General features: G+C 62.6%; 41 protein-coding genes. 6 read left to right on the top strand and 35 right to left on the bottom strand.

Translation table 11 applies throughout. From position 1 onward, the window contains the following. The 13 genes from RBB42_RS28235 to RBB42_RS23240 form a co-directional block, all read right to left on the bottom strand. The coding region (locus tag RBB42_RS28235) for a transposase (RefSeq protein ID WP_500862297.1) at positions 1–914 on the bottom strand (914 nt) is incomplete at its 3' end. 334 nt (positions 915–1,248) lie between these two features. After that, entirely contained in the window at positions 1,249–1,875 is a 627-nt protein-coding gene (locus RBB42_RS23295; RefSeq protein ID WP_305971743.1) for an isochorismatase family protein, read from the bottom strand. Between the two features lie 86 nt (positions 1,876–1,961). Further along, the gene (locus tag RBB42_RS23290) at positions 1,962–2,993 is read right to left on the bottom strand and encodes a 2,5-dihydroxypyridine 5,6-dioxygenase NicX family protein (RefSeq protein ID WP_305971780.1); all 1,032 of its coding nucleotides are present in this window, start codon (positions 2,991–2,993) and stop codon (positions 1,962–1,964) included. A gap of 23 nt (positions 2,994–3,016) precedes the next feature. Continuing rightward, positions 3,017–3,802 (bottom strand): alpha/beta fold hydrolase, encoded by a 786-nt coding sequence (locus RBB42_RS23285; protein WP_305971744.1) that lies wholly within the window; start codon positions 3,800–3,802, stop codon positions 3,017–3,019. Between the two features lie 10 nt (positions 3,803–3,812). Beyond that, positions 3,813–4,562: a maleate cis-trans isomerase family protein gene (locus RBB42_RS23280; protein WP_500862277.1), complete on the bottom strand. Its 750-nt coding sequence runs from the start codon at positions 4,560–4,562 to the stop codon at positions 3,813–3,815. 102 nt (positions 4,563–4,664) lie between these two features. Next, a complete protein-coding gene (locus RBB42_RS23275; protein WP_305971745.1) occupies positions 4,665–5,333 on the bottom strand; it encodes a TetR/AcrR family transcriptional regulator in 669 nt (222 codons plus the stop codon). Positions 5,334–5,399: 66 nt separating this feature from the next. After that, on the bottom strand, positions 5,400–6,938 hold the full coding sequence (locus RBB42_RS23270; RefSeq protein ID WP_305971746.1) for a tripartite tricarboxylate transporter permease: 1,539 nt from the start codon (positions 6,936–6,938) through the stop codon (positions 5,400–5,402). 15 nt (positions 6,939–6,953) lie between these two features. Continuing rightward, the gene (locus RBB42_RS23265) at positions 6,954–7,469 is read right to left on the bottom strand and encodes a tripartite tricarboxylate transporter TctB family protein (RefSeq protein WP_305971747.1); all 516 of its coding nucleotides are present in this window, start codon (positions 7,467–7,469) and stop codon (positions 6,954–6,956) included. Positions 7,470–7,529: 60 nt separating this feature from the next. Continuing rightward, positions 7,530–8,516, bottom strand: coding sequence for a Bug family tripartite tricarboxylate transporter substrate binding protein (locus tag RBB42_RS23260; RefSeq protein WP_305971748.1), 987 nt, complete (start codon positions 8,514–8,516; stop codon positions 7,530–7,532). A gap of 293 nt (positions 8,517–8,809) precedes the next feature. Beyond that, positions 8,810–9,853 carry a 2Fe-2S iron-sulfur cluster-binding protein gene (locus RBB42_RS23255; RefSeq protein ID WP_306043529.1) on the bottom strand — a complete coding sequence of 348 codons (1,044 nt, stop codon included), beginning with the start codon at positions 9,851–9,853 and terminating at the stop codon, positions 8,810–8,812. A 34-nt stretch (positions 9,854–9,887) separates the two neighbouring features. Next, positions 9,888–10,958 carry an aromatic ring-hydroxylating dioxygenase subunit alpha gene (locus RBB42_RS23250; RefSeq protein ID WP_305971750.1) on the bottom strand — a complete coding sequence of 357 codons (1,071 nt, stop codon included), beginning with the start codon at positions 10,956–10,958 and terminating at the stop codon, positions 9,888–9,890. 237 nt (positions 10,959–11,195) lie between these two features. Next, positions 11,196–11,669, bottom strand: a complete 474-nt coding sequence (locus tag RBB42_RS23245; protein WP_305971751.1) for a MarR family winged helix-turn-helix transcriptional regulator — start codon at positions 11,667–11,669, stop codon at positions 11,196–11,198. A 54-nt stretch (positions 11,670–11,723) separates the two neighbouring features. After that, positions 11,724–12,188, bottom strand: coding sequence for a MarR family winged helix-turn-helix transcriptional regulator (locus RBB42_RS23240; protein WP_305971752.1), 465 nt, complete (start codon positions 12,186–12,188; stop codon positions 11,724–11,726). Positions 12,189–12,300: 112 nt separating this feature from the next. Here RBB42_RS23240 and RBB42_RS23235 point away from each other — a divergent pair, with 112 nt between their 5' ends. Next, positions 12,301–12,555, top strand: coding sequence for a hypothetical protein (locus RBB42_RS23235; protein ID WP_305971753.1), 255 nt, complete (start codon positions 12,301–12,303; stop codon positions 12,553–12,555). A gap of 80 nt (positions 12,556–12,635) precedes the next feature. On the opposite strand, the gene RBB42_RS23230 is transcribed toward RBB42_RS23235, so the two are convergent. From RBB42_RS23230 to RBB42_RS23175, 12 genes are all read right to left on the bottom strand, one after another. After that, positions 12,636–13,835 (bottom strand): alpha-hydroxy acid oxidase, encoded by a 1,200-nt coding sequence (locus tag RBB42_RS23230; RefSeq protein ID WP_305971782.1) that lies wholly within the window; start codon positions 13,833–13,835, stop codon positions 12,636–12,638. A gap of 310 nt (positions 13,836–14,145) precedes the next feature. Continuing rightward, complete coding sequence (locus RBB42_RS23225; protein ID WP_305971754.1) at positions 14,146–15,189, bottom strand: DUF475 domain-containing protein; 1,044 nt, start codon at positions 15,187–15,189, stop codon at positions 14,146–14,148. A 34-nt stretch (positions 15,190–15,223) separates the two neighbouring features. Continuing rightward, a complete protein-coding gene (locus RBB42_RS23220; RefSeq protein WP_305971755.1) occupies positions 15,224–15,967 on the bottom strand; it encodes a ribonuclease activity regulator RraA in 744 nt (247 codons plus the stop codon). 26 nt (positions 15,968–15,993) lie between these two features. Further along, entirely contained in the window at positions 15,994–16,911 is a 918-nt protein-coding gene (locus RBB42_RS23215) for a sugar kinase (RefSeq protein WP_305971756.1), read from the bottom strand. A gap of 29 nt (positions 16,912–16,940) precedes the next feature. Then, on the bottom strand, positions 16,941–17,684 hold the full coding sequence (locus tag RBB42_RS23210) for an SDR family NAD(P)-dependent oxidoreductase (RefSeq protein ID WP_305971757.1): 744 nt from the start codon (positions 17,682–17,684) through the stop codon (positions 16,941–16,943). Continuing rightward, on the bottom strand, positions 17,684–18,607 hold the full coding sequence (locus RBB42_RS23205; protein ID WP_305971758.1) for an NAD(P)-dependent oxidoreductase: 924 nt from the start codon (positions 18,605–18,607) through the stop codon (positions 17,684–17,686). Before RBB42_RS23205 ends, RBB42_RS23210 begins: the two co-directional genes overlap by 1 nt. A gap of 30 nt (positions 18,608–18,637) precedes the next feature. Further along, positions 18,638–18,970: a cupin domain-containing protein gene (locus RBB42_RS23200; protein ID WP_305971759.1), complete on the bottom strand. Its 333-nt coding sequence runs from the start codon at positions 18,968–18,970 to the stop codon at positions 18,638–18,640. A 22-nt stretch (positions 18,971–18,992) separates the two neighbouring features. Then, positions 18,993–21,317 carry a heparinase II/III domain-containing protein gene (locus tag RBB42_RS23195; RefSeq protein ID WP_305971760.1) on the bottom strand — a complete coding sequence of 775 codons (2,325 nt, stop codon included), beginning with the start codon at positions 21,315–21,317 and terminating at the stop codon, positions 18,993–18,995. A gap of 82 nt (positions 21,318–21,399) precedes the next feature. Continuing rightward, on the bottom strand, positions 21,400–22,971 hold the full coding sequence (locus RBB42_RS23190) for an extracellular solute-binding protein (RefSeq protein ID WP_305971761.1): 1,572 nt from the start codon (positions 22,969–22,971) through the stop codon (positions 21,400–21,402). Between the two features lie 81 nt (positions 22,972–23,052). Beyond that, complete coding sequence (locus tag RBB42_RS23185) at positions 23,053–23,934, bottom strand: carbohydrate ABC transporter permease (RefSeq protein ID WP_305971762.1); 882 nt, start codon at positions 23,932–23,934, stop codon at positions 23,053–23,055. Between the two features lie 15 nt (positions 23,935–23,949). Next, on the bottom strand, positions 23,950–24,954 hold the full coding sequence (locus RBB42_RS23180) for an ABC transporter permease (protein ID WP_305971763.1): 1,005 nt from the start codon (positions 24,952–24,954) through the stop codon (positions 23,950–23,952). Continuing rightward, complete coding sequence (locus RBB42_RS23175) at positions 24,951–26,054, bottom strand: ABC transporter ATP-binding protein (protein ID WP_305971764.1); 1,104 nt, start codon at positions 26,052–26,054, stop codon at positions 24,951–24,953. The genes RBB42_RS23180 and RBB42_RS23175 overlap by 4 nt, the downstream gene beginning before the upstream one ends. 216 nt (positions 26,055–26,270) lie before the next feature. Between RBB42_RS23175 and RBB42_RS23170 the strand changes: the two genes are divergently transcribed. The 3 genes from RBB42_RS23170 to RBB42_RS23160 all read left to right on the top strand — a co-directional run bounded on the left by RBB42_RS23170 (position 26,271) and on the right by RBB42_RS23160 (position 28,904). Continuing rightward, positions 26,271–26,963 (top strand): GntR family transcriptional regulator, encoded by a 693-nt coding sequence (locus RBB42_RS23170; protein WP_305971765.1) that lies wholly within the window; start codon positions 26,271–26,273, stop codon positions 26,961–26,963. Between the two features lie 121 nt (positions 26,964–27,084). Further along, positions 27,085–28,383, top strand: coding sequence for an MATE family efflux transporter (locus tag RBB42_RS23165; RefSeq protein ID WP_305971766.1), 1,299 nt, complete (start codon positions 27,085–27,087; stop codon positions 28,381–28,383). A 50-nt stretch (positions 28,384–28,433) separates the two neighbouring features. Beyond that, a complete protein-coding gene (locus tag RBB42_RS23160; RefSeq protein ID WP_305971767.1) occupies positions 28,434–28,904 on the top strand; it encodes a hypothetical protein in 471 nt (156 codons plus the stop codon). A 49-nt stretch (positions 28,905–28,953) separates the two neighbouring features. Here RBB42_RS23160 and RBB42_RS23155 read toward each other — a convergent pair whose 3' ends face one another. The 9 genes from RBB42_RS23155 to RBB42_RS23115 all read right to left on the bottom strand — a co-directional run bounded on the left by RBB42_RS23155 (position 28,954) and on the right by RBB42_RS23115 (position 39,459). Beyond that, on the bottom strand, positions 28,954–30,003 hold the full coding sequence (locus tag RBB42_RS23155; RefSeq protein WP_305971768.1) for a Gfo/Idh/MocA family protein: 1,050 nt from the start codon (positions 30,001–30,003) through the stop codon (positions 28,954–28,956). A gap of 62 nt (positions 30,004–30,065) precedes the next feature. Beyond that, positions 30,066–31,292, bottom strand: a complete 1,227-nt coding sequence (gene manD, locus RBB42_RS23150) for a D-mannonate dehydratase ManD (RefSeq protein ID WP_305971769.1) — start codon at positions 31,290–31,292, stop codon at positions 30,066–30,068. After that, entirely contained in the window at positions 31,289–32,443 is a 1,155-nt protein-coding gene (locus RBB42_RS23145; protein WP_305971770.1) for a Gfo/Idh/MocA family protein, read from the bottom strand. Before RBB42_RS23145 ends, manD begins: the two co-directional genes overlap by 4 nt. Before the next feature lie 292 nt (positions 32,444–32,735). Further along, complete coding sequence (locus RBB42_RS23140; protein ID WP_305971771.1) at positions 32,736–34,409, bottom strand: ABC transporter ATP-binding protein; 1,674 nt, start codon at positions 34,407–34,409, stop codon at positions 32,736–32,738. Between the two features lie 3 nt (positions 34,410–34,412). Further along, on the bottom strand, positions 34,413–35,240 hold the full coding sequence (locus RBB42_RS23135; RefSeq protein WP_305971772.1) for a metallophosphoesterase family protein: 828 nt from the start codon (positions 35,238–35,240) through the stop codon (positions 34,413–34,415). Between the two features lie 57 nt (positions 35,241–35,297). After that, complete coding sequence (locus tag RBB42_RS23130) at positions 35,298–36,848, bottom strand: ABC transporter substrate-binding protein (RefSeq protein ID WP_305971773.1); 1,551 nt, start codon at positions 36,846–36,848, stop codon at positions 35,298–35,300. A 46-nt stretch (positions 36,849–36,894) separates the two neighbouring features. Then, a complete protein-coding gene (locus tag RBB42_RS23125) occupies positions 36,895–37,779 on the bottom strand; it encodes an ABC transporter permease (RefSeq protein ID WP_305971774.1) in 885 nt (294 codons plus the stop codon). A 4-nt stretch (positions 37,780–37,783) separates the two neighbouring features. After that, positions 37,784–38,710 carry an ABC transporter permease gene (locus RBB42_RS23120; RefSeq protein WP_305971775.1) on the bottom strand — a complete coding sequence of 309 codons (927 nt, stop codon included), beginning with the start codon at positions 38,708–38,710 and terminating at the stop codon, positions 37,784–37,786. Beyond that, positions 38,707–39,459 (bottom strand): HAD family hydrolase, encoded by a 753-nt coding sequence (locus RBB42_RS23115; protein WP_305971776.1) that lies wholly within the window; start codon positions 39,457–39,459, stop codon positions 38,707–38,709. The genes RBB42_RS23120 and RBB42_RS23115 overlap by 4 nt, the downstream gene beginning before the upstream one ends. A 186-nt stretch (positions 39,460–39,645) precedes the next feature. Here RBB42_RS23115 and RBB42_RS23110 point away from each other — a divergent pair, with 186 nt between their 5' ends. Beyond that, entirely contained in the window at positions 39,646–40,518 is an 873-nt protein-coding gene (locus tag RBB42_RS23110) for a LysR substrate-binding domain-containing protein (protein ID WP_305971777.1), read from the top strand. 271 nt (positions 40,519–40,789) lie between these two features. Here RBB42_RS23110 and RBB42_RS23105 read toward each other — a convergent pair whose 3' ends face one another. Beyond that, complete coding sequence (locus tag RBB42_RS23105) at positions 40,790–41,794, bottom strand: 1-aminocyclopropane-1-carboxylate deaminase/D-cysteine desulfhydrase (protein WP_305971778.1); 1,005 nt, start codon at positions 41,792–41,794, stop codon at positions 40,790–40,792. Between the two features lie 187 nt (positions 41,795–41,981). Between RBB42_RS23105 and RBB42_RS23100 the strand changes: the two genes are divergently transcribed. Further along, on the top strand, positions 41,982–42,828 hold an 847-nt coding region (locus RBB42_RS23100), incomplete at its 3' end, for an ATP-binding cassette domain-containing protein (protein ID WP_305971779.1).

The following is a 42,828-nucleotide window of genomic DNA, read 5'->3' as shown; positions in this document are numbered from 1 at the left end:
AGCGCAATGTTGTGCTCATCGGCGGCACCGGGACCGGCAAATCCCACCTTGCTGTGAGCATCGCCCGGGCCTGCATCCGGCGAGGCAAACGAGGGCGGTTCTTTAATGCCGTGGACTTGGTGAACAAGCTCGATGCCGAAGCTCGTGCCGACCGGCAGGGGCGCACCGCAGACCTGCTGTGCCGCCTCGACTTCCTGATCCTTGACGAGCTTGGCTACCTTCCCTTCGCCCAGACCGGCGGCCAGTTGCTGTTCCATCTCATCAGCCGCCTCTACGAACGCACCTCGATCATCGTGACAACCAATCTCGACTTCGGGGAATGGCCTTCGGTCTTTGGCGACGCCAAGATGACAACCGCGCTCCTCGACCGGCTGACCCATCACTGTGACATCCTCGAAACCGGCAACGAGAGCTGGCGCTTCAAGACCCGTGAATGACCGAGAACCCGCGGGCCCGATACGGCTGCGCTGTGTGAGGACTACGCAGCGCCGGGCCAGCTCAGCTCCGAGGGGATCAATTTTCGGCGCCGATAAGGGGGCAAGATTGCCTCCCGATTGACAGCCGATCATGCATTTTTTGAGCAGCCGGTTCTCGAGCGTCAACTCGGCGACCACCTCCTTCAGGGCAGCAGATTCCGACCGCAATTCCTTGACCTCGGGCGCCGTCGCCTGACGTGCGGTGTCGCCCGACAGTCTGGCCTTCCCTGCCTCGAGGAACGCTTTGGACCAGGAATGGTACAGGCTCTCGGCAATCCCCTCGCAGCGACACGGCGCGGCGATGCTTTCCTCGTCCCGCAGGCCAGCCAGGACGATCCTGATCTTCTCTTCGGCCGAGTAATGCTTGCAGGTCTTGCGTATGATGCCCCTGACCAGCTTGCCAGCGGCGTCCTTCGATGTTCTGGATTTCTTGTTCATCTTCGCCCCATAATGGGTTCGATGAACCAGAAATCCTCCGTAATGCAATCACGCCGATCTGTCCGGTAGGGATAACGTCAGAAACACGAGAACACCCGGCACGACCCGGCAACCAAGGTACAGACGGTCTCGGACGCGAACACATGGTTGAAAGAGCCCGAAAAGCCCAAGCGAGTCTACAACCATGACCCGATGACTGCGACTTTCGGCGATCCCTTCACACGTCGGAACAGCCCCGAGTTCCGGGGCTGTTTTCCTTTGCAAAGCATGCGAAATCCGGCTGCAAAAATAGGCGCTTTTCGCGTGCCATTTTCTTGGTGACTATCTGCGTCATTCAGGCGGAAAGGGTTTCCATCCAGCCTAGGATTTCCTCTGCGTTGGTGACGTCGGCGTATTTTTGTCCGATGTCGTACAGATTTGCGTCATGAGGTTGTTTTGCCCTGTCCGCGCAGCAGTCTTCGGGGACGAGGACGTTGAAGCCAGACTGGACGGCGTCGACGACGGTGGCGCGGACGCAGCCGGAGGTCGTGGCACCGGTGACGATCAGTGTGTCGATGCGGGCGCCGGTGAGCAGGCCGGCAAGGTTGGTGCCGTGGAAGGCCGAAGCGCCGTGCTTAACGATCACCGGATCCTCGGGGCGGATGCCGGTGGCGGCGTCGATCTCGACCAGGCGCGAGCCCGCGGTGAGCGCGGCCATGCCCGTGGCCTTCTGCAGCCAAGGCAGGGTCGCCGCCTCCCAGGGCTGGTAGGCGATGGTGGTGTAGATCACCGGGAAACCGGCAGCACGCGCGGCCTCGGTCAGCCGGCGGGTCGCGGCGATCTGGGCACTCATGTCGGCGGCGGTAGGATATTGCGTGTCGGTGAACCCGTAGGAAAAATCCACCACCACGATGGCCGGGCGGGTGCCGCGTGGCACTTTCCGCCCGAAACCGGCGTCGTCATAAACCTGTTGCTGGGACATCTCGTGTAACTCCGGAGGGGCGCGTCCGCCCCGCCGGATCGCGGGACCCGGACAGAGACGGCGCTGACTGGGGGAACGGGCCGCGCTCAGCGGCGCGCGATCTGCATCTCCTTCACGACGAGATCGCCGTCGATCACGATCGGCTCGTCGTCGAGGAAGAGCGAGCAGCCGCGCATCGGGATATCCAGGTGGCAGGCGGTGTCGTTCGGGCCGCCCAGTTCATTGTTGGGCCCGGTCGAAAACATCACGTTGCCGTAGAAGCTGCGCGGCTCCATGCCCATGCCGCCGGGGAATTCGCCCGGGGTCATGCCGTGCCAGTGCGCATCGCGGTTCATGCCCCAGCCTACGTGGCTCATCCCCATGCCGCGCGGGTCGTCGAAAGCGGCCATGTAGGACTTGACCAGTTCCGCATCCAGCCCGCCGCGGATATCGGTGATCCAGCCCTTCTCGATCGTGTAGGTGATCGGGTCGCGCACGTACATGTTCTGCGGCAAGAGCACGTCGCCCGGCGCCACCACGATCTGCCCGTCCACGCCGTCATCGTCCCCGCCGGTGAAGACGAAGCCCGAGGGCCAGTGGTCCCAGCGGCCCGGTTCGTCGGTGCAGGCGTATTCGGCCACGGTGGGATAGGTGTTGAGCTTGTAGGTGACATCGGTGCCATGCGGCGAGGTAATGCGCATCACCTTGGCCTTCGCCAGATACTCGGCGCCGATCTCGACCTTCTCGCGCAGTTCCTGGCTGGGCAGCATCCGGGCCAGCAGCTCGGGCGGCTCCACCGCGGTCAAGATCCGGGTGCCCGCGTCCTGGATTGCGAACTGTTCCGGGCTGAACAGCAGGAACACGCAGTCGATCAGCATGTCACAGTTCTTCAGCGCCTCGACCGCCTCGGGCATCGCCGCGAGGCCGGTCTGCCCCACAGCCCAGGCCCCGACGACAGGCGGCGCCGGCAGGCGCATGTGATACATGTTGGCGCCCAGGATGCGGCCCGCGGCCATGAAGGCATCGGCGTAGTCCAGGCGTTCATTGCCCTGGGTCAGCACGATCAGGCGTTCGTCTTTCCGCACGCCGGACATCTTCAGCTGGTGCAGGCAGATATCTGTAAAGCTTGCATGATCCATCACGGATCCTCCCTGTATGAGGTTTATCGGGCGTCGAAATCCATGACCGCGTCCAGGAAGCCGTCGAGGCTGTCCCAGGGGATCATGTGGCCGGCCTTCGGCACGATGCGCTGTTCGATCTTGGGGTTCAGCTGCGCGACCTCTGCCTGGTCGGCTTCGTCGACCACGGTGGCGCCGCCGGCGATGACCAGCCGCGCGGGCTTGTCGATCTTCGGCAGGTCCTGGTGGATGTCGTCGGTGTGGAAGCCGTCGAAGGCGATGCGGATTGCCCCCCAGTGGCAGGTATGCAGCCACTCCGCGCGCAGGGCGACCTGCTCGTCGGTCCAGGTCGGGCAGAAGGCGCGCATCTCCTCGACCGAGCAGCCCCGCGCTGCCATATGGATGCTGTCGCTGTACCACGGCCATTTCGACGGATAGGCACGGCGCCCCGGCCCCGACATCGGCGGATCGACCAGGATATACCCGTCGAAGGGTTCGGGGTCGCGGGCATTGGCGCGGATGGCGATGCGCGCCCCCATGGAATGGCCAAGGATGATTGGTTGCCGCAGTGTCCGCGCCACCGCGATGGCATCGTCGGCCATGGCGTCCAGCGTGTAATCCAGGTCACCGCTCTCCGACAGGCCACGGCCGCGCACGTCCAGCACATGCACCTCAAAGCGCTGCGCCAGCCGTTCAGCGACAAATCCCCAGGTGATCGCGGGCGAGGTGATGCCCGGAATCAACAGCAGTTGCGGTGCCCCTTCGGGCCCGTCCCAGCGGATCAGGTGCTGGCGGATGCCGTTGGCGTGAATGTTGTATCCAAAGCTCATGTCACCCTCCTCAGTAGGCGCCGGAAAGCAGCGTGCCGCCGCCCGGAACGCGGGTTTCCAGATCAAGCGCCTTGAGCATCTGCCAGGTTGTGGCGATGGCTGCTGTCAGCACCGGCTTGGCGACTTGCGCCTCGACGGTGGAAACCGCCGGCAGCGAGGGCATCTGGACACAGGCCGAGAGCACCACCGCGTCGACGCCGGAGGTGTCCATATCCGCGACGATCCCGGGCAGGTTCGTCGGGTCATGCGCCGCAACGGCGAGGTTGTCCTGGATTTCCAGCGCGCGCCAGGTGACCACCTCGATGCCCTCGTTGCGGATGTAGTCCACCACCATCTCGGTCAGCGGCTTCATGTAGGGCGCGACCACGGCGACCTTTTGGGCCCCGATCGCCTTGATTCCCTCGACCAGGGCGCCAGCAGAGGTGACAACCGGTGTCTCCGCGTCATTGTCCCGTGTCACGCCGCGCAGTCGCTCTTGCGAAGTACGGTGATAGCCGTGTCCCATCGACATGATGGCAACGAGGCAGGCATAGCCCATCACGTCCACCTTCGCGTCCGAGAGTTCGAGTGCACAACGGTCGCTGTCCGCATCCATCGCCGCAAGCTCTTCCTTGGTTACGTGCTTCATCCGCATCCGCGAGGAATGAAACGTGAAACGCTCCGGGAAGACCGTCTCTCGGGCACGCAAAAGCGCGGGGATCTCTGTCTCCATCGTAACATTCGAACTCGGCACGATCTGGCCAACTCGGATCGGGGTCATGATTCTCGCCTCTGAAATCAACGTCACATTCCGGATAATTACTCGACGGTATAATTTCAACAAAAATCGTTAGCACACAAATGTATTTGAGCAGCAGGGCCGTCAGGTGCTCAGCGGTGCAGCAAGACCTGCGGAAATGAAGGTAACAAGTTGATCCAGAAGCGCGGCGCCGCCGAGGTCCCCGACCTGACCGTCGGTCAGATCGTTGATGCGCCCGAGATCGTTCAGCATGAACATGTATGTACCCACGGCAAAGGCCATCCTGGTCGAGATCACCTCTTTCGGAATCTCGGGCAAGATCTCTGAAAGCGCCTCGATGTATCGCTTGACGGACGCATCATAGACTTCGCGCCGCAGACGAAAGGCGTGCTCTTCCTGCTCGGCGTGCAAACGCGCCTGAAGGCGGACAAATGCCGCGCCGTTTGGGCCGGAATTTTTCATGTCCCATTGCGGCTTTAGATAGCATCGCACCAATTCCGCAACGGTTGGCGCCACATCGCGCGACAGAAGCTCGTCCAGCAGCACATGCCGTGCGCCCGAAATCACACTTCCACGCCGGCGAACCACCGCATCGAACAGATCCTGCTTGGAGCCAAAATAGTAACGGACGAGGGCCTGGTTGACTCCGGCCTCCGTCGCGATGTCCCGTACCTTGGCGCCATTGAACCCATGATCGGCAAACAGCAATTCGGCCCGGTCCAGGATCACCTCGCGGAGTTCCGGCCCGCCCTTTGGGCGCCCCGGTTTACGACGTTGGCTTGTTGAGGTCATGGCGCTATCCGGTTTTCAGAGTCCCCCCCCCTACTAGCCGTTGCACAGGCAAATCCTCAAGTTTAATTACTCACCAGGGTAATTTTTGGGAATGTTTTCGCTCTTCTTGCCGGCAAGCGATCCCTGGAGGCGGTGCAGCAACGCGGTGATCAACGGCAAGGCCACCAGAAGGACGCAGACACCAAGCAAAGTTGCCGAGATCGGCCGATCGATGAAGATCTTCCACGACCCCTGGCTAATCATCAGGCTGCGCCGCAGGTTTTCTTCCAGTATCGGGCCGAGGATCAGCCCGAAGGCCAGCGGCGTCACCGGCAAGCCGATGCGCGAAAAGACGAAGCCGACCACACCGAAGGCAATCATCACGTAGACGTCGTTCATGTCATTGCGGATTGCAAAGGCGCCGATAACGCAAAACACTGCGATAAAGACATACATCAGTTGCGGCGGAATGCGCGTCACCAGCACGGCAGCACGGATCATGCCAAGGCCCAGAACCAGCGTCGCCACCAGCGCCAGAAGCACCGAGACATAGATCCAGGACACGAATGTCGGGTCATTGGCAAAGAGCAAGGGCCCGGGCGTCAGGCCATGCACCATCAACGCGCCCATCAGAACGGCGGTGATGGTGTCTCCCGGAACGCCCAGCGCGATCAAGGGAATGAGCGAGCCACCGACGGAAGCGGAGTTTGCGGCCTCCGGCGCAACGAGGCCGTCAGGATGGCCGGTGCCGAATGTCTCGGGCTCTTTCGACAACCGCCGCTCCTGGGCATAGGCGATGGAAACCGCCACCGCGGATCCCGCCGCCGGAATTGCCCCGATGAACGTGCCGATCACCGAGCCCCGCAGCATGACTTTCCAGCGCCTGGCCAATTCTGCAATCGGCAGCATCACCTTGCCAATGGCAGGTCGCGCCGTTGGCGCGTCACCAAAGCGCACGAGGTTCTGCAGGATCTCACCCAAGCCGAACAACCCGATGATGACAGGGATCAGATTCAAGCCCGATTGCAGCATGGGTTGGTTCATCGTCATCCGCTGTGCATCCGTCAGCGCATCGAAGCCCACCATGCCCAGCAAGATGCCGACGAAGCCGACCACGCTGGCCACCAGGGTCGAGCCGTTCGACGCGAAGGACAACATGACGATGCCGAACAGCGCCACGGCGGCAAATTCGGGGCTGCGGAAATTCGTCGCGAAATCCGCCAGCACGGGGGCCAGCACGACAAGCAAGGCCAGGCCGACCATGCCGCCGACCGTAGAAGCCACCAACGCGTAGTTCAGGGCGTGGCCGGCCCGACCGCTCTGCGCCATCGGATAGCCGTCGATCTGGGTAAAGATCGACGCCGGCGTGCCAGGCAATTTCATCAGGATGGCCGATATCGAACCGCCGTAGACGCTCGACATGAAAACCGAGATCAGGAACAGGATTGCCACACCGGGTTCCATCGTAAAGGTCACCGGCATGAGGATTGCCAGCGCCATAGTCGATGAAATTCCCGGTATTGCCCCCAGCACCAGTCCGAGGATTGCGCCAAGCCCGACGAGACCCAACATGGCAGGGCTCGTGGCGAAATCGGCGAGCACAGTGAAGAACGATTCAAGCAACATCGGTTCGACCCTCTCTCAAACGGGCAGCGGGAGCGTCAGTAGACGCACGAAGAACAGATGGATGAACACGGCGGTGGCCGCACCGAAGGCCGTCGCCTCGATCAGGTTTCGCCACGAATGGCCGCTGATGGAGACGAGCAGTACGTAGATCCAGCCGATGGAAAAGAGCGCCACTGCGGCAGGCGTCCCCAGCAGGCGCATCGCTGCCGGCATCGCCAGCAATGTCAGCACGAAACCGGCCGAGAGCGACCACTCCCTCACCGTGTTCACCATGGCCTCTGTGTGTCTGTGTGTGCGCGTCTCGCGCGCCCAGCTCCAGCCCCCGAACACCAGCAGAAGGACGCCCGCGAGTGCGAGAATTGTCAGGCACAACTGGGACAGGAAGAAGGGCCCAGGGTCACCTGGCATCTGGTTTCCCGAAAACAGCGTGATGCTGTGTCGGAGCAGAAGCCAACCCGCACCCGCCAGAAGGAGAAAGAAAAGGCCGGCTGCAAAGGTCTTGCGGGCGGATCCCTCGATGGGCGGTGTCATGGCTGGCTCCTGTTTCGTGATTTTGGAAACGGGGCGCAGTCACCGCCCCGTTTGCGGGCGTCACTTCCGCTTCAGTTCCTCGGCAACAAGGTCGGCTTGCTCCAGGATAGGGTAGACAAGCTCAACCTGTTTCGCGAGCTCCTCCGCCGCCATGTCGGCACCTCCCGGACGCAGCACCATGCCGTTTTCCGCTGCGGCAGAGGTAAAGCCGGCACTCTTGATTGCCTTGAGCAATCCCTCTTCCAGCTTGGCCCGGACATCCTGCGGGATACCGACCGGCGCCACCAGCATGACGAAATCATTCACCACGATGTCGTAGCCCTGCTCCTTGAACGTGGGAACGTCAGGCAATTGCGGATGGCGCTGTTCCGCAGCGACCCCGAGCACCTTCACCTTTCCGGCCTTGGCGTGTTCGAGGATCGGCGGGATCGGAAGCGTCGCCGTCTGGACCTCGCCGGTCAGCAAGGCGGTCACGGTGGGGGCATGCCCGGGATAGGGGAGCTTCATCATGTTCACGCCCAGAGCGTCCGGGATGACGCTCGCGAAGATGAAGGAGTTGCCGCCCTGCGGATCATTGCCGTTCATCAGCGACATCGGGTCCGACTTCATCGCGGCGATGTAGTCGTCAAGCGTATCGATCCCCATGTCGACGCTCACCTCAATGGCGCCAGGTTCGTCGCTGATGTAGGCGATCGGGTCCAGACCGTCGAGCTTGGGTGCTGCAGGGTTCATGAAGGATTGCGACACGGCATGCAGGCCCATCACGCCAATGGTGTAGCCATCCGGGTCTGCCTCGGCGATGTGGCGGATGCCGGTCGAGCCACCGGCACCGGTCACGTTGTCGACCACGACCGCGGTATCCATGATCTCGGACAGCTCATGGCCGATCAGGCGCCCGACCAGGTCATGCCCGCCACCGGCCGGCCAGACGACCGTGATGTGGATCGGCTCGCTGGGATAGGCATCCTGCGCCAGCGCGGACGTCATCGGGAGGCTGGCAAGCGTCATCAGCCCCGTGACGGTAGCGAAGAGTTGACGGCGTTTCATGGCGTTCCTTTCGTCGTTTCCCTGTTGATTTCGGCAGGCACATCCCACCTGTTCACGGCCCGCCTCGCAGCCCGCGACATTCGCTATTGCCCCTCATTCCAAGGCAGATTTTCCTAGTTTTTCCGCGGCCGGTTGGCGGCGTTCTTCATCGTCTCGTCACATAAAAGCGCGGAAAAATTCATTTGCATAGAAACAATATTCCCCGCTGCATGTTTTTTTCGTGCGCCCCATGACCCCACTCTGGATCTGCACAATTTTTGAGCAGATTTTGAGGGATCATTGTGCGAAGAGCGTCACAAATCGAGAGTCACGTCCCCTTTCGGAAACGAGCAACACAAGAGGACATACTCCTCTCCGGGCGAATCGAGCGGCTCTTCGGCATAAGAAATCTCGCCTGAGATCTTCCGGCAAGCACAGGTGCCGCAGATACCGTCACGGCATTCAAAGTTCGGCGCCAACCCCTGCGCCTCGGCGAATTCAAGGAGGGTTCCGCTCGATCCGTCCCAAGTGACTTCGAGGTCCGACCGCGCAAATCTGACCACGGGACCGGCCCCGTCCGACGCCGCCGCAGGTCGGCCAGACGGCTCACGTTGCGAGCCATCGGCAACGGCTCCGCCAAAAGACTCCTGGTGAATTTCGCTGTCCGGCACGCCAAGGCTGACCAGTTCCGCCCGCATCGCCTTCATGAATCCGTCCGGCCCACAGAGGTAGACGCGATAGGCGTCTAGCGGCAACAGCCTGCGCAGCGTCTCGCGGTCGAGTAGTCCGACGGACTGGCAACGTCCGTCGGCGATATCCTCCTCGTCTCCTTCGGCATAGGCGACATGCGTGGTTACGTTCGGGGCGGCCTCTGCCAGCACCTTCACCTCGGCAGCGAAGGAGTGCTCTTCTGCATTCCGGCAGGCATGCACAAACCACGTCGGCCGATCCGGCTGTCGGGCCAGTTCAGACAGCATCGCCAGCGCCGGCGTCACACCGATCCCGCCGGTAAGCAACAGGACCGGACGCTCATCATCTTCCAGGACAAACGTCCCCCGTGGCCGCTCAGCCGGGAACCGAGCGCCGACCTCGCCAACCTCGTGCAAATGGCGAGAGCCCCCCTTCCCCTCTGGCTCCAGCTTGACGCTGATCCTGTAACCGCTGCGGTCGCGCGGGTCGGAGGATATCGTATAGGTCGATATCGGCCGCTCCGGCAGACCAAGACGAATGGGAAGGTATTGGCCGGGGATGAAGGGCGCTATTTCACCCTTCACCACCTTGAACCGGAAAGACAGGACGTTTCGACTTTCCCGAACACGCTCTGTCACCTCCAGAGTGAGCGGCGCCGTCTTGCCCATATCAAGCATGTCAGCGCCTCCGGCCAGAACAGCATCAGTCATGGTAGACGAAGGACGCATTGCTCTCTGCCGAGGCGTCGAGCGTCCGCTCGGTTTCCAGAAGGTCGTTGATGCGCTTGCGGTAGACCATCGGCCCACGATCGATGGCGATACGGATCGGGCGCCGCTTCATCGGGCGCTGCTCTTCTGCGTGCACAGCCTCCAGAATCTCCTTGTCCTCGGCAAACGCGATGCGCAGCATTGCATCAATCTTGTCCGAGGCCTCTTCGGTATCGACCGCCGTGTTCCGCAGGTGCATCCAGCGGTCGATGGTGTAGCCCTCATCGACAGGCGTCATGAAGTGCAGTGCAAGCACTCGGATGCCACTATCCCGGTCATCTTCGGCAATCTGGTCGGCCGCGTCCGCCGAGCCGAAGTCGATCACCGCGATCGACGGCAGATGCAGGTGATAATAATGCCAGCGGTCGACATTCCCCTCAAAGCCGCCGAACGCCTTGAAGAAGCCAATCGGCTCCGCATCGCGAATCCACCGCCAGGCGGTGATGGTCTCGCCTTCGGTCGAGACATGCACCGGCACGTTCTCCGAGGCCGAGTTGCCCAGTGTCGTCGGGTGCACAAAACTCACATGCGCCGGGTCCACCAGGTTTTCGGCCACGTTGAGGTAGTTGGATTCCAGGTGCAACGCGTCCCCGTGATGGGCATGCCAACCCGGGTCGGTGAATTGCGGCAAATCGAAAATCGCATCCGGATCTGCGCGGTGCCGCTCACCCATCCAGATCCAGACGATCCCGTGACGCTCCTCGATCGGGTAGCTTTCGACATAGGCCGAGGGCGGGATCTTGTCCTGGCCCGGAACCCGGGTGCACTTGCCGTCAGGACCGAAGGTCAACCCGTGGTAACCGCATTGCACCGCATCTCCGATCCGCTTGCCTTTTGACAGCGGCAACAACCTGTGCGGGCACCGATCCTCCAACGCAGCAACGGTGCCATCCGTGCGGCGGTAGAGAAGGATGTGATCGCCGAGGATGGTGAAACGCCGCAGTTCATCGTCGATCTCGCGCGACCAAGCGGCCACGTACCATGCGTTCCGAACCAGAGTCGTCATCCCATCACTCCCGAGCTTGCGTTCTTAAAGGGGCCTTCCCGCAGGGGCCAATTTGCTACGTACTCAAAGTAAATTGATTCAGATCAAGGCGCAAGATTTTATTTAGCAATAGCCGGAAACTTTGCCCAATCCGCGGTTTTGGCTCACAAATTAATCAAAGAGCCAACCTACATCCGACGCGAACGGACGGAATTTTAAACGTGTACGCATCAAAATGGCAGTACGGGCAGCGAGTCGTCAGTCTTCGGCCGCAATCACCTTTCGCAGCAACTCCATGAAGAGTTGCTGCTCGATCACGGTGAGCGGCTCGAGCAGTTTTTCACCCGCTTCCACGCTGACCGGAACATGATTGATCGCGCATTGGCGTCCGGCTTCGGTCAGTTCGATAACCGACGAACGCTGATCCTCGAGACTCCGCCGCTTCTCGATCAGCCTTTCGCGCTCCAGCTTGCGCACCACCACCGTCGTGGTGGACGGGTCCATCGAAGTCAGCCGCCCAAGCATGCTTTGAGTTACCGACCCCACCTTCAGCAACGTGACCAGAGCCACAAACTGCGTCACCGAAAGGTTTGGATGCCGCACGTTCTGGGTAAAAAGCTGGGCCCCGCGCTGGTGGACACGGCGCACCAACTGCGCCGGGTGGTTGCGCGGATCGTAGGCCTCGATCATCGCGGACACATCACTAGCGGGTTTCGTGGTGTGGTCGTTCATCACCCTTGACCTTTCCGCAACCAGGCGCCCCAAGTTACACGCACAACGCGCCAATCAACTCAGCTTTGCCAGCAATCGCAAGATCGTGCGCCGTTCAGCAACGGTAAGAGGCGCCAACGTTGCCTCTGTGATGTCCGCCATCACTGGCATCGCCGCCTTGATCAGCTCCCTGCCCTTCGCGGTAGCCTCGATCACGTAACGCCGGCGATCAACCTCGTCCTTCCGGGTCACCACAAGGCCGCGCGCCTCCAAGCGGTTGACGACCCCTTTTATCGTGGCTGCATCCATCGCGACACTGCGTCCAAGCGCATTCTGGGACTGCGGCACGGGGTTTTCAACCAGGCGGAAAAGGGCTGAAAACTGAGTTGGCGTCAGGCCGTCAAGCATCCTTTCGCCAAAGATGGTCATGTGCCGCTGGTTTGCCTTTCGCAAGGCATAGCCGATCTGTTCGTCGAGAACATAGGCCGCAATGGCATCCTCCGAGGTGTCGTTGCTCGGATCGTGGTTCATATCATCCATCGGGCTCTTCTCACTTTCCCGGCACTACCGATGCCAGTATTCAACTTTCAATCGGTTCCCGGGTCACATGCAGGTGGAAACACCGGAACAATACCATGGGAGGGCATCCAAGATGCCCAACCTTGTCAAGAAAATCGGGCCGCCTTCCTCATCAAAACCGTTCATTGGTATACAAATGTATTCCAAGACAGAGTGCAACCCTTTCCTGAAAGGACGAATTCATGGCCAAGCACCGCGCCCCGCCAAAGCGAGCTTCCTCAAACTGCTGATCGGTTTCGATTTGATTGAAATAGGTAACGGCGGGCAGCGGACCATTGGTCAATGCGATGCGCACAGCTTCTGCACGAAATTCCTCGGTTGGTCGTAGTGCCATAAAGGTTCGCCTTTGCGCCACGATACGTGCTCGAAGGCGCGGCACAATGCTCTGACAGGTCCAGCGGGGCAACGTCAAGATTGAGGGCAGTTCCTCCTGAACCGACCCTGATCCAGGATCGACGGCCCCAACTCGCTCAGACGGACGCAACCAAGCATACCCAAGTCGGCGCGCAGCTGAACCCGCAAGAGATCAATCGCATGGGCCATGCCCGCTTCACCGGCAAGACTGGCGGCATAGTTGAACGGACGACCGACAAAGGCAAAGCCTGCACCGAGCGCCAGCGCTTTCAGGATGTCCGTGCCGCGCAGAATACCGCCATCCAGCATGACGGCCATGTCCCCGGCGCGATCGAGCGCAACCGGGAGAGCGCGCAGCGGGGCGACGGCGCCGTCCAGTTGGCGCCCGCCATGGTTTGACAGGATGACCCCCTGGGCCCCCAGTTTCCGCGCACGGCTGACGTCATCGGGGTGCAGGATGCCTTTCAGGACAAGGCGGCCCCGCCACAGCCGACGCACCTCGGCGAGGGTCTCCCAATTCAACACCTCGCGGCCGGAGAAATCCCGCACTGCTTGCCGCGACAGCAACGGCGCGCCGCGCGTCGCCGTGGCGTTTTCAAAATGCGGCGTGCCGTGTTGCACGAATGTGCGCAGAAAGGTGCCCAACGCCCATCGCGGATGGGTCACACCTTGATAGAAGAGGTTCAGGTTCGGTCTGAGCGGTGTGCGGTACCCGGACCGCAGGTTGTTTTCCCGGCTGGGCACCACCGCACTGTCCAGCGTCACGACGAGCGTTTCGATCCCGCATCTGGCCACTCGGGCCAGCAGCGCGGCAATGTCGGCCGGATCGGGGGGAAGATAGGCCTGGTACCAGATATCGGGGTTTTCTGCAGCGATCTCTTCGAGAGGGATCAGCGACGCCGCGCTGACGATCATCGGTATATTCGCCGCGCCGGCGGCACGCGCATAGACCAGATCGCCGCGATACGCGGTCAGAGCAGCGGCGCCCATCGGAGCCACGCCAAAGGGCATGTCGAAGTCCAGCCCCATCACGTTGCAGGTGAGGGACCGCGCCGAAACATCGACGCCCACGCGGGGCACAAAGCCGATTTCAGAAAATGCCGCCCGGTTATCATTCAGCGATGCGTTGGTCTCTGCCGCGCCCGCGACATAGCCGAAGATGGGGGCGGGAAGATGGCGCTTTGCCAGGGGCTCGAAATCCTCAAGAGCAAAGACCTTCCGAAGGCGTCGTGACGAAGATCCCACAGCCGTCATTCCCTGAACCGCATTTGCGCCCTCCCTTCGGCCCCGCAGACGGCAAATGCAAACAGGCGGCCAGTTTCGGGTTGGGGGCCTACTCGGCACGCGGTCTGATGAAGAGAAGTGACAAAACGGATGTCGAGGCCATGGCCCCCGAACGGCGCCCCGGCAGACTTTGCGACGGGATCGCCGACGCATTGCAGGATCTCGCCTTGGGGCGAAGACCGATAATGGCACCCGCCGTCGATGGCGGATCGCGACTGGACAACACCGGCGCTCTCGATTGCCATGTCCATGTCCTGCATGGGAAAAAAAGTGTGCGGGCTCACGCTGACCTCCGCACGGTCTTTCTGTGATGGTTTGAACTGACCAGCGCCGCTCCAATGAAGAGCACACCGACCAGCCCTGTCACGACCTCGGGCACGGGAACAACGGCATGGGCAAAGAGAGCCAGCGACAGGAAGAACACTGAATAGAATGCGCCGTGCTCCAGATAACGGAACTCGGCCAGGGTTTGCCGTTCGACGATCATGATGGTGAACGAGCGCACATACATTGCGCCGATGCCGAGGCCCACGGCAATCAGGAAAAGGTTCGTTGTCAGTGCAAACGCTCCAATCACCCCGTCAAAGGAAAAGCTGGCATCAATGACTTCGAGATAGAGGAATGCGCCAAGCCCACCCTGAGCGCCCGCCCGCACGGCGGCACCGCTGTCCAGCACATGACCGACCACGTCGACGATGCAGAAGGTCAGCAGGCCGAACAGCGCCCCGAACAGGAATTGCGCATCGTCGCCCTCGGCGAGGAACAGTGAGACCCCTGTCACCGCAACAAGCACAAGCGCCGTTTCGAACCCACGGATCGCACCGCAGGTGCTCAGCCGGGATTCAAGGCGTTTGATCCAGTGGATGTCCTTGGACTCGTCCACGAAATAGGTCAGCGCGACCATCATCAGGAACGTGCCGCCAAAGGCCGAAATCGACAGATGCGCCTCTTCGATGATGTGCGCATAGTCGTCGGGGCGGGCTATCGCCAGGCTGAGAGCTTCGAACGGTCCGATCCGTGCCGCAACGGAAACGACCGCCAGCGGAAAGACGATGCGCATCCCGAAGACCGCGATCAGGATACCCCAAGTCAGGAAACGCCTGCGCCAGATCTCGGTCATGTCTTGCAGCCGGTTGGCATTGACCACGGCATTGTCAAAGGACAGGGCGATTTCCAGACTTGCCAGTATGGCGCCGATCAGCAGAAACGAAAGCACGCCGCCAAGGCTGCCCTCATGCAGCCAGCCCAACCATGCCGACAAGACCAGGCCAATGACGGTCACGATCAAGGGCCATTTGAAATAGGACAGCAACGGACCGCTCATCTGGCCGTACCTTTCTGTTGATCAGTGAAGGGATTCAGTCCTGTCGCGCTTGGCGCCAGTTCTCGAACCGCTCCAGAACGGCCGGATCCGTAGCGGGGTAGAGGCCGATCACCGGCGTATTGCGGCGCACTTCCTCCAGGACGAAAGCCTCGAATTCCTCCATGGGGCCGACTTCTTCAGCGATTTCATCGGCCAAGTGACGGGGGATGATCATCACACCGTCGCCGTCGCCCAACACGACATCGCCGGGATAGACGGCAACGCCGCCACAGCCAACCGGGAGGCCGATGTCTATCGCGTGGTGCTTGGTCAGATTTGTCGGCGCAGAGGGCTTTGCGGCAAAGACCGGCATGTCAAGCGCCGCCGCACCGTCGGCATCGCGGACACCACCATCGGTCACCACGCCCGCCGCGCCGCGCATCTCGAGCCGGGTCAAAAGGATCGACCCCGCGGACGCGGCAGAGGCATCCTGCCTGCAATCCATCACCAGCACCGCACCTTCCGGACAGGTCTCGATTGCGACGCGCTGCGGGTGATCGGGCTCACGGAAGGCCTCGATGGGGTCGGTATCGGGCCGCGCGGGAATATAGCGCAAGGTGAACGCTGGACCGACCATGGTTGGTTGGCCCTTTGCCAGGGGGGCGACGCCTTGCACATAGGCATTGTGAAAGCCGCGCTTATACAGCAGCGTGGCGACCGTTGCCGTGCTGGCCCGCGACAGGCGGTCAAGCGTGCGCGGATCAAGTGGAACGGCGTCGGCGGCTGGGGGATTTGGCATGGGGAGTATCCTTGTCGTTCGCGCGGTCAGGCAAATTGATCCAGCAGATCCAGGCCAACCGGAACCAACGCACCTTTGCCCTGCACGACCTGACCGGCCAGACGGCAGGCCTGTTCGATCGAAGAGGACAGCGGCAGCGCAGCAGAAAGACCTGCAAAGACCGCAGCGTTGAAGCTGTCCCCGGCAGCGGTCGTGTCGATGACAGAGGTCAGGCGTGGCACCATCGTGATGTCATCTGTGCCGTCCTCACGATACAGAACCGGTTCCGGACCGTTCTTGACGATGACGGTGCTTGCACCAGCCCTTGCGTAGCGTTCCAGCGTGGCCTTTGCGTCCTCATCGCCGAACCAACGCGCCTCGTCCTCGAACGAGGGAAGGGCAATGTCGCAGCAGGCGGCGGCGCGCATGATCGCTTCCGTCATCTCTGTCGGAGTGCTCCAGAGGTGCACACGCAGGTTCGGATCAAAGGCGACGCTCTTGCCCGCGCTTCGGGCAGAACGAAGCGCTTGCAAAAGCGTTTCGCGGCCGCCCTGCTCGAGAATGGCCAAGGTGATGCCGGAGACATAGACCAGATCGGCCTCGGCGATGGCGGCCGCCAGTGCTTGCGCGTCCCCGGCCAGGCTGCGCGCGGCGGACTGGCCGCGCCAATAGGAAAAGCTGCGTTCGCCATTTTTCAGGGCGATCATGTAAAGCCCGACGGATTTCCCGGGCAGCCGGCGGATGTGACGGGTGTCGATCCCGCTGTCAGAGATGACTTGTACCATCCGGGCGGACAGGGCATCATCCCCGACCGCCGTGAAATAGGACACCTCCACGTCCGGCGACAGCATCGCCAAGTACCAGGCGGTGTTGAACGTGTCCCCGGCAAAGCCCAGACGGTAATCGTCCGGGCGCTCTGCCGGGGCCAGTTCGGCCATGCATTCGCCAATCGCGAGAACGCGCATCTTGGTGCCTCCGCTTGCGGTGGCGGGGCTCAGGAAAAGAGCATCCCGCCATTGATGTCGACATTCGCCCCGGTGATGTAGGCGGCCTCGTCGCTGGCGAGATAGGCCACCAGGTTGGCGGTATCTTCGGGCGTGCCTTGCCGTTTCAGCGGCGCGGCGGCTTCCAGGCCACGGCGACCGGCATCGGGCGTGTGGATGTTGTGGAAATCGGTGTCGATCATGCCCGGGCACAGCGCGTTGACGCGGATCTCCGGCCCCAGTTCCTTGGCCAGTCCGCGCGTCATGGTCATGACGGCCCCTTTCGACGTGGCGTAAGCCACCGCGCCGGGACCACCGCCATCGCGTCCGGCCTGGCTGGCAAGGTTGACGATTGCGCCGCTGGTCATGTGCGGCAGGCAGGCCTTGATCATCAGGAAGGTGCTGGTCAGATTCAGGTCCATCACCGCCTGCCAATGCTCCAGCGGCATCTCCGCGATGGTCTTGCGGGCGATCAGGCCGCCCGCATTGTTCACGAGGATATCGACACTGCCAAAGGCTTCGACCGTTCTGGAAACCAGTGCGTCGACTTCGGCCGGTTTGCTCAGATCGCCCTGTACCGCGACGGCCTTGCCACCCTGTCTTTCGATCTCTGCCACCGTGGCTTCGGCACCGGCGCTGCTGGCGAAATAGTTGATCGCCACGTTGGCACCCTCGGAGGCCAGCTTGATCGCGCAGGCGCGCCCGATGTCGCGGCCACCGCCGGTGACAATGGCTGTCTTGCCCTGGAACCTCATCAGCTTGCCGCGCTTTGCGTCGTGGCTTCGCGGTCCGCGCCGTCGGCCGCCAACTCAAGGAAATAGTCGAAGATTTCCGGAACGTTGCCATCGCCCAGACCAGCCGCCACGGCCGCGGCGAGGTTATGCGAGGTGCCTTCGGCGATCTCGGCCCGGGTGCCCAGGTCTTCGGCCATTTTCAGGAAATACCCGAGGTCCTTGTTGGCATTGTTGATCGAGAAGCCAAGGTCGCTGACACCATCCACGGCGTAGTTCTTGCAGAACCCCATGAAGGGCGAATTCGACGGCCCGGTCGACATGATGTCGTAGAGCTGCTGACGGTCGACCCCGGCACGCGTCGCAACGGCGAAGGCCTGACTCATGGTGCAGACCGTGGTCATGCCCATGAAATTGTTGATCAGCTTGGTGGTGTGTCCCGCGCCCAGTGCACCGAGGTAGAAGATATTCTCGCCCTGTTCTTCGAGCACCGGCTTGACCTTGTCGAAGGTCGCCTTGTCGCCGGCGGCCATGATGTTCAGCAGGCCGTCCTTTGCGTGGGCCGGAGTGCGGCCCAGCGGCGCGTCGACCATACCCGCGCCCTTCGCGGCGAGGTCGGCGCCGATCTTGCGGGTCGAGGCCGGGATCGAGGTACCGAAATCGACCAGCACCTTGCCTTCCGAGATGCCGGCCAGGATGCCGGTGTCACCGTAGACAACCTTTTCCACCACCTCGGACGTGGTGAGGCAAAGCATGACGATGTCGCTCGCCTCGGCCAACTCCTTGGGCGAGGCGGCTTCTTTCGCGTTTCCGCGGTCAAGGACCGCTTTCACCGCGTCCTTGTTGAGGTCCATGACGACCAGTTCGAAGCCCCTCTTCTGAAGGTTCTCCACCATGTTGCCACCCATGAGGCCGAGGCCGATGAAACCGATGACGGGTTTGGTCATGTCTTTGTCTCCCATTTGTTTTTTGTTGGATCAGAGGAAGTCTTCGCGGTGCGGCGTGAATATATCGAGGAGCGTGCCCGCCTCGAGGCAGGTCGCGCCGTGTTCGATATTCGGCTGCTTGTAGAGCGAGTCCCCGGGGCCGACGATGTAGGTGTCATCGCCGACGGTGAATTCGAACCTGCCCGAAATCACATAGGTGATCTGTTCGTGCGGGTGATGGTGGCGTGCCGCGACGGTCCCCTTTTCGAAGTGCACTTCGACAACCATCGCGTTGTCGTTGTAGGCGCCGACCTTGCGGGTCAGGCCGCCGCCGGCGTCGAACAGGCTGTTTTCCTTGGCGGGAAAATAATTCTTTACTGACATGAGTGTGTCCTCGTGTGCGGTATCAGGTGTTGGCCAGCTTCTTCATCACGACCTTGAACGTGTTCTCGTCCGCATCGGTGAAGTAGAGGTCGGCGTCGTAGCCCTGGTCGTCCATGAAGTTGAATATCCGCTTTGGCTCTTCCAGCCGGTAGGGCACCAGCAGCGTGGCGATCCGGTGGCGCGTGGCCGCCGGGTATTGCGCGTGCAGGCAGGTGCTTTCCGGCAGGCCCTCGTAGTCCGCCGGATCGACACCGGGGAAACCTGTCTCTTGCGTCAGCGTCGGTTTCCCCGCTTCGGACCAGACGACCTGTCCGTAGAAGCCTGCCTTTTCACCGGTGTTGCGGAACGAGCTCTTGCCCAGCTCGTAGGGCTGGTTGGCGTGAAGCAGCCAATCGATGGTGACCGGCTCGGAGGCGTCGACCTTGTCGACGATCACGAAATAGCTGCCACGCACGAAATAGACCTCGCGTTCGGCCAGTGTCACCTCGGGCGAAAGCGACTGGTAGGCCGCGGTGGCGTCGCCCTTGATGTAGATGTGATCCTCGTGTTCCTCGGCAGCGAGGATCTTGCCGGTCGCGGCCATGGCCTTGGCCTTGTCCTTCTCGGCGTATTGCCCCTTGCCGTTGATCAGGATGGCGTTCTTCGACCGGGTCTGGCGCCGCCAGAGCCGGTGCATGGTCGAGTTGAAGGCCACGTAGTACCCCGACTGGATCGCCAGATCTTCACCATAGGCGGCCATGCAAAAGGCGTTCTGGTCGCCGTGGCTGTGGCTGATCGAGCCGAAACGGGAGGATTTGAACACGAACTGGATGTGCTTTTCCGGGTTCGCCATTTCATGCTGGATGCCGACCCAGCCGATGCCCTTGAAGTGGCGCATGCCGGACGGCGGGTCCGACGCCTCGACCAGCGGGAAATCGGTCAGGTAGGTCAATTCGTCGAAATTGGTGTCCCACCAGCCCCAGTTGTAGAAGGCGCCTTCGGTGCCAGGGTTCAGACGGGCCAGTTCCTCATGGTACCACTGGTAGGCGCCATTGCCGGTGACGCCCGCATACTGACGCAGGTTGATGCCGGTCTTGATACAGGGCAGATCGCCCTGCGTGCTGTCATCGCCAAATGTGGCGCGGCGCGTGTTCGGGGCCTTGCAGAACAGCGGGAAATCCCCGGTGTTGCGGAAGAAGGGCCGCTGATACAGGTCGATCCCGGCAAAGCTTTTCAGCCGGTTGGCCGCCTCGATCAGGTAGGCCATCCCCATCATCCAGTAGTTTGTGCCCTCGGCCCAGCCGCCGTCGCTGTCGCCCCAGGGCGAATAGACGGTGGCGAGAAACTCGATGCAATAGTTCAGCCAGTCGCGGGCCTCGTCGTCTTCGTCATCGCCGAGAAGCGCGATGCAGGCCGGGATCAGCGTCAGCGAAACCGAGCGGACCGCGTGACTGTCATAGGGAAAGAGGTGGATCTTGGCGTTGATTATCGCGTGTTCCGCTATATCGCGGGTGCGCGCCAGGAGGGCAACGCGCACCCGCGCGCGCTCGTCCTCGTCCAGCTGGTCATGCAACCAGTCGTAGCCCCAGGCGAGCGCATTGGTGACCCTGTAGGCCCATTCGTCGGTATAGGCGCGGCTGGTGACGCCCATCGGGTCCCAGCTTGCCGCCTCCAGCAGCCATTCCTTGGCCCGGTCCAGCATCGCCTGGTCCTGCGTGACCTGACCGCCGATGGCCAGATGGCGCACCGCGTACATGTGTTCCTGAAGGTCGATATAGGTCTGCCGCCAGACCGGCGCGGTACGCTGGTGGTTCGGATACCCGGCGGGCTCTTTCATGACCTCACGACCCAACCAGGGCAGAACGGATTTCTCGTAGAAGGTGGACCATGTGCAATGGTTCGGATCGGCCTTCACCGCGTCCCGGAACTCTTCCAGCCGGTCCTGCGACAACCATAGCCGCGGATGGCCGACCGGGGACGCCCGGAACCGCACCTTGCGAGACGGCAGCGGAGACTGCGGCAGGTCCCCGGTAATGGTGAAGCGGCGCGAGGAACTCCAGCTGGTGACGGGTTTGCCGGTCTCCGGGTCGCAGACCGCGTAGGACCAGACATAATCTCCGGGGGCCAGCGCCACGTCGGGCGTGAAGAAGTTGAGCGGAAGGCGGCTGTAGTAATGCGTGGCCCCGGTGGCGTAGTCGGGATCGGTCGAGATGCGCAGCACATATTGCGCTTCGTCCTCGATCACCGGCAGCCATGTGAAACGCGGCGGGTTCTCGGTGACGACGGTCTCGGCATCGGGCGCATACTGGATCGTCAACCGTCCGGTCTTGGGTTCGTCGAGCTTGGTAAGGACAGCGGCGCCATGCATGGGTCAGGTCTTTCTTCAGGTACAAGAGGGGGGTGTGCGGCCGGGGGTCGGCCGCACGCGTGTTCTTGGGAAATGGACGGGATCAGCCGCCGTACTGGCGCTCGTAGGCCGAGTTCATGACCTCGAGAACCTTCTGGTAGCCCATGTTGTTCAGGGCCTCCATGTAGTCATCCCAGTCTTCCTTGACGTCGCCTGTGCCAAGGATCCAGGCCTGCTGACGCTCCAGCATGTAGGTCTGGATCGACGGGTAGTACCGGTCGTAGACCTCCTGCTCTTCCTTGTTGAAGGACACGCCAAGGAACTGCTCGACCAGCAGGTCTTCGGTGTCGTAGAGCTTGATGCCTTCGCGGGCCGACTCGCGGGTCCACTGCCATTCATAGCGGTAGTCCTGCGGGTAGCCGCGATAGACCTGCGCGCCTTCCAGGTACATCTGGCTGTTGACCGGGCGGCCCGAGTCCAGCACCTCCGGCTTGTAGATCGGCTCGCCGTCGACCATGTCCCAGGTCTTGCCCTCGACCCCGAAATTGGCCAGCAGCGCGCCCTCTTCCGAGAACCAGTAGTCGAAATACTTGATGGTCTCGACCGGATGATCGTTGGTGTAGCTGATCGCCCAGCCGTCCGGTTTCATCGGAATGCGGCGGTTTTCCTCGATCCGCTTTCCCGACACCGATTTCGGCGGCAAGAACGGAACGAAGTTGAAGCCCTCGACCTTGTCGGCCAGCGCCACATTGTAGCCCGAGGTAGAGGCGAACCAGTCATGCGTCATGCCGCCCAGGTTCTCGCCCAGCAGGTAGTCGCGCGCCGAGGAGCCACGGGTGAAGAGTTCGGCGTCGATCAGGCCCTCATCATACCATTGCGCGATATTGGCCAGGCCGTCGCGATAGGCTTCCTGTGCGTAGGGGTGCACCACCTTGCCGTCCTTGAGGTAGAACTGGTGGTAGACATCGGCCCCGGTCGAACGCGCGTCCCAGAGCGTCAGAAGGCGCAGGACCTCTTCCCAGTCACGGACAAAGAAGGGGATTTCGTCCTTTACGCCGTTGCCGTTCGGGTCCTGGTCGCGGAAGGCCACCAGCACCTCGTAAAGCTCGTCAACGTTGTCCGGTCGTTCCAGGCCCAGGGTGTCGAGCCAGTCCTGACGCACGAACCAGGCGCGGGCATACTTGCCGTCCGGAAGATACGGGATGTAGTAGACGTTGCCGTCATAGGCCGAGATCGCGTCCCAGATCTCGGGGTGCTCGTCGAACCAGGCTTGGATGTTGGGCGCGTGTTCCGCGACCAGATCGTTGAGCGGCACGAAGGCGCCCTGCGGGCCGTATTCGTTGACCGGCTGGCGGATGTTGGCGCCGCCCACGATGTCGGGCAGGTCGCCGGTGGCCAGCAGCAGGTTCATCGCTTCCGCGTTGTCGGTCGTGTTGCGGCCCGACGTCTTGTCGATCAGGTGTATGTTGGTCTGTTTGCGCGCCACTTCCTCGACCGGGTAGATCTTGGAGGTGTCGCCGCCCGGCCCGTAGCCCTGGGCCCGGGCCCAGTGCATGTGGACCGTCAGTTCCAGCGGCTCGTCGACGATCGGCAGGTCGATGTCCTGCGCCACGGCCGGGCTCGTCAGGGCTGTGGTTCCAAGGATGGCAGCGGCTGCCAGGTTGAAGGTTCGCATGGTATCCTCCCTTTTGCGACTCTGTGAAGTTCGGGGTCGTTTCGGTCGAAGCCCCCGGTCACAGGGGCTTGCGACAATTGCTCACTCCTTCACGCCACCCAGCAGGATGCCCTTGCTGAAATACTTCTGGAGGAAGGGATAGATGAGCAGGATCGGAATGATGGAGCAGACGATGATGGCGGCGGTCACGGTCTCGACCGAATAGGCCGCGGTCAGCAGCGTCGTGGCGAATTCCTCGTCGTCCGAAAGCTCCACGATGACCTTGCGCAGGTAGACCTGTAGCGGGATCTTTTCTTCGTCCTGCAAGAGCACCATGGCCCAGAAAAACCCGTTCCAGCGCGACACGACACAGAAGAGCGCGACGGTGGCGATGGCCGGTTTGCTGAGCGGGACGTAGACCTTCCAGAGCACCTGGAATTCATTGGCCCCGTCCATCCGCGCGGCCTCTTCAAAGGACTTCGGGATGCCCTCGAAGAAGTTGCGCAGCAGGATGATGTTGAACCCGTTGACCGCGAAGCCGATGATGATGCCGAAGTAGCTGTCCAGCAGGCCGAGATCGCGCATGTTCAGGAAGAACGGGATCAGACCGGCGTTGAACCACATGGTAAAGGCCACCACCAGGTTCCAGAACCGCCGCCCGTAGAGCTGGGGCTTGGACAGGGCATAGGCGCCGGGAATGATGAACGCGAGGCTCATCAAGGTGCCGCCGATCGTGTAGATGAAGGTGTTCTTGTACGACGACCAGAACAGCGGCTCGCTCAGGACCTGCTTGTAGGCTTCCAGCGTGAACCCGACCGGAGTCAGGATCACATTGCCGGCGCGGGCCTCCATTCCGGCGCTCATCGACAACGAGGCGATGTAGATGAACGGGTAGAGGGTCGAGAGGGTGAACAGGCCGATGAGAACCATGTTCAGGATGACGAACATCTTGTCGCCGCGTGAATAGAGATTCATGTTGGTCATGACTGGCTCTCCCCCTTACCAGAGCGAGGTGCGCGAGTAGCGCTTGGAGATTGCGTTCGCCGTCATCACCAGGACGAAGGCCACCACCGCGTTGAACAGGCCCGCTGCCGCGGCAAGGTCGTACTGGCCGCCCTGGATGCCCTGGCGATAGATGAAGGTGTTGACGACGTCGCCGGTCTCGTAGGTGGCCGGCTGGTAGAGCAGGATGATCATCTCGAAGCTGATCTCCAGCATGTTGCCGATCCGGATGATGAGCATGATGATGATGGTCGGCAGGATCGACGGCAGGGTGATCTTCCACATCATCTGCCAGCGGCTTGCGCCGTCCACGACCGCGGATTCGTAGAGCGTCGGAGAGACACCCGCGATGGCCGCGAGGTAGACGATCGACTGGAACCCCGCCTCCTGCCAGATGCCGGTGCCGACGAAGATCGGGCGGAACCATTCCGGCTTGGTCAGGAAGTAGATGGGGTCCATCCCCAGCCATCCGAGGATGGTGTTCACGATGCCCGCGCTTGGACTGAAGGCCGTGATGACGATACCCGCGATGATCACCGAAGAGACAAAGTGCGGCAGATAGACGATGGTCTGTGCCGTCTTCTTGAAGCTCTGCTTGAGGATCTCGTTGAACATCAGCGCGAGCAGGATTGGCATCGGGAAACCGAAGATCAGGCCGTAGAAGCTGATGATGATCGTGTTGCGCAGCGCGCGGATGAACTGGTCGTTGCCGAACAGGGTCTGGAAATGCTCCAGCCCGATCCAGGGGCTGTCCGCGACACCGCGGAAGATCGAGTAGTCCTTGAAGGCGATCTGCAACCCGTACATCGGCTTGTATAGAAAGATCGCCAGCCAGAGGATTGTCGGGATCAGCATCACGTATAGCTGCCATTCCCGCTTCAGGTGGTCGCCCACCCGCTGCATGGTGTTGGGCTTGCGGCGGCGCTGGGCCTCCTTGGCATCGAAGACCAGTTCCTCGGTCGTCGGTCCGGCGGCACCGGTAAAGTTGGGATCGTTGGTCATTGTTCCAGCACCTGCCCCGGCAGCACCTCGCCGGACTTGGCGTCGAAGACCTTCACGAGGTGGGGTTCGATGGTGAACCCGCGGATCCCGTCCAGCACATGCATCTGGCCGACGGTGTCGGTACGGATGACAAAGGGTTCGCCTTGCAGGCTGGCATGGATCAGCGCCTCCGACCCCAGCGTTTCCACGAGGTCCACGTCGAGATTGATCAGGTTCGGATCGTCCTGGTTCGCGACGGCGACGAACTCGGGGCGGATGCCGAGGATGACTTCCTGCCCGACTGCGTTGGTCAGCGACGGAATTTGCTGAAGCTGGACGCGCTGGCCGTCGAATTCGGCCACCGGCCCCTGATCGCCGGCAACGACCGTGGCCTTGACCATGTTCATCGGCGGGGATCCAAGGAAGCCAGCGACAAAGGTGTTGGCCGGGTTCAGGAACAGCTCCATCGGAGAGCCGATCTGCTCGATCCGGCCGTCATGCATGACGACGATCCGGTCAGCCAGCGTCATCGCCTCTACCTGGTCGTGGGTGACGTAGATCGAGGTCGCGCCAAGCCGCTTGTGCAGGCGCTTGATTTCGGCGCGCATCTGGGTGCGCAGTTTGGCGTCGAGGTTCGATAGCGGCTCGTCGAACAGGAACACCTTGGGGCGGCGCACGATGGCGCGGCCCATGGCGACCCGCTGGCGCTGGCCGCCGGACAGGTCCGCCGGGCGACGCTCGAGGTAGGGCGTCAGGCCGAGAATGCCGCCGACCTCTTCCACCGAAGACGCGATCTTGTCCTTGCTTTCCTTGCGGATACGCAGGCCGAAGGCGATGTTGTCCGCGACGTTCAGGTGCGGATAGAGCGCGTAGTTCTGGAACACCATCGCCACGTCCCGATCTTTTGGTGCGACGCGGTTCACGTGACGGCCGTCGATGGTCAGATCGCCGTCCGAGATCTCCTCCAGTCCCGCGATCATGCGCAACGTGGTGGACTTGCCGCAGCCGGATGGCCCGACCAGCACGACGAATTCCTGCTCCTGAACTTCGAGGTCGATCCCGTGAACGACCTGGACAGCCCCGTAAGCCTTGACGAGTCCTTTAAGAGTAACGCCGGACATATCCCCTCCCGCTTTCCGCATCGCCTCCCAGTGATGCGTTGATGCCACCGGCCGATTCGTGGCCGTGCAATCTGGTATACTAGTAACTAAACTGGTATACTAGTCTAAATTTGGGTGGGCATCCCCCGGGACTTGGGCTAAAACCCTATTGCGCACGTCAAACGGCGCGCCATTTGGCGTGAACGCTTGGGCCGGCGCATATGCAGGAGAAGAGAGATGGTTCAGACGGCCCCGGTGGGAGAGCGGCGAACAAGCGTCGACGACATATTCGACTACCTTTACGACGAAATCAGCGGCCTGCGGCTGCGCCCCGGAGACAGGATTTCCGAGGCGGACATCGCCGCACGTTTCGGCGTGTCCCGTCAGCCCGTGCGCGATGCGTTCAACCGCCTTGCCAATCTTGACCTGCTGCTGATCCGCCCACAGCGCGCCACCGAGGTGAAACGCTTCTCGATGCGCGAGATCGAGAAATCCCGCTTCGTGCGCGCCTCGGTGGAGAAAGAGGTGCTGCGCCGCGCCGCTGAACGCTGCGACGGGGTCCAAGCGGCCCAGCTGGATGCGGCGCTGATCCAGCAGGAAGCGGTCGTGAAGGCGGGGGACTTCGACGCCTTCGGTGCGCTGGACTATGAGTTCCACAAGACTCTCTGCGCCATCGCCCAGGCCGAGTTCGCCTTCGACGTGATCCTCGCCGAGAAGTCCAAGGTCGACCGACTGTGTGTGCTGGGGATGGACAAGGAATCCCGCATGCCCGAGCTGGTGGACGACCATCGCGCCATCGCAGAGGCGGTGAAGGCGCACGACCCCGAGCGCGCGGTCGCCGCCGGCGTGCTGCACCTCTCGCGCCTCGACGAGACGATCAATCGCATCTCAACCAACAATGCAAACTACTTCGAACCGGAAGACCGCTGAGCCACCAAGCGCAGCGCGCCTGAACTGAACGGACCCCATCGTGACAACCGAAATGCCGCCGGCTGCGCAGGCCGGCGCCCGATCTCCCACGGCCAGGGATGTTCTGACCCTGGCCTGGCCCATGACCCTCAAGGCGATCATGCTGCACGGCACCGTCGTGATCGACGCCTACCTCGTCGCGGGGCTGGGCGAGGCGTCGCTTGCGGCCATGGGACTGGCCGCGGCCGTCTCGGGTTTTATTCTGGGCGGCATCCTTGCCTTCTCCAACGCCATGCAGATCCGAACGGCACAGGCCGCCGGCTCTGGCGATCCCGTCTACCTCAAGTCCGCCCTCGCCGCGGGGCTGACCATCAGCCTGCTGGTCGGGGCTGCCGGTCTTGCCGCGATCACCGTGTTCGGCGGCCCTGTCGTCGCCGCAATGGCCCCAAGCGCCGAGGTTGCGGGGCTGGCCACGCGCTACCTTTCGATCTTCTCGCTCGTCATCATCGGCGAAGCCTTCGGCCAGTGCATGTCGAGTTATTTCAATGGCTGCGGGCGCACGCGCCTGCCCCTCTACAGCTTTTGCCTGTCGCTGCCGGTGAACGTGGCCGCCAGCGTCGTGCTGATCCACGGCCTTCTCGGTTTGCCCGCCTTCGGCGTGGCCGGGGCGGCGATGGGCAGCGCCATTGCCGCGTCGGTGCAGGTTGCCTTCCTCGGTGCCAACCTTCTGCGGACGGACGGTTACCTGATGCGTGTCTCGGGCTGGCGACAGACGCGTTTTGCCCCGACGCTGAAACGGCACTTCGTCTTTGCCCTGCCGATTGCCGCCACCTTCTTCAGCGCAACCTTCGCCACCCATGTCTGCACGCTGATCTACGCCAATCTCAGCCTTAACGCCTTTGCCGCGATGACTCTGATCGCGCCCTGGATCATGGTGACGGGCACGATCGGGATGCAATGGGCGCAGGCCTCCGGGATCATCGTGGCGCAGCTTTTGGGGCAACGGCAGCCCGCGGCGGTGCTGGATGCCTTCCTGTCGCGCGCTTGGCGTGGCGCCTTTGTCGCGGCGGGTTTTGTCGCTTTGCTCCTTGCAGGTGTCTGCCTGTCCGCAAACCTCCTGTACCAAGACCTGAGCGTCGAGACCCGCTCCACGCTTCTGGCCTTTCTTCCGATCCTGTTGATCCTGCCATTTCCGAAGGGATCGAACGCGATATGCGGCAACACACTCCGGGCCAGCGGCGACACGATCTATGTCATGCACATCTTCGTCTGGTCTCAGTGGCTGTTCCGGGTGCCTGCCACGGCGCTCGCCGTCCTCTGGCTGGACCTGCCTGCGGTCTGGGTCCTGTCGCTGCTGCTGGTGGAGGAGTTGGTGAAGTTCCCGGCCTTTCACGCGAGGCTCTACAAAGGGGCGTGGAAACAGGCAACACTATCGGAGTAGCATCGACGGGATGATTGGACGGTCTGACCAGCCCAGCCAAGGAAATAGTCATGGACGCGCATCCTCAATTCGCCGACACGCCTTTTCCAGTGCGGACATTCCTTGCCGGGTTCGACCTGGCCATCCTCTCTCCGCTTGATGCCGATGAGGACTTCGCGGCGATCGACGAGTCCCGACCGGTTCTGGATGGCCTATTCGGTGACAATTGGCCAAAGGGCGTGACTTATGAAAGCAACCTCGCCGATCTGGCCCGGCACGAACGTGAGTTTGAAGCGCGTTTTGCGTTTTCCTGGACGATCCGGTCGTCCGATGAGGCCTATCTCGGCTGCGCCTATTTTCGTCCGACGCATGGGGTCACAGGTGTCGGACGCGCGGCATATTGGATTCGTGAAGGACCGGACAGAGTTGACCTGCTCAGAGCATTTGGCCCGGCCTTTCGGAAGTGGCTAGGTCAGTTTTTGCCCGACGAGTTTGAAGTGAAGTGGTTCTGCAACGACTGGGATGTTCGACGGATTTCGTGACGAAGATCGCACAAACTTGTATCCTTGAACCCGCCTACGCTCATCCCGATCAGAGGTCCACATTCACGCTGCTGCCGGATTGCGAAGACAAATGGATGGCCTCGATCACCCGATGAGACCGTAGCGCCTCACGCGCTGTCACAAGTGGCTTGCCGCCAGAGCGCACGGATTCCACGAAATCGCTGATCACGGCGCCATGCCATTCGTGATTGCCGGTCAGCGGACGAACCGGCCCGGCCTGCGCGGCCTGCGCCTCGGTCTCTATGCGGCCGTCGCGCCAGCTGACCTCCAGTCCGTTCTTGTCGATCTTGAGACTGGCGTTTTCGTGGTGCAGCCGGATCACCTCGGTTCGATGCGGAAACATCGCGGTGCTGGCGACAAAGGTGCCGACGGCCCCGCAGGCGAATTCCAGCCCCGAAACCGCCAGATCCTCGGCCTCCATCTGGTGCAACGGTGTGGTCGCGGTCATCGCCTGGACACGCGTCACCGGGCCCGTGAGGCTGAGCGCAAGGTCGATGGAATGCACCGCATTGGTGATCATCACGCCGCCGCCGTCGCGGTCATAGGTTCCCCGCCCAAGTTCATCGTAGTAGGACTGATCGCGCCACAACGGCACGGAAATCTCGACCAGCCCGAGTGCCCCCAGCGTCCCGCCAGCCACAAGGCGCGCGGCCGCACGCGACGGGGCCCGTACACGGTGCTGGAACAACACCCCAAGCGTGACCCCGGCGCGCTCGCAGATCTCTGCAATCTCGCAAGCCTCCTGCACCGTGCGTGCGACCGGCTTTTCCAGCAGGATGTGCTTGCCTGCCCGCACCAGCGGCTCGATCACAGCCTTGCGGACATTCGGCGGCGTGGCGACAATCGCGATCTCGACAGACGGGTCATTCGCGACCGCGGCTAGGTCTGCGGTAAATGCCGGGGGTGGCCCGTCATAGAATTCCGCAAGCGGGCGTGCCTTGTCCGGATTGCGTGAGACGATCGCCTTGAGGTCTGCAATGTCCTGCATGGCGCCCAACGCGCGGATGTGCGTCTTGGCAATCATGCCGGCACCGATCAAGGCGATGCCAATCGGGCCGGTCTCTGTGGGTTCGGTCATTCGGTCGGCTTTCTTGCCCCTGTGCGTCTCTGGCGCGACGCCATTATGCGGACGGGGTGGTGTCAGTAATTCCACATCGTCCCGTCTTCCAGCCGGACGACCGGATGAACGCCGGGAGCATATTCGTAGCGCGCGGCCTCCCGTTCATCGAAATCGACACCAAGGCCCGGTGCGTCGCTGACATGGACCATGCCGTTTTCCATCCGGTGTTCCGACGGGAACAGCGCGTCACACTCCGGCGTGCCCAGCACCAGGTATTCCTGCACGCCGAAGTTCGGCGCCCAGGCGTTCAGGTGATGCTGTGCGGCCATGGAAATCGGCGAGTGGCTGGGGGCGCCATGGAAACCGGTGCGAACGTGATGCAACCCGGCAAGATCGACGATCCGGCGCGTATGCGTAATGCCGCCGCAATAGGTGACGGCCACACGGATGAAATCAATCAGTTCGGCCTCGATCATCTTGTTGCAGTCCCAGATCGAGTTGAACACCTCTCCGATGGCGATGGGTGTGGTCGAATGCTGCCGGATCAGGCGCAACGCGTCCTGATCCTCGGCCGGGGTCGGATCTTCCATCCAGAACAGCCGCACGGGTTCGACCGCCTTGGCGAATTCCGCCGCCTCGCGGGGGAGCAGACGGTGGTGGACGTCGTGCAGGATATGCAACTCCGGGCCAAACCGGTCACGGATTTCGGCCAGCGCATCGGGCATGTAGCGGATGTAGCGATCCGTATCCCAGACCTCGACCTTTGGCTGGATGCCGGTGTAGTCGGTGATGTAATTCTTAACGTCGCCCTTTTTCTCGGGCACCGCGTAACTGGCAGAGGGCATTCCCGGGATGCCGCATTGCACGCGCACCGCCTTGTAGCCCTGCTCGACATAATGGGCGACCGAGTCCATCAGATCCTCAAGATCGGCGCCCGTGGCATGGGCATAGACCATCGCGCCTTCACGGCTTTTTCCGCCCAGCAATTGGTAGACCGGCATGTTCGCCAGCTTGCCCTTGATGTCCCACAGCGCCATGTCGATGGCTCCGTAGGCCGCCATGGCAATCGGCCCCCGCCGGAAATAGGCGCCGCGATAGAAGAACTGCCAGATGTCTTCGATGTTCCGCGGGTCTTTCCCGATCAAGTTCGGGATCAGGTAGTTTTCAAGGTAATGCGCCGGCAGCGTTTCGCGGTTGTTCAGCGTGGCGTCACCAAGCCCATGGACGCCCTGATCGGTCTTGATCTTGAGCGTGACGTAGTTCTTCTTCGGCCCGCCGACAAAGACCTTGGCATCGGTGATTTTCATCGTGCGCCTCCCTGCCCCAGCGCCGGTACGTCGGTCGCGGTGCCACCGCTGCGGATCAGGTCGATGATCTGCTGGTACTGCGCGCCCTCGCGAAACGTAGGATACGCCGGGGCGCTTTGCCCCTGAATGTCGCGGACGAAATCCCGGGCGAGGACATGCCAGCAAAGCTCTGTTTCTCCGGCCACGTCCGGCGTGGCGGCGACGATATCGTCGGGCAGCGGCAAATCGCTCCAGCCGGTTTCGCGGGTGTAGTGCGAAAGCTGCCCGCTGCCGTAATGGCCTTTGAGGTAGATCGCGCCCTCGGTGCCATAGAACACGATGTGATCGTCGCCAAAGCGCGGCACCAGCCCGCCATGTTTGAACAGGACCGAAACCGGGCGTTCGGCCAAGGCGCTGTCGATCTGCGCCATGACGGTATAGGACCATTCCACGTTGCTCTCGCCCCATTTGAGCGACGGATCGTTCAGGTCCTTCGGGATGTGCTGCCGGCGCGTTGCGAAATTATGCACCCCCTCGACAATCGGCGCGCGGCCCAGGTCGTCCCGGACCTCCCCGGTCAGTTGAATGATTTCGTCACCGATCACGTCGGTCACGATCGACAGCGTGTGGGTAAAGTTGTTGTTGAGCCGCCCGCCACCCGCTTCGGCACGGTGCGACCAGCCAAAGGGGATGTCACGTTCAAGGTTGAAGTGTGAAATGCACTCGACCTCTGTCGGGGCACCTATGGCGCCCTCGGCAACAAGCCGTTTGGCGTGCTGGACGCTGGGCGTATAACGGAAACTCGCGGCGTAGGCGGTCTTGACACCCCTGGCCTGTGCAAGATCGCGCAGTTCCACGGCCGAAACCCCGGTTGCGGTCATCGGCTTGTCACAAAAGACGTGACAGCCATGGGCGATGGCCTGCTTGATCGGGTCGTAATGTGCTCCGCCGGGTGTCGCGATCGAGACGATGTCAGGCTTGCAGGCGTCAAGCGCCTTCGCCCAATCCGTCCCCGCGTAAGAAATGTCCTTCTTGTCAGCGACTGCACGGACCACATGCTCTGTCCGTCCGACCATCCCCACGACATCTGCGCCGGCTGCCCGGAACGCATCGGCATGCCCCTCGCCGGCAAAGCCTGTGCCATGCACAAGCACTTTGAGTGTGTCGCTCATCGTGGTCCTCCCCTGCTTGGCGAGATACTAGTATTCCAGTTTGCGAGTTGCAATACTAGTATTCTAGGCGTCTATGAGATCAGGCGAGGCGCGGAGGGCCCGGAAAATTGCTCGCTGCTCCGGCATTCGTGAGAACCGGCCTACAAACGGGCGAAACGCCAGTTCTTCACCGGCTGGCGCGCAGCAATGCGTCAAACGCCAGAAAAGGTCCGCCTTCGGACCTGCATGCGCCGCAAGACGCAGGCCACCTCCCGCTTCCCCGGTTGGCGCCGCTTACGTCTTCGAGGGGAATCTATCCACGCGAGAAGACCATAGCGTCGCTCGGAGGCACATGACCAATGCCGCGGGATGGCCCAGATGGAAAGGGACTGGGCACGGCAGATAGCAGGCCCTTCGTGTAGGGATGGCGGGGCGATCGCAGCACTTGCGCGGTCTCGCCCATTTCGACAACCTCGCCCCGGTACATGACCGCTATCCGGTGGCTGACACGTTCGACGACGGCGATGTCGTGCGAGATGAACAAGAATGCGATCCCCAGCCTGTCCTGAAGATCCTGCATCAGCGTCGTGACCCGGGCGGCGGTCGAGACATCAAGCGCGGATACGGCTTCGTCTGCGACGATCACCTTTGGCGAGACGGACAGCGCGCGTGCAAGGCAGAGCCTCTGGCGCTGGCCGCCCGAGAACTGGTGCGGATAGCGGTCGGCAGCCGAGGCATCAAGCGTCACCATGTCCAGCAGATCAGCAGCCAGTTTCGTGCGGGCGGCCCCTTGCAGGCCGCTGTGCAGATAGGCCGGTTCGGTGATCAGATCGCGGACTTTCATGCGGGGATTGAGGCTGGCGAATGGGTCCTGAAACACCATCTGTACGTTCGCCCGGGCCTGTTGCAGGGCCTGTGCGTCAAGTTCGGTGATCTCCCTGCCGTCCAGGATCACCCGGCCGGCATCCGGCTCGATCAGGCGCATGAGGGCGCGCGACAGGGTGGACTTGCCACAGCCGGACTCCCCCACGAGCCCCAAAGTCTCTCCGGGGCGGATCTCGAACGACACGTCCTTGACCGCGGGCACCTTGACCTTCGGCTTCAGGAATCCGCCGCTGCGGGCAAAGCTTTTTGACAGGCCTTCGACCTTCAGTACCGGCGCCACGGACGGAACCTGCGGTCTCAAGGGCGACTGGCCCAGCTTGGGCGTCGCCGCCATGAGATCGCGCGCGTATTGCGACTGGGGCGCATTGAAGAGGGTCCTGGTATGGGCGACCTCCTCGGTGTTGCCGTGCCGCATGACGACCACACGATCGGCGACTTCCGCCACCACGCCCATGTCATGGGTGATGAACAGGATTGCCATGCCGATTTCCCGTTGCAGGCTTTTCAGCAGCTTCAGCACCTCGGCCTGCGTGGTGACGTCCAGCGCGGTTGTCGGCTCGTCGGCGATAAGCACGTCCGGGCGGCAAGCCAGAGCAATGGCAATCATCACCCGCTGCCGCAACCCGCCGGACAGTTCGTGCGGATACTGGTCCAGCCGGCGCGCCGGATCGGGGATGCGCACCTGGTCCAGCGCGCGTTCCCCGGCAATGCGGGCCTCGGCCCGGCTCAGCCCCTGGTGACGGCGCAGCACCTCGCCCAGTTGCTCGCCGATCCGCATGACCGGATTCAGCGAGGTCATCGGCTCCTGGAAGATCATCGAGACGCGGTTGCCCCGATACGCCTGCATGGCGCGGTCGGACAGTTGCGCCAAGTCGACCGGCGCCTGCGCACCCAACCGGATTTGCCCGGAGGTGATGCACCCACCCTCGCGTTCGATCAGGCGCATCACCGACAGCGCGGTGGCCGATTTTCCGGAGCCGGACTCACCGACCAGCGCCAGCGTTTCCCCGGCGTGAATGTCGAAGGACAGATCGCGCACGGCGGTATGACTGCCAAAGGCGATCGAGAGCGATTTCACGGAAAGGACGGGAGCATCAAGCATGGGTCAGAACCGCCCCATCGGGGGCGTCCAGCGCCCTGCTGTCGGTGTGATGCGCGCCTCGAACGGATCCTTGCCGAAGACTTGCCAATGCACCGTGTCCGACAGTTCCAGCATACCCCATGCACCGGCGGGGGTGCCCTGGGTGGTAAAGCTTTCGGTGAGGCTCTGCTGGGTCAGATGGGTGATGCCGTTGACCGTGGTCACCGTGTTCCAATGGACGTGTCCGGCGATGCAGACCACCGGCACGCCCGCCTGTGCCAGCGCCTGCCGGACGCGCGGGCTTTCGGGATAGCGTGAGACCTCTTCGTTGCGTTCGAACCAGTAGTTCCCGGTCTGACCATGTCCGGACACCGGCACATGGCTGGCCACGAGGGTCGGTTTCTCCGCAGCCTGCATGGTGCGCGACAGCCAGAGCAGGTCGCTTTCCGGCAGGGTAAAGCGGTGGAGGCTTTCGCTGCGGGTGATCTTGGGGTCGGCGCGCCACAGGGCAATTTGCCAGTCACCGCAATCCAGAAGCTGGTTCTGCAGGCTTTGTCCAAGGATATCCTCGTTCTGGGCGGTGCTCAGGTAGTCCCGGTCATGGTTGCCGTTGACGTGATGCACCGGGGCCTTGACCGCCTTGAAGGCCTCGGCCACCTCGGACTCCAGCCGCAGGTCGGTTTCCTCGTCGACGTCGGAAATGCGATCGCCCAGATCAAGCACGAGATCGGGCGCTTCGGCATTGGCCCAGTCTGCGAATTCGGCCATCAGCGCGAGCGCGGCATCCCCGCGTTTGCTCTGGGCCGGCTCGCCGTGGTGAATGTCGGTGACGATGGCGATGCGAAGGGTCATGTGTCTGGTCCTGAAGGGAGGGGTGGCGCGCCCCGGTCAGGGACGCGCCGGAACGGTTCAGCTGTCGGCAAGCGCGATGGCGCCGGCGCGGAAGTCCAGCACGTAGGGGATGTGGCCGGGCTGCGGCGCCCAGTCGATGCCCTTGTTCATGCCCCAGCTTTCAAAGGGCCGGTACAGCGGCAGAACCGGCGGATCCTGCTTGATGCGGTCCATCAGCTCGGCATAGGCGGCCTTGCGCTCTTCGATGTCCTTGGAAAAGCGGAAGCGTTCCCAGATCGCCGCGTATTCCGCATCGGTGTTGAAGCGGCCCGAGCCCTCGGAGGGGCCGTTGGGCGCCCACATCACCCCGAACGAGCCGAACGGATCTGCAAAATACATCGGGTTCGACCAGCTGCGCGCCATCAGGTCGGGGCTAGCGCCCGTCCAGGTTTCGGTCACGTTCACGCGGCCCTTGATGCCGACCTCGGCCCACATCTCGGTGATGGCCTGCGCGGCCAGAACACCATTGGTGTAGTAGACCGGGTAAGCGTCAAAGACGATTTCCTCGCCGTCGTAGGAGGATTCCGCCAGCAGCTCGCGCGCCTTTTCCGGGTTGTATTCAAAGGTGTTGAGCTCGGGCATGTGCAGCTCGCCCATCTCTTTCATCGTGTGGGTCGAGGGCACGATCGCCTTGCCCAGCCACAGCGCCTCGTTCAGCAGGTCGCGGTCGATCGCCATCGACATGGCCTGGCGGATCTTGGGGTCGACCAGGTTGGGGTGGTTCACGTTCATGATCATGACGTGGAAGAGCGCCGTGGCCGAACCTTCGGTCTTGAGGTTCGGATCGGCGTTGATCAGGTCCAGCTGATCGGGTGCGATGTTGGTGACGATATCCGCCTCGCCGGTTTTCAGCGCGGTGATGCGGCTGGCGGTTTCGGGGATGCGGATGACGGTGGCCTGTTCCAGCGGCGCACGGTCGCCCCAGAACTCATCGAAGCGGCTGTAGACGACCTTTTGCCCCGGAACGAATTCCGAGATCGCGTAGGGGCCGGTGCCGACGGGCGCCAGCGAGAAGGCCTCGAAATCGCCGTCCTCGGCCACCTCGGGATCGCCGGACAGGGCCTTAGTATAGTCCTCGGGGATGATCATGACCTGTTGCAGCGAAACCAGCGTTTCCCACAGCGGTTCGGGGCGTTCGACCTTGATCTGAACGGTATAGTCGTCGATCTTCACCGCCTCGGCAAAGTTCGCCAGGCGGTCCTTGGAGCGCACGACATAGGGGGCAAAGGTCGCCTGGTACATCCGGTTCAGGGAAAAGACCACGTCGTCGGCGGTCATGTCTTCGCCGTTGTGGAACTTGACGCCCTCGCGCAGCTTCAGCTCCATCGTGGTGTCGTCCACCAGTTTCCATTCGGTGGCCAGCGCGGGCACCCATTCCGGTTCCAGCTTGGAATGGTCGCGATCGATCAGCGTGTCGAAGCTATTGTAGTAGAACTGCGAGCCCACGTTCGAATGGTCGCGGCCCGGATCGAGGTAGTCCGAGATATTGGCCGCGCCGACGGTGATCGACTGGGCAAGGGCCGAGCCAGCCAGAAGAGTGGCGGCGGTGGTCATCAGAAGGGTCTTCATGGGTTTCTCCATTGAGGAAGGTTGAAGGGCGTCTTCGGCCTCTTGGTTAGCGGTCGCGCAGGCGGACATCGGCGCGGTCACGCAGCCAGTCGCCAAGGATCTGCACGGAAAAGGTGACGAGGATGATCAGCACGGCGGGCGCGATCACCATCCAGGGGGCGGTGGGCATGTAGTCGCGGCCATAGCCGACCATGCTGCCCAGCGTGGCGGTGGGCGGCTGCACCCCAAGGCCCAGGAAGGACAACGTCGATTCAAGGATCACGATGTTGGACAGCGACAGGGTGAACTGCACCACCAGCGGCGAGACGATGTTCGGCAGCACATGGGTCAGCGCGATGTACCGCTGCCCGCCGCCCGAAGCGCGCGCCGCCTCGATGAAGGGCAGTTCGGTGATCTTGCGCACCTCGGCACGCACGATGCGGGCGTATTGCTCCCATCCCGCGATGCCCAGCACGCAGATCATGACAGTCAGAGACGACCCGAAGAGCGCCAGGATCAGCAGCGCCAGCAGGGTGAAGGGCACGGCGATCTGCAGATCGACGGCGGCCATGATCGCGTCTTCGGCCCAGCCGCGGCGCAACCCGGCGAACAGGCCCAGCGTTCCGCCGATCAGCAGGCCGATGGTGGCCCCCGCCAGAGCCAGCCCAAGGGTCAGTTGCAGGCCGTGCAGGCTGCGCGAGAGTACGTCGCGGCCCAGTTCGTCGGTGCCTAGGTAGAACCCGTCCTTGTAACGCTCGAACCCCAGCGGCGGGCGCAGGCGAGAGATCAGGCTTTGGGCCAGCGGATCGAACGGGGCGATCAGCGGCGCCAGCAGCGCCATCAGGACCAGGGCCAGACCGATCAGGGCCGCCGCCTTCTGGATGACATTGCTGTCGCGCCAAAGCGTCAGTGGCAGCGAGGTGCGCGACGGGATGTGGGTGGTGACGGTCATGGCTTTATCCTTTCGCCATGCGGATCCGCGGATCCGCGACGACATAGGCGATATCGGTGAGGGCATTGACGACGACCACGGCGAAGGCGACGGAGATCACTCCGAATTGCAGCACTGGGTAGTCCCGCATGATGGCGGCCGAGACGAGGAGTTCTCCGATGCCGGGCCAGCTGAAGATCGCCTCGACCACCACGTTGCCCGCCGCGGCCATGCCGGCGATCTGCAGGCCCAGCACCGACAGGACGGTGACACCCGCGTTGCGCAGCCCGTGTTTCAGGATCACGACGGTTTCCGGCAGTCCCTTGGCGCGGGCAGTGCGCATGAAATCCTGCCCCAGCACGTCCAGCATGGCGTTGCGGGTGAAACGGGTCAGCGCCGCAATCAGAACCCCGGACATGGCAATGGTGGGCATGATGAAATGCCAGGGTGTGCCGTTGCCCACCACCGGCAACCAGTTGAGAGAGAAGGCAAAGATCAGCACCATGAAGGTGGCGATGACGAAATTGGGAACCGCGTAGCCGATAAAGGCCAGCCCCATGACCGCGCTGCCGATCCAGCTGTCGCGCCACAGCGCCGCGACCACGCCCAGCGGGACGGACACCACCAGCGTCAGCGCCAGCGCGCTGCCCAGCAGTTGCAGCGTGGGCCAGATACGTTCGGCAACGATGTCGGCGACAGGACGGCGCTCGATGAAGGACAGGCCAAAATTGCCCTCGAGCACGCCGCGCAGATAGGCGAGATATTGATACCAGATCGATCGATCCAGCCCGAAATACTCGATCATCAGGGCACGGTCTTCCTCGGCCAGGCCGTCGCCAAGCGCGGTGTCCAGCGGGCTGCCCGACATCCGCGTGGCAAAGAAGACAAGGGTGATGATGGCGAAGAGGGTCAGCACCATCTTCAGCAGGGTGCGCAGGATATAGAGGGTCATTCCGGGGCTCCTGTACGGCGAAGCTGGACAAAGCGGGTGCCGACCGCCCGCGCGACGGCGCCGTCCGTGTCCGGGTTGTCCCCGACAAAGACGGCCTCTGCGGCGGCGACGCCGGTGCAAGACAGCGCCAGGGCGGCGAGGTGAGGGTGCGGTTTTCCGATGCTTTGGAAATTCAGTTCCGACAGCATGGCGCGCAGCGCGGCCAGCAGGGCGCCGGTTTCGGCGATGGGCTGGCCAGCGTGGCCGGGGTGCGCGGTGTCGGTATTGGAAACCCAGAAGACCGCGCCGCCCCGAACAAGGGCCGCCACTGTATTCAGCCTCTCCAGCGAAAGTTGCGTGTCGCGGCACAAGAGCACCAGATCAGCGGCCTCGGACGTCAGGACGAAACCAAGCCGCCGGGCCTCCAACTCCATAGCGGCGCTGGCAAACAATGCCAGGCGCGCCCCGGGATGCAGGCGTGCCAGATGCGCCAATGTCTGCTGCCCTGCCAGCAAGATCCGGTTGGCCGGGACGTTCAGCCCAAGCGTCGCGAGGTGCGTGCTCAGGTCTGCCGCGCAATGGGTCGAATTGTTGGACACCAGCCACAGCCGCTGTCCGCAGCTGGCGACGAAGGTGACGGAGTCGCTGTAGGCCCGCCCTTCCGAAACAAGACAGCCATCGAGATCGCACAGCACAAGGCGGTCCTGCGCGACCAGATCAGGCGAAAGCTGGCTGGATATCAGGTTGTTTACGGTCAGTACTGAGGCCACGGGCAAAGGCTCCCTGGGCCTCGGCGCTGGAGGCGCCGAGGCGGTTTGGTGTGGGGACAAGATTTCGTTCAGGTTCAAGTGCGACCGTTTCCGGCCTCGGCGGCACATCTGCCTGCCGGCCGTGACATGGCTGTGACAAAGCAAAGCTATGCTTTGAGAAAATCATAATCTCGCTTTGGATCGCCCATGACTATTTCCCTTCGCACCCTCGAAGCGCTCCGTTCAGTGGCCGAATCCGGCTCTTTCGCTGCGGCCGCGCGACAGTTGAACGTCACCCAGCCGGGAATCTCGCACCAGGTGCGCAAGCTGGAAGAGGACTACGGCGTGGTGCTTTTCGTACGCGAAAAGGGAAAGCTGCACCCGACGCCATTGTGCGAAAGGCTCTGCGATGCGGCCGAGCGTGTGATCACCGAGTATGAATCGCTTGAGCAGATGCTGCGGCGTCACGGGTCGCTGACCAAGGGAGAACTGTCCGTGGGGCTGGGCAACGCGATGCCCGGCATGTCGGTGATCGCCGCTTTCAACAAGGCCTATCCGCATATCGCCTTGCAGGTCACCACCGGGTCACATGACAAGATCATGCGGCAGGTCATCAACCACACCGTCGACGTGGGAATCCTGCCAGAGGTTCCCAAGGACGGACGGTTCCGTCGCAAACCCCTGTTGAAGAACAATGTCGTCGCCATCGTGACCCCGTCACACCCCCTGGCCCACGCAGATGCGGTCACATGTGAAGAACTGCTTCGCCACCGGCTGATCTTTCGAACGACCGGGTCGTCGACCCAGAAGGTTCTCGACCGCTATTTTCGGCGCCACGATGTGTCCCCGGTGCCTTTCCTGACCCTCGACAACCGGGATGGGGTCTACGAGGCGGTGGTCAATGGCATGGGCGTCGGTTTCGTCTGGAGGACGGGCACGGGGCGCAACGAGGATGTGAAACAACTCAGCTTGCTCGGAGCAGACACATCAAGCGCGGAGGTGGTCTTTGCCCCGGCCGAACGCAAGATGGAGACGCTGAATGCGCTTTTCGGACTGATCGACGGCATCGAATTGCGATAGCGCTGGCAAGCGACGTGGAACCGACTGAACGGCATTTGGGGCCAGCGCCTAATCATGTAGCGGCATCATTTGTCTCGCCGAGCAAGACTCGGCGCGGTTTGACCTGGCCCCGCGAAATTCCTCACCGTGATGTGGGGTCTGCGCCAAACTGATGTGTTCCCCGATGCCGGACCACCGGCAGTCACGGCGCCAGTACGCCAGGCGCCGTTCATGCATTAAACAATTAACCGGAACACTCAGGTGGGTCTGATCACCAGGGCGCAGGCACCTGTCACGCGCTGACGTCGGCCGTCAGTTGGTCGCTGAAGGGGAACAGCGCAGGGGTGCCGCCGCAATGCACGAACAACACATTCGATCCCTTTTCGATGGCGCCGCGCTGCGCGAGGTCAATGATCCCGGCCATCGCCTTGCCGGTATAGACAGGGTCCAAGAGCACGCCCTCGGCATGACCGGTCCGCAAGATGGCCGCGTTGCCCTGCTCGGAGGGGATGGAATAGCCCGGCCCGACATAGTCATTTTCGATCCGCAGGTCCTCGGGCGTGAACCGCTGCTCCAGATCCAGTAAATCGGCCGCATCGTTGGCCATGACGGCGATCCGCTCGGCGAACGGCACGGCGGTTCCGGTCACGGCGATGCCAAGCACCTTGGTCTCCGGCCACCAGATCGAACAGCCGACGACCATGCCCGCCAGCGTGCCGCCCGATCCGACCGGCGCACAGATGTAGTCCGGCGCCTTGCGGCCCGTTGCGGCGTATTGTTCCGACAGTTCGCGGATCGCGTTCACATATCCCATCGCGCCCAGTGCGCTGGCTCCGCCTAGCGGGATGATATAGGGCGTCTCGCCGCGTTCCTCTGCGGCGTCGGCGTGGGCCTGCATCCGCGGATTGATCTGCTCGAAATAGGCATCCGGGTCCAGGAAATCGACCTCGGCCCCCAGGATGTGATCCAGGAGCAGGTTGCCCTGCCAGGCGTCTGGACGGTTGCCGCGCAGCACCAGGATCGGCTTCATGCCGAATTTTCGGGCAGCCGCGGCGGTCATCCGCGCATGGTTCGATTGGTGCCCGCCGGTCGTGATGACCACCTGAACGCCGCGCGCCACCGCATCCGCCATCAGGAATTCCAGCTTGCGCACCTTGTTGCCACCACCGCCGAAGCCCGTGAAATCATCGCGTTTCACCGAAAGCGAGACGCCCAGTTCCGCGCTCAGGCGGGGCAGGTCCTCGACCGGGGTGGGCAGGAATCCCAGCGACAGCCGGGGCAGTTCATCGAGTTTCATGCTCGGTCCTTTCTCTTGATTGGCCCGCCGGGGCGAGTTTCCCCTTGCGTGATCGGACCTCTCTTGTCACGATATATGATATATCTTGAACGGCAACCCCTCGTTTTCTCGGTTCGCGCCACTCGGCGCTCCCTTCCGGAACGGCGGGCAAGCCGCTACGCTTGAACCGATCGAAACGGACCGCGCCATGACCGAACCTGTCTTCTCCGTCTCCGGACTCGAGGTCGCCTTTCGCGGCCGCTCCGGCTGGACCCCGGTGGTCCACGACATGTCGATGCAGATCGCGCGGGGCGAAACGCTGGCCCTCGTGGGGGAAAGCGGGTCGGGGAAAAGCGTCACCTCGCTGGCCTCGATGCGCCTGCTCGACCCGGAGACAAGCCGCATCAGGGGCAAGATCCTGCTGGAAGGCCGCGACCTGCTGGCGCTGTCGGAGCCGCAGATGCGCGGCGTGCGCGGCAACGACATGGCGATGATCTTCCAGGAGCCGATGACCTCGCTGAACCCCTCGATGAAGATCGGCGAACAGATCGCCGAGGTTCTGGAGGCGCACCAGGGCATGGACCGCAAGGCCGCCCTGGCCGAGACGCAGCGCCTGCTGGAACGGGTGCGCATTCCGGCGGCGCGGCAACGGATGGGCGAATACCCGCACCAGTCCTCGGGCGGGATGCGCCAGCGGTTCATGATCGCGATGGCGCTGGCCTGCCGCCCGCGCCTGCTGATCGCGGACGAACCGACGACGGCGCTGGACGTGACGATCCAGGCGCAGATCCTTGAGCTGATCAAGGTGCTGCAGGAAGAAGAGGACATGGCCGTTCTTTTCATCACCCATGACATGGGCGTGGTGGCCGAGGTCGCAGACCGAACCATCGTCATGTACCGGGGACGTGCCGTGGAACAGGGCCCGACAGAGGCGCTGTTCGCCGCACCGGAACAGCCCTACACCCGCGCGCTGCTGTCCGCTGTGCCCCGTCTGGGGTCGATGACCGGCAGCCGCCAGCCCGCGCGCTTTCCCCTGGTCGAGGCCGAAACCGGCA

The sequence above is a fragment of the Mameliella sp. MMSF_3455 genome, assembly GCF_030733205.1.
In the GTDB taxonomy this organism is placed as follows: domain Bacteria; phylum Pseudomonadota; class Alphaproteobacteria; order Rhodobacterales; family Rhodobacteraceae; genus Antarctobacter.
This window is presented reverse-complemented; position numbering and strand designations above follow the sequence as displayed.

Bases quoted from the DNA above. Each gene is read 5' to 3' on its own strand.
- RBB42_RS23215 (WP_305971756.1), bottom strand. From the start codon at position 16,911: ATGCGCGTTCTCGCGATTGGCGAATGCATGGCCGAACTGGCCCCGGCA.
- RBB42_RS23285 (WP_305971744.1), bottom strand. From the start codon at position 3,802: ATGAGCTTTGGATACAACATTCACGCCAACGGCATCCGCCAGCACCTG.
- RBB42_RS23270 (WP_305971746.1), bottom strand. From the start codon at position 6,938: ATGTTGCTTGAATCGTTCTTCACTGTGCTCGCCGATTTCGCCACGAGC.
- RBB42_RS23245 (WP_305971751.1), bottom strand. From the start codon at position 11,669: ATGAACGACCACACCACGAAACCCGCTAGTGATGTGTCCGCGATGATC.
- RBB42_RS23110 (WP_305971777.1), top strand. From the start codon at position 39,646: ATGACTATTTCCCTTCGCACCCTCGAAGCGCTCCGTTCAGTGGCCGAA.
- RBB42_RS23210 (WP_305971757.1), bottom strand. From the start codon at position 17,684: ATGAGGTTCCAGGGCAAGACAGCCATTGTCACCGGCGGTGGCCGCGAC.
- RBB42_RS23155 (WP_305971768.1), bottom strand. From the start codon at position 30,003: ATGACCGAACCCACAGAGACCGGCCCGATTGGCATCGCCTTGATCGGT.
- RBB42_RS23190 (WP_305971761.1), bottom strand. From the start codon at position 22,971: ATGCGAACCTTCAACCTGGCAGCCGCTGCCATCCTTGGAACCACAGCC.
- RBB42_RS23295 (WP_305971743.1), bottom strand. From the start codon at position 1,875: ATGTCCCAGCAACAGGTTTATGACGACGCCGGTTTCGGGCGGAAAGTG.
- RBB42_RS23255 (WP_306043529.1), bottom strand. From the start codon at position 9,853: ATGGGCAAGACGGCGCCGCTCACTCTGGAGGTGACAGAGCGTGTTCGG.
- RBB42_RS23120 (WP_305971775.1), bottom strand. From the start codon at position 38,710: ATGACCCTCTATATCCTGCGCACCCTGCTGAAGATGGTGCTGACCCTC.
- RBB42_RS23180 (WP_305971763.1), bottom strand. From the start codon at position 24,954: ATGACCAACGATCCCAACTTTACCGGTGCCGCCGGACCGACGACCGAG.
- RBB42_RS23195 (WP_305971760.1), bottom strand. From the start codon at position 21,317: ATGCATGGCGCCGCTGTCCTTACCAAGCTCGACGAACCCAAGACCGGA.
- RBB42_RS23205 (WP_305971758.1), bottom strand. From the start codon at position 18,607: ATGACCAAACCCGTCATCGGTTTCATCGGCCTCGGCCTCATGGGTGGC.
- RBB42_RS23240 (WP_305971752.1), bottom strand. From the start codon at position 12,188: ATGGATGATATGAACCACGATCCGAGCAACGACACCTCGGAGGATGCC.
- RBB42_RS23200 (WP_305971759.1), bottom strand. From the start codon at position 18,970: ATGTCAGTAAAGAATTATTTTCCCGCCAAGGAAAACAGCCTGTTCGAC.
- manD (WP_305971769.1), bottom strand. From the start codon at position 31,292: ATGAAAATCACCGATGCCAAGGTCTTTGTCGGCGGGCCGAAGAAGAAC.
- RBB42_RS23220 (WP_305971755.1), bottom strand. From the start codon at position 15,967: ATGCCAAATCCCCCAGCCGCCGACGCCGTTCCACTTGATCCGCGCACG.
- RBB42_RS23125 (WP_305971774.1), bottom strand. From the start codon at position 37,779: ATGACCGTCACCACCCACATCCCGTCGCGCACCTCGCTGCCACTGACG.
- RBB42_RS23135 (WP_305971772.1), bottom strand. From the start codon at position 35,240: ATGACCCTTCGCATCGCCATCGTCACCGACATTCACCACGGCGAGCCG.
- RBB42_RS23250 (WP_305971750.1), bottom strand. From the start codon at position 10,958: ATGACGACTCTGGTTCGGAACGCATGGTACGTGGCCGCTTGGTCGCGC.
- RBB42_RS23130 (WP_305971773.1), bottom strand. From the start codon at position 36,848: ATGAAGACCCTTCTGATGACCACCGCCGCCACTCTTCTGGCTGGCTCG.
- RBB42_RS23145 (WP_305971770.1), bottom strand. From the start codon at position 32,443: ATGAGCGACACACTCAAAGTGCTTGTGCATGGCACAGGCTTTGCCGGC.
- RBB42_RS23260 (WP_305971748.1), bottom strand. From the start codon at position 8,516: ATGAAACGCCGTCAACTCTTCGCTACCGTCACGGGGCTGATGACGCTT.
- RBB42_RS23280 (WP_500862277.1), bottom strand. From the start codon at position 4,562: ATGACCCCGATCCGAGTTGGCCAGATCGTGCCGAGTTCGAATGTTACG.
- RBB42_RS23185 (WP_305971762.1), bottom strand. From the start codon at position 23,934: ATGACCAACATGAATCTCTATTCACGCGGCGACAAGATGTTCGTCATC.
- RBB42_RS23275 (WP_305971745.1), bottom strand. From the start codon at position 5,333: ATGACCTCAACAAGCCAACGTCGTAAACCGGGGCGCCCAAAGGGCGGG.
- RBB42_RS23225 (WP_305971754.1), bottom strand. From the start codon at position 15,189: ATGAGCGGTCCGTTGCTGTCCTATTTCAAATGGCCCTTGATCGTGACC.
- RBB42_RS23160 (WP_305971767.1), top strand. From the start codon at position 28,434: ATGGACGCGCATCCTCAATTCGCCGACACGCCTTTTCCAGTGCGGACA.
- RBB42_RS23165 (WP_305971766.1), top strand. From the start codon at position 27,085: ATGACCCTCAAGGCGATCATGCTGCACGGCACCGTCGTGATCGACGCC.
- RBB42_RS23170 (WP_305971765.1), top strand. From the start codon at position 26,271: ATGGTTCAGACGGCCCCGGTGGGAGAGCGGCGAACAAGCGTCGACGAC.
- RBB42_RS23175 (WP_305971764.1), bottom strand. From the start codon at position 26,054: ATGTCCGGCGTTACTCTTAAAGGACTCGTCAAGGCTTACGGGGCTGTC.
- RBB42_RS23235 (WP_305971753.1), top strand. From the start codon at position 12,301: ATGCCCAACCTTGTCAAGAAAATCGGGCCGCCTTCCTCATCAAAACCG.
- RBB42_RS23105 (WP_305971778.1), bottom strand. From the start codon at position 41,794: ATGAAACTCGATGAACTGCCCCGGCTGTCGCTGGGATTCCTGCCCACC.
- RBB42_RS23290 (WP_305971780.1), bottom strand. From the start codon at position 2,993: ATGGATCATGCAAGCTTTACAGATATCTGCCTGCACCAGCTGAAGATG.
- RBB42_RS23230 (WP_305971782.1), bottom strand. From the start codon at position 13,835: ATGACGGCTGTGGGATCTTCGTCACGACGCCTTCGGAAGGTCTTTGCT.
- RBB42_RS23265 (WP_305971747.1), bottom strand. From the start codon at position 7,469: ATGACACCGCCCATCGAGGGATCCGCCCGCAAGACCTTTGCAGCCGGC.
- RBB42_RS23140 (WP_305971771.1), bottom strand. From the start codon at position 34,409: ATGCTTGATGCTCCCGTCCTTTCCGTGAAATCGCTCTCGATCGCCTTT.